The organism is Geomonas paludis, from assembly GCF_014193585.1.
In the GTDB taxonomy this organism is placed as follows: Bacteria; Desulfobacterota; Desulfuromonadia; order Geobacterales; family Geobacteraceae; genus Geomonas; species Geomonas paludis.
Genome location: NZ_BLXY01000006.1, coordinates 115,344 through 173,014, shown reverse-complemented (window position 1 = coordinate 173,014; position 57,671 = coordinate 115,344). Strand labels below are relative to the sequence as shown.

General features: G+C 60.1%; 47 protein-coding genes and 1 tRNA gene (2 of these 48 cut by a window edge). 38 read left to right on the top strand and 10 right to left on the bottom strand.

The genetic code is table 11. The annotated features are described in order from the left end of the window. Positions 1 to 378: the 3' portion of a DUF6982 domain-containing protein gene (locus tag H7687_RS15035; RefSeq protein WP_183348821.1), read on the top strand. It extends 9 nt beyond the left edge of the window; only the last 378 of its 387 coding nucleotides appear in the window; the start codon falls outside the window, past its left edge; the stop codon is at positions 376 to 378. A gap of 8 nt (positions 379 to 386) precedes the next feature. Next, positions 387 to 782, top strand: coding sequence for an HIT family protein (locus tag H7687_RS15030; protein ID WP_183348819.1), 396 nt, complete (start codon positions 387 to 389; stop codon positions 780 to 782). On the opposite strand, the gene H7687_RS15025 is transcribed toward H7687_RS15030, so the two are convergent. Together H7687_RS15025 and H7687_RS15020 are read right to left on the bottom strand one after the other, a co-directional pair. Then, positions 779 to 3,004: a thioredoxin domain-containing protein gene (locus H7687_RS15025; protein ID WP_183348817.1), complete on the bottom strand. Its 2,226-nt coding sequence runs from the start codon at positions 3,002 to 3,004 to the stop codon at positions 779 to 781. The genes H7687_RS15030 and H7687_RS15025 overlap by 4 nt on opposite strands. A gap of 420 nt (positions 3,005 to 3,424) precedes the next feature. Further along, positions 3,425 to 3,979 (bottom strand): ferritin, encoded by a 555-nt coding sequence (locus H7687_RS15020; protein WP_183348815.1) that lies wholly within the window; start codon positions 3,977 to 3,979, stop codon positions 3,425 to 3,427. Positions 3,980 to 4,223: 244 nt separating this feature from the next. On the opposite strand from H7687_RS15020, the gene ylqF reads away from it, so the two are divergent. From ylqF to H7687_RS15000, 4 genes are all read left to right on the top strand, one after another. Next, positions 4,224 to 5,138: a ribosome biogenesis GTPase YlqF gene (ylqF, locus tag H7687_RS15015; protein ID WP_183348813.1), complete on the top strand. Its 915-nt coding sequence runs from the start codon at positions 4,224 to 4,226 to the stop codon at positions 5,136 to 5,138. A gap of 4 nt (positions 5,139 to 5,142) precedes the next feature. Then, positions 5,143 to 6,954, top strand: a complete 1,812-nt coding sequence (locus H7687_RS15010) for a transporter substrate-binding domain-containing protein (protein ID WP_246404918.1) — start codon at positions 5,143 to 5,145, stop codon at positions 6,952 to 6,954. After that, a complete protein-coding gene (locus H7687_RS15005; RefSeq protein ID WP_183348811.1) occupies positions 6,951 to 8,366 on the top strand; it encodes a sigma-54-dependent transcriptional regulator in 1,416 nt (471 codons plus the stop codon). The genes H7687_RS15010 and H7687_RS15005 overlap by 4 nt, the downstream gene beginning before the upstream one ends. Before the next feature lie 339 nt (positions 8,367 to 8,705). Beyond that, the gene (locus H7687_RS15000; RefSeq protein WP_183348809.1) at positions 8,706 to 10,037 is read left to right on the top strand and encodes an anaerobic C4-dicarboxylate transporter; all 1,332 of its coding nucleotides are present in this window, start codon (positions 8,706 to 8,708) and stop codon (positions 10,035 to 10,037) included. A gap of 309 nt (positions 10,038 to 10,346) precedes the next feature. Here H7687_RS15000 and H7687_RS14995 read toward each other — a convergent pair whose 3' ends face one another. Further along, a complete protein-coding gene (locus H7687_RS14995; RefSeq protein ID WP_183348807.1) occupies positions 10,347 to 11,219 on the bottom strand; it encodes a bifunctional 5,10-methylenetetrahydrofolate dehydrogenase/5,10-methenyltetrahydrofolate cyclohydrolase in 873 nt (290 codons plus the stop codon). A 429-nt stretch (positions 11,220 to 11,648) separates the two neighbouring features. On the opposite strand from H7687_RS14995, the gene H7687_RS14990 reads away from it, so the two are divergent. The 7 genes from H7687_RS14990 (at position 11,649) to H7687_RS14960 (ending at position 18,450) form a co-directional block, all read left to right on the top strand. Further along, entirely contained in the window at positions 11,649 to 12,194 is a 546-nt protein-coding gene (locus H7687_RS14990; RefSeq protein WP_183348805.1) for a helix-turn-helix domain-containing protein, read from the top strand. An 18-nt stretch (positions 12,195 to 12,212) separates the two neighbouring features. Continuing rightward, positions 12,213 to 13,409, top strand: a complete 1,197-nt coding sequence (locus H7687_RS14985) for a saccharopine dehydrogenase family protein (protein WP_183348803.1) — start codon at positions 12,213 to 12,215, stop codon at positions 13,407 to 13,409. A 24-nt stretch (positions 13,410 to 13,433) separates the two neighbouring features. Beyond that, the gene (gene nspC / locus H7687_RS14980; RefSeq protein ID WP_371877579.1) at positions 13,434 to 14,564 is read left to right on the top strand and encodes a carboxynorspermidine decarboxylase; all 1,131 of its coding nucleotides are present in this window, start codon (positions 13,434 to 13,436) and stop codon (positions 14,562 to 14,564) included. Positions 14,565 to 14,606: 42 nt separating this feature from the next. After that, the gene (speA, locus tag H7687_RS14975) at positions 14,607 to 16,514 is read left to right on the top strand and encodes a biosynthetic arginine decarboxylase (protein ID WP_183348798.1); all 1,908 of its coding nucleotides are present in this window, start codon (positions 14,607 to 14,609) and stop codon (positions 16,512 to 16,514) included. 238 nt (positions 16,515 to 16,752) lie between these two features. After that, positions 16,753 to 16,947, top strand: coding sequence for a GSU3473 family protein (locus H7687_RS14970; protein ID WP_183348796.1), 195 nt, complete (start codon positions 16,753 to 16,755; stop codon positions 16,945 to 16,947). A 254-nt stretch (positions 16,948 to 17,201) separates the two neighbouring features. Further along, positions 17,202 to 17,810: a YceI family protein gene (locus tag H7687_RS14965; RefSeq protein ID WP_183348794.1), complete on the top strand. Its 609-nt coding sequence runs from the start codon at positions 17,202 to 17,204 to the stop codon at positions 17,808 to 17,810. A gap of 412 nt (positions 17,811 to 18,222) precedes the next feature. After that, the gene (locus tag H7687_RS14960) at positions 18,223 to 18,450 is read left to right on the top strand and encodes a hypothetical protein (protein WP_183348792.1); all 228 of its coding nucleotides are present in this window, start codon (positions 18,223 to 18,225) and stop codon (positions 18,448 to 18,450) included. A gap of 80 nt (positions 18,451 to 18,530) precedes the next feature. Here H7687_RS14960 and ldhH read toward each other — a convergent pair whose 3' ends face one another. Both ldhH and H7687_RS14950 read right to left on the bottom strand, forming a co-directional pair. Continuing rightward, on the bottom strand, positions 18,531 to 20,666 hold the full coding sequence (gene ldhH / locus H7687_RS14955) for an L-lactate dehydrogenase (quinone) large subunit LdhH (RefSeq protein ID WP_183348790.1): 2,136 nt from the start codon (positions 20,664 to 20,666) through the stop codon (positions 18,531 to 18,533). Continuing rightward, positions 20,663 to 21,214: a LutC/YkgG family protein gene (locus tag H7687_RS14950; RefSeq protein WP_183348788.1), complete on the bottom strand. Its 552-nt coding sequence runs from the start codon at positions 21,212 to 21,214 to the stop codon at positions 20,663 to 20,665. The genes ldhH and H7687_RS14950 overlap by 4 nt, the downstream gene beginning before the upstream one ends. 439 nt (positions 21,215 to 21,653) lie before the next feature. Here H7687_RS14950 and H7687_RS14945 point away from each other — a divergent pair, with 439 nt between their 5' ends. The 15 genes from H7687_RS14945 to H7687_RS14875 all read left to right on the top strand — a co-directional run bounded on the left by H7687_RS14945 (position 21,654) and on the right by H7687_RS14875 (position 39,367). Next, complete coding sequence (locus tag H7687_RS14945; protein WP_183348786.1) at positions 21,654 to 23,603, top strand: L-lactate permease; 1,950 nt, start codon at positions 21,654 to 21,656, stop codon at positions 23,601 to 23,603. 149 nt (positions 23,604 to 23,752) lie between these two features. Then, positions 23,753 to 24,118, top strand: a complete 366-nt coding sequence (locus H7687_RS14940) for a CidA/LrgA family protein (protein WP_183348784.1) — start codon at positions 23,753 to 23,755, stop codon at positions 24,116 to 24,118. Further along, positions 24,115 to 24,804: an LrgB family protein gene (locus tag H7687_RS14935; protein ID WP_183348782.1), complete on the top strand. Its 690-nt coding sequence runs from the start codon at positions 24,115 to 24,117 to the stop codon at positions 24,802 to 24,804. The genes H7687_RS14940 and H7687_RS14935 overlap by 4 nt, the downstream gene beginning before the upstream one ends. A 48-nt stretch (positions 24,805 to 24,852) precedes the next feature. Further along, a complete protein-coding gene (locus tag H7687_RS14930) occupies positions 24,853 to 26,226 on the top strand; it encodes an FAD-binding oxidoreductase (protein WP_183348780.1) in 1,374 nt (457 codons plus the stop codon). A 46-nt stretch (positions 26,227 to 26,272) separates the two neighbouring features. Then, positions 26,273 to 27,514: a (Fe-S)-binding protein gene (locus H7687_RS14925; RefSeq protein ID WP_183348778.1), complete on the top strand. Its 1,242-nt coding sequence runs from the start codon at positions 26,273 to 26,275 to the stop codon at positions 27,512 to 27,514. 118 nt (positions 27,515 to 27,632) lie between these two features. After that, entirely contained in the window at positions 27,633 to 28,355 is a 723-nt protein-coding gene (locus H7687_RS14920; RefSeq protein ID WP_183348776.1) for a FadR/GntR family transcriptional regulator, read from the top strand. A 345-nt stretch (positions 28,356 to 28,700) separates the two neighbouring features. Then, on the top strand, positions 28,701 to 30,485 hold the full coding sequence (gene aspS / locus H7687_RS14915; RefSeq protein WP_183348774.1) for an aspartate--tRNA ligase: 1,785 nt from the start codon (positions 28,701 to 28,703) through the stop codon (positions 30,483 to 30,485). A gap of 12 nt (positions 30,486 to 30,497) precedes the next feature. Beyond that, the gene (locus H7687_RS14910) at positions 30,498 to 31,187 is read left to right on the top strand and encodes a LysM peptidoglycan-binding domain-containing protein (RefSeq protein ID WP_183348772.1); all 690 of its coding nucleotides are present in this window, start codon (positions 30,498 to 30,500) and stop codon (positions 31,185 to 31,187) included. Between the two features lie 521 nt (positions 31,188 to 31,708). Continuing rightward, positions 31,709 to 33,937 (top strand): NADP-dependent isocitrate dehydrogenase, encoded by a 2,229-nt coding sequence (locus H7687_RS14905; protein ID WP_183348770.1) that lies wholly within the window; start codon positions 31,709 to 31,711, stop codon positions 33,935 to 33,937. A 64-nt stretch (positions 33,938 to 34,001) separates the two neighbouring features. Further along, complete coding sequence (mdh, locus tag H7687_RS14900) at positions 34,002 to 34,955, top strand: malate dehydrogenase (RefSeq protein WP_183348768.1); 954 nt, start codon at positions 34,002 to 34,004, stop codon at positions 34,953 to 34,955. 175 nt (positions 34,956 to 35,130) lie between these two features. Beyond that, entirely contained in the window at positions 35,131 to 35,322 is a 192-nt protein-coding gene (locus tag H7687_RS14895) for a 4Fe-4S binding protein (protein ID WP_129126504.1), read from the top strand. Positions 35,323 to 35,343: 21 nt separating this feature from the next. Continuing rightward, a complete protein-coding gene (locus H7687_RS14890; protein ID WP_183348766.1) occupies positions 35,344 to 36,477 on the top strand; it encodes a 2-oxoacid:acceptor oxidoreductase subunit alpha in 1,134 nt (377 codons plus the stop codon). Position 36,478: 1 nt separating this feature from the next. Next, the gene (locus H7687_RS14885; RefSeq protein ID WP_183348764.1) at positions 36,479 to 37,291 is read left to right on the top strand and encodes a 2-oxoacid:ferredoxin oxidoreductase subunit beta; all 813 of its coding nucleotides are present in this window, start codon (positions 36,479 to 36,481) and stop codon (positions 37,289 to 37,291) included. 19 nt (positions 37,292 to 37,310) lie between these two features. Then, positions 37,311 to 37,859 carry a 2-oxoacid:acceptor oxidoreductase family protein gene (locus tag H7687_RS14880; protein WP_183348762.1) on the top strand — a complete coding sequence of 183 codons (549 nt, stop codon included), beginning with the start codon at positions 37,311 to 37,313 and terminating at the stop codon, positions 37,857 to 37,859. Between the two features lie 284 nt (positions 37,860 to 38,143). Continuing rightward, positions 38,144 to 39,367 carry an HD-GYP domain-containing protein gene (locus H7687_RS14875; RefSeq protein WP_183348760.1) on the top strand — a complete coding sequence of 408 codons (1,224 nt, stop codon included), beginning with the start codon at positions 38,144 to 38,146 and terminating at the stop codon, positions 39,365 to 39,367. 232 nt (positions 39,368 to 39,599) lie between these two features. On the opposite strand, the gene H7687_RS14870 is transcribed toward H7687_RS14875, so the two are convergent. Further along, positions 39,600 to 40,805, bottom strand: a complete 1,206-nt coding sequence (locus H7687_RS14870) for an HD domain-containing protein (protein WP_183348758.1) — start codon at positions 40,803 to 40,805, stop codon at positions 39,600 to 39,602. Positions 40,806 to 40,937: 132 nt separating this feature from the next. After that, positions 40,938 to 42,596, bottom strand: coding sequence for a 23S rRNA (uracil(1939)-C(5))-methyltransferase RlmD (gene rlmD / locus H7687_RS14865; protein ID WP_246404913.1), 1,659 nt, complete (start codon positions 42,594 to 42,596; stop codon positions 40,938 to 40,940). 157 nt (positions 42,597 to 42,753) lie between these two features. Here rlmD and H7687_RS14860 point away from each other — a divergent pair, with 157 nt between their 5' ends. Continuing rightward, positions 42,754 to 43,302, top strand: a complete 549-nt coding sequence (locus tag H7687_RS14860) for a YbhB/YbcL family Raf kinase inhibitor-like protein (RefSeq protein ID WP_183348756.1) — start codon at positions 42,754 to 42,756, stop codon at positions 43,300 to 43,302. A 4-nt stretch (positions 43,303 to 43,306) separates the two neighbouring features. On the opposite strand, the gene H7687_RS14855 is transcribed toward H7687_RS14860, so the two are convergent. Further along, positions 43,307 to 45,118 (bottom strand): amidohydrolase, encoded by a 1,812-nt coding sequence (locus H7687_RS14855; RefSeq protein WP_183348754.1) that lies wholly within the window; start codon positions 45,116 to 45,118, stop codon positions 43,307 to 43,309. A 431-nt stretch (positions 45,119 to 45,549) separates the two neighbouring features. Beyond that, complete coding sequence (locus H7687_RS14850; RefSeq protein ID WP_183348753.1) at positions 45,550 to 46,203, bottom strand: hydrolase; 654 nt, start codon at positions 46,201 to 46,203, stop codon at positions 45,550 to 45,552. 159 nt (positions 46,204 to 46,362) lie between these two features. On the opposite strand from H7687_RS14850, the gene ispG reads away from it, so the two are divergent. The 5 genes from ispG (at position 46,363) to H7687_RS14825 (ending at position 51,358) form a co-directional block, all read left to right on the top strand. Next, positions 46,363 to 47,409 carry a flavodoxin-dependent (E)-4-hydroxy-3-methylbut-2-enyl-diphosphate synthase gene (gene ispG / locus H7687_RS14845; RefSeq protein WP_183348752.1) on the top strand — a complete coding sequence of 349 codons (1,047 nt, stop codon included), beginning with the start codon at positions 46,363 to 46,365 and terminating at the stop codon, positions 47,407 to 47,409. Positions 47,410 to 47,568: 159 nt separating this feature from the next. After that, positions 47,569 to 49,290, top strand: coding sequence for a proline--tRNA ligase (locus H7687_RS14840; protein WP_183348751.1), 1,722 nt, complete (start codon positions 47,569 to 47,571; stop codon positions 49,288 to 49,290). 163 nt (positions 49,291 to 49,453) lie between these two features. Continuing rightward, entirely contained in the window at positions 49,454 to 50,176 is a 723-nt protein-coding gene (gene pyrF, locus H7687_RS14835) for an orotidine-5'-phosphate decarboxylase (protein ID WP_183348750.1), read from the top strand. Positions 50,177 to 50,332: 156 nt separating this feature from the next. After that, positions 50,333 to 51,082 carry a 23S rRNA (guanosine(2251)-2'-O)-methyltransferase RlmB gene (rlmB, locus tag H7687_RS14830; RefSeq protein ID WP_183348749.1) on the top strand — a complete coding sequence of 250 codons (750 nt, stop codon included), beginning with the start codon at positions 50,333 to 50,335 and terminating at the stop codon, positions 51,080 to 51,082. 199 nt (positions 51,083 to 51,281) lie between these two features. Then, positions 51,282 to 51,358 (top strand) — tRNA-Met (locus tag H7687_RS14825). An 89-nt stretch (positions 51,359 to 51,447) separates the two neighbouring features. Here H7687_RS14825 and H7687_RS14820 read toward each other — a convergent pair. Then, positions 51,448 to 52,575: a Fic family protein gene (locus H7687_RS14820; protein ID WP_183348748.1), complete on the bottom strand. Its 1,128-nt coding sequence runs from the start codon at positions 52,573 to 52,575 to the stop codon at positions 51,448 to 51,450. Positions 52,576 to 53,544: 969 nt separating this feature from the next. On the opposite strand from H7687_RS14820, the gene H7687_RS14815 reads away from it, so the two are divergent. The 4 genes in view from H7687_RS14815 to H7687_RS14800 are tightly spaced (at most 52 nt apart) and all read left to right on the top strand, a layout consistent with a single transcriptional unit that may run on beyond the window. Next, positions 53,545 to 54,198: a DCL family protein gene (locus H7687_RS14815; protein WP_183348747.1), complete on the top strand. Its 654-nt coding sequence runs from the start codon at positions 53,545 to 53,547 to the stop codon at positions 54,196 to 54,198. Between the two features lie 47 nt (positions 54,199 to 54,245). Next, on the top strand, positions 54,246 to 55,115 hold the full coding sequence (locus tag H7687_RS14810; protein ID WP_183348745.1) for a HamA C-terminal domain-containing protein: 870 nt from the start codon (positions 54,246 to 54,248) through the stop codon (positions 55,113 to 55,115). After that, positions 55,115 to 57,277, top strand: a complete 2,163-nt coding sequence (locus tag H7687_RS14805) for a DEAD/DEAH box helicase (RefSeq protein WP_198424642.1) — start codon at positions 55,115 to 55,117, stop codon at positions 57,275 to 57,277. The genes H7687_RS14810 and H7687_RS14805 overlap by 1 nt, the downstream gene beginning before the upstream one ends. A 52-nt stretch (positions 57,278 to 57,329) precedes the next feature. Beyond that, positions 57,330 to 57,671: the 5' end (the start) of an AAA family ATPase gene (locus H7687_RS14800; RefSeq protein ID WP_183348741.1), read on the top strand. 966 nt of this gene lie beyond the right edge of the window; the window shows 342 of its 1,308 coding nt (coding positions 1–342); its start codon is at positions 57,330 to 57,332; the stop codon falls past the right edge of the window.

Sequence of the window (57,671 nt, the reverse complement as noted above, 5' to 3'; positions counted from 1 at the left end):
AAGATCGTGGTTCGTTATGCCGACGGCAGGGTTGTCAAGGGTACCACCGAGGACCTCGCCGCCAACAAGATGCTCTTTCACCTGGCTGAAGCTGAAACGGGAAAGCGCTACGAAGTGAATGTCGCCGACTTGAAGGCCATCTTCTTCGTCAAGAACTTCCAGGGGAACTCTGAATACCAGGAGCAGCTGGACGTGGAAAGGGTGGGGCTGGGCAAGAAGATCAGGATCTGCTTCAAAGACGGCGAAACCCTGGTGGGCTACACCCAGGGTTTCTCACCGGCACGCGCCACCTTCATCGTTTTTCCCTGCGACCCGGACAGCAACAACGAGAAGGTTTTCGTCGTGACCGCCGCGGCCGACAAGGTGGAATTCGTATAGAGACGATGATGACCGAAGCCACCTGTCCCTTCTGCCGGATGGATCCTGCGCAGGTCCTTTTGGAAAACGAACTGGCGTTCGCCTTCCACGACGGCTTTCCGGTCACCCTGGGGCACACCCTCGTGGTCCCGAAGCGGCACGTCGCCTCCTTCTTCGAGACCACCACCGAGGAGCAGGCCGCCCTGTTTGACCTGGTGGCCAGGATGCGAGAGCTGCTCCTGCAGCAACACGCGCCGGATGCGTTCAATATCGGGGTCAACGATGGCGCGGCGGCCGGGCAGACCGTGCCGCACCTGCACATTCACCTGATCCCGCGCTATGCCGGCGACACCGAGGACCCCCGCGGCGGTGTGCGCTGGATCATGCCGGTCAAGGCCCCCTACTGGAAAAGGGATGAGCGCTAGCCCTCCTTGAGCTGCCGGTAGAACTCTTCCCGATCGCCGGTCGGGCGTTGGCAGCTCCTGTTCCTGCACAGGTACGCGACCGCACGGTCAGCTTCCGATACCTTCCCCTCCACCAGCGGGATCAGCCTCGCCGCCTGCCGCAACTCCTCTCCCTCACATACCACCACCAGCACCCGGTTCGGGAGGAAGACCCGCCTGAACGCAGCCAGGAAGGGCTCCGCCAGTTCCGGCTTCCCTTCCGGCGCCACGATAACCACCTCCTTCGGCGTCTGCTGCTCATAATCGACGGCCAGGAGCATGTCGGAGAGGGCGGCGGGGGATTTTACCAGCTGCGTCGCGAAGGCGGACAGGGCACGATCGGCCTGCTCCAGCAGCCGGGCATCGCCGGTCAGGGTGTTCAGGCGCAGCAGGTTCATCACCATGACGGAATTGCCCGACGGTATCACGCCGTCATAGGCCGGCTTTTCCCGGGAGATGAGCCGCTCGTGGTGCGGCCCGGTCATGAAGAATCCCCCCAGTTCCCGATCCTCGAACTGCTCCACTGCTGCCGCACACAACTCGAGCGACCGCTCCAGCCAGCGCAGTTCATGGCTCGCCTCGAAGAGGTCGATCAGCCCGGCGATGACGAAGGCGTAATCGTCCAGGAACCCTTCGCCCCGAGCGCTCCCCTCCTGGTAGCTGTGGCGCAGCCTCCCCTCCTGCATCATGTGCTGCAGCACGAATCCCGCCGCCTTTGCCGCCACCTGGACCAGTTCCGGGTTGTCCAGCACCAGTCCGGCACGGGCGAAAGCGGAGATGGCGAGGCCGTTCCACGATGCCAGGATCTTCTCGTCCCTCAAGGGAAGGGGCCTCTTGGCGCGGGCCCGGTACAGGAGCTCGCGGCAGTCCGCCAGCATGAGCTCGAGTTCCTGTTCCGGGAGTTTCAACTCTACCGCCAGCTCGGCGAGGCTTCGGTCGCGGTGCAGGATGCTGCGCCCCTCGAAGTTCCCTCCTTGCGTGACGCCGTAGCAAAGGGCTACCAGGTTGCCCCGGTCCTCGCCCAGTGCATCGATCAACTCCTCCGGGGTCCAGGTGAAAAACACCCCTTCCTCCCGGTGTCCCTCCGGGGTCAGGCTGTCTGCGTCGGTCGCGCTGAAGAATCCTCCTTCCGGGGGCTCCATGTCGCGCTGCAGGTAGCGCAGGATCTCGCGCGCCACCCTGGCGAACTCGGTGCGCCCGGTGGCCTGGAAGCCCTCCAGGTAGGTCACCGCGAGCAGGGCGTTGTCGTAGAGCATCTTCTCGAAGTGCGGGATCTGCCACGCCGTGTCGGTGGCGTAACGGTGGAAGCCGCCCCCGGCCTGGTCGTAGATGCCGCCGGCGGCCATCTGCTGCAGGGTCAGTTCGGCCATGGCGAGCAGTTGCCGGTCGCCGCTCATCTGGTAGCGGCGCAGCAACAGCGGGAGCGGCAGGGAACTGGGGAATTTCGGTGCGCCCACGAGGCCTCCGTTCCTGTCGTCGAAGCGGTCGCGGTACAGCCTTACCGCCTGCTCCAGGGAGACCTCGCGCCAGGACTCCTCGCCCTCGGTCGGCGCCAGCATGGTGCGGATCGCCTCGGTCAGTTGTACCCCGGCGCGGCTGATCCGGTCCGGTGCGGCGACGTAGCTTTCCCTGATGCGCATGAGCAGCGACAGAAAGCCGAGCCCGCCTGGATGGTCGTTGGGGGGGAAGTAGGTGCCGCCGTAGAAGGGTTTCCGGTCCGGCGCGACGAAGACGTTGAGGGGCCAGCCCCCCTGGAGCCCCATGGCGTGCAGCGCGGTCATGTAGACAGAGTCCACGTCCGGACGCTCCTCGCGGTCCACCTTGATGGCGATGTAGTGCCGGTTCATGAACTCCGCGATGGCCTCGTCCTCGAAGGACTGCTCCTCCATCACGTGGCACCAGTGGCAGGTCGCATAACCTATGCTGATCAGCACCGGCCGGTCCAGCTGTCGTGCCAGCTCGAAGGCCTCCTCGCCCCAGGGGAACCAGTTCACCGGGTTGTGGGCGTGCTGCAGCAGGTACGGGCTGGTCTCCAGGAACAGGCGGTTGGTGTACCTGGCCCATCCCTCCGGGAGCAGGTGCCGCGTGCGCGGCCGGTACGCGTAGCCGCGGCGCTGGCGGAGCTGTTCGTACTGTTCGATGGGAGGCGCAGGCATCCCTTCGGTGCCCGGGAGCGGCTGGTAGTGATCGGCGAGAGTGGACATGGTGTCATCTCCGTCTTATGGTGGTGGCCACGAGCTGCGGCTGGCTGGTAAAGCCCGGGCCGCGGCGCGGGTTGCCGGCGCGAAAGGTTTTACTTTACCATGTTTGCTCATCGGCGGCGATGCCTGTCCTGGCAGGAAATCGAAGAAACGGTTGAGGGCTTGGTTACCGCCGCGTCACGCCGGTTAAAGGCGCCGCAACCGGAGGCGCTGCCTGGGCAGACGCAGCAGCAGAGATGTTCAGAGGTCCCGATTGGGGAGGGGAAGCAGATGGCAGCAACGAGACAGGCTGCCCGAGCTTGCGCCCGAGGCAGCCTGAGAGGGGACTGTCAGGGGACTGTCAGGGGACTGTCAGGGGACTGTCAGGGGACTGGCTCCGCAGGTGCCTGTCCCCCTTTGCCGGCTGAGAGGCAGCCTCGGCAATCAGCCGATGCGGGACTGCCTGCCGCAATCCTGCATGGCGAAGAAGAGCTGGGAATGGGGGTTGGGGATGCGGTGGGGGAGTTCGCCCCGCACGTGGCTGCGCCGCGGAGGGGAATAGGCGGGAACGTCGCTTCGGCCCCCCTTGAGGTATTCCGCGGTGATCAGCTTGAACTCCCTGCGGGCGGCTGCCAGTGTGGCATCGAAGAACCGGCACAGGGCGGGCTCCTTGAAGCACCGGCAAAAGGTGGCGTAAAGGTCGATGCTGAAACGCTTGTCGAGCAGCGCCTGGTGCAGGTGGTTGACTGGAGGCGTTGCCGGTTCCACCGCCGCAGGGATCCGCGCCGGCATCGCCGCGATCTCCGTTTCCGCCGTCTCGTGCTGGGACAGCTGCTGCAGCAGGGCTTCGATGTGCCGCGACTCTTCCTGGGCCAGCCGCTCAAAGAAGCTCCTTTGCACCAGTTCGGTCGCAGCCATAGCGCCCCTGCGGTACAGCCGCTCGCTGTTTCTCTCCATGTTCACCGCCAGCCTGATCGCTTCTGCCAGTAGCTCTCTCATCGCTCGTTCTCCTGCCGCGGCCCTTCCCGCCGCCGGTAAACCTGCTCCTTTCCAAAGGTGTGTAATTTTTAACATTTGCAATGCTAGCCTCGCTGGCAACCTGAGTCAATCGGGTTAATATTAATGCTTGAGGCCTGCGCTACACATGAGAGGGGGCGGCAGCCGAACCGGTGTGGCATTTTGAGCGGCACCTGTGCTATGGTGTCCCCTTGTGTCTGATTTTGGCAGTATCAAGGAAGAGTAGATGACGATTAGATGGTATCCCGGCCACATGAGCAAGGCGCTCGAACAGATCTCGGAACTGGTCCGCAAGATCGACCTGATCATCGAGGTGCTCGATGCACGCCTCCCGTACTCCAGCTCCAATCACCTGCTGGAGCAGGTACGCCGGAACAAGCCCTGCATCAAGGTGCTGAACAAAAACGATATAGCCGACCCGGCCGCGACCAGGGCCTGGGTGCAGCACTTCCAGAAGAACTCGGGCGTGCGCGCGCTGCCGCTGGTGGCGAAGAACATCCCAGAGGTGAAGAGCCTGGTGAAGCTGTGCAAGCAGCTGGTGCCGCAGCGCGGCAACCCCGGCTACCCGATCCGAACCATGGTGGTGGGCATCCCCAACGTGGGCAAGTCGACGCTGATCAACACGCTGGCGGGGAGAAGCATCGCCAAGGTGGGGGACCGCCCGGCGGTGACCATGCGCCCGCAGCAGATCCCGCTCAACAACGGCATCCTCATCTTCGACACCCCCGGTCTCCTGTGGCCCGCCATGGACGACCAGGGGGGCGCCTACCGCTTGGCCGCCAGCGGCGCCATCGGCGCCAACGCGCTCGACTACACCAACGTCGGGGTCTTCGCCGCCGCCTACATGATGCGTCGCTACCCGGACCTCCTGAAGGAGCGCTACAAGCTGGCCGAGCTTCCGGAGACCCCGTACGAGGTGGTCGAGGCGGTGGGACGCTGCCTCGGCTGCATCATGAGCGGCGGCGTGGTCGACGTGCACCGCGCGGCCGAAACCTTCCTGCGCGAGCTGCGCGCGGGCAAGGCGGGGCGCATCAGCTTCGAGGAGCCCGGGACCCCGGAGGATGTCGAGGCGGAACTGCTCCGTTTCGCGGGCATCGAGGTAGGCGAGCAGCACCAACAGGCACCGATAATGCCGGATTAAGACCATGGAACGCCGTCCGCTTCGGACCAGCCGCATGCACACCGGACCAGCGCAGCTCCTCCCCTGGCAGGGGAGGGGGCGCCTCCTCCTCGCCTTTTTCACCCTGTTCGCCCTCTGTCTTCTTGCCGCTCCCTCTGCACCACTGGCAGCCGGTGCGGCCGGTGCCGTCCAGCCCCGCACCGTCGTGGTCGGCGGCGACCGTGACTATCCCCCCTACGAGTTCATCGATCGCTCCGGCCAGCCCGCCGGCTACAACGTCGACCTGACCCGCGCCATCGCCGAGGTCATGGGGATGAAGGTGGAGTTCCGCCTGGGGAACTGGTCGCAGATGCGCGACGCGCTCCAGTCGGGGCGGGTGGACGTGCTGCAGGGGATGTCCTACTCCACCGAGCGCGCCGGCGAGGTCGACTTCTCCGTGCCTCATGCCGTGGTTAACCACGCCATCTTCGGCCGCAAGGACAACCCCTCGGTCAACTCCCTGGAAGAGCTCAAGGGGAAGACGGTCGCGGTGCATCGCGGCGGCATCATGCACGACTACCTGATCAAGCAGGGGCTGGGGGGGAGACTCACCCTGACCGACACCCCTGCCGATGCCCTGCGGCTGGTCGCCTCGGGCAAGGTCGAATACGCCGTGGTGGCCATCGTCCCCGGCATGTACATGATCCGGGAGCTGAAGCTCAGCAACCTGGTGCCGGTGGTGCGCAACGTCGCCACCCAGCGCTACTGCTACGCGGTAGACAAGGGGAACGTCGAGCTCCTGTCGCGCTTCAACGAAGGGCTCGCCATCCTCAAGAAGACCGGGCAGTACGACGCCATTCACAACAAGTGGCTCGGGGTGGTGGACACCACGCCCATCGACTGGTGGACCATCGTCAAGTACGCCGCGGTGGTGGTGGTGCCGCTCTTCCTCCTATTGAGTATCTTCGCCCTCTGGTCGCGTACCCTGCACCGGCAGGTGGCCCTGAGAACCGCGGACCTGACCCGGGAGATCGCGGAACGGCGCCAGGTCGAGGAGGAACTGCGGCTGAACCAGCAGCAACTGGTGCAGGCGGACAAGATGGCGGCGCTGGGCGTGCTGGTCTCCGGCGTGGCGCACGAGATCAACAACCCGACCGGAATCATCCTGCTGGAGGCGCCCATCCTGAAGCGCTTCCACACCGACGCCACCAAGATCCTGGAGCGCTACTACGAGGAAAACGGCGACTTCACCTGCGGCGGGCTGCCGTATTCCAGGATGCGCCAGGAGGTGCCCAAGTCGCTGGCGAAGATCCAGGACGCCGGCAAGCGCATCAAGAGGATCGTGGACGACCTGAAGGATTTCGCCCGCCAGGACACCACCAGCGGCAATGACGTCATCGACCTGAACACCGCGGCCCAGGCGGCGGTGCGGCTGGTGGAGCCGACCATCCGCAAGGCGACCCGCAACTTCAGCGTCGGCTACCGCAAGGGGCTGCCCCGGGTGCGCGGCAGCCGGCAGCGCATCGAACAGGTACTGGTCAACCTGATCCTGAACGCCTGCCAGGCGCTCCCCGACCCGGAACGGGGCATCGAGCTGGTTACCTGGCACGACGTCTTTCGGGATTCGGTGGTGCTCAGGCTGCGCGACGAGGGGACCGGCATCGCCCCCGAGCATCTCTCCCGCCTGACCGACCCCTTTTTCACCACCAAGCAGGACCAGGGCGGCACCGGCCTCGGGCTTTCCGTCTCCGCCGGCATCGTCAAGGAGCATGGGGGCACCCTGGAGTTTCAATCCGACGGCAGCGGCACCACGGTTACCCTGACCCTGCCCGCCCATCACAAGGAGGTTGACGCGTGACCGAGACCCTCTACCCCGATTTCGGCGTCCTATTGGTCGATGACGAACCCGATTGGCTCGGTTCCCTGACCCTCACCCTGGAGACCGCCGGGGGGATCAACAATATCACCACCTGCAGCGACAGCCGCCAGGTGCTCTCGATACTGGAAGAGAAGCGCATCGGACTGGTCATGCTCGACCTCACCATGCCGCACCTTTCCGGCGAGGAGGTGCTGGCCCAGATCGCGGAACGCTACCCCGACACGGCGGTGATCATCCTGAGCGGGCTGAACCAGCTGGAGACCGCGGTGCGCTGCATGCGCCTGGGCGCCTTCGACTACTGCGTCAAGACCGACGAGGAGGAGCGCATCGTCGGCAGCGTGCTGCGGGCGATCCGCATGGTGGAGATGAGAAGCGAGTTCCAGGAGGTGTCCAGCCGCCTGATCTCGCGCGAGCTGTCGCACCCGGAGGCGTTCTCCGCCATCGTCACCGGCGACCGCAGCATGCTGGACGTCTTCGCGTATATCGAGGCGGTGGCCAAGAGTCCGCAGCCGCTCTTGATCACCGGGGAGAGCGGGGTAGGGAAGGAGCTGATCGCCCAAGCCGTGCACCGGCTGAGCGGCTGCCGCGGCAAGCTGGTCACGGTGAACGTGGCGGGTTTGGACGATACCGTCTTCGCCGACACCCTGTTCGGGCACGTGCGCGGCGCCTATACCGGCGCGGACCAGGCGCGCCGCGGCATGGTGGAGGAGGCAAGCGACGGGACGCTCTTCCTGGACGAGATCGGCGACCTGAGCATCCCGTCACAGGTGAAGCTGTTGCGGCTTCTGCAGGAGCGCGAGTACTATCCGCTGGGGTGCGACCTCCCCAAGCGTCTCAAGGCGCGCATCATCGTGGCGACGCACCAGAACCTTTCCGCCAAGGAAGGGGAGGGGAAGTTCCGCCGCGACCTGTACTACCGCCTGCGTACGCACCGGGTGCAGATTCCCGCTCTCAGGGAGCGGCGCGGCGACATCCCGCTGCTCCTGGATCACTTCCTGGCCGAGGCGGCCGAGGCGCTCGGCAAGAAGAAGCCGACGCCCCCCAAGGGGCTGGCGCAGTTCCTCTCCACCTACAGCTTCCCCGGCAACGTCAGGGAACTGAAAGCGATGGTCTTCGACGCGGTCAGCGTGCACCGCGACCGGATGCTCTCCATGGACAGCTTCGTCAAGACGGTCGAGTCGGCCCAGGCCGAGGCGGGTCCCACCACCGCGGCCCCCCCGAGACAGAACCCGTTCAGCGGCTTCGACGAGCTTCCCACCTTCAGCGACGCAGCCGCATTCCTGGTCCAGGAGGCGCTGGCGCGCGCCAACGGCAACCAGACCCTGGCGGCGCGGCTGCTGGGCATTTCCCAGCCCGCGCTTAGCAAGCGGCTCAAGATGATGCACTCCTGAAGGCTTACCCCCTCCCTGCCTCCCCCCTCCTCCTGGGGAGGTGGTTTTTCCGTCTCATGAAGAGGCATAACCTTCGGTTATAATGATAACCTCGCGTTATATCCGCCACTAACTCGCTGATTTCATGGGTGTTTGCTGCTGTAGAGATTCGATGCCATAGCCAAAGGTTATGGCATTTTTTATTTGCGGTTGCGGCTTTGGTGACGTTCTCTGATGTAATTCCAACGTCTTATGCGAAATTGCGGATCCTGGCATCAAGCCTGCTCTAGCAAGGTTAGATAACGACGCGAGGCGGCCTGTCCTCGCCAAAGCTAACCAAGAGCAACATAGGAGGTTGTCATGGCAGCGATGTTCTGGATCCAATTCATACTGGTACTCGGCGCGGTCCTCATAGGTATCCGCAAAGGCGGCGTGGCGCTCGGCCTCATCGGCGGCCTCGGCGTTTCGGTGCTGGTGCTCGGTTTCCGCAGTGCCCCCTCCGAGCCCCCCATTGCCGTAATGCTGATCATCCTGGCGGTGGTCACGGCGTCGGCAACCCTGCAGGTGGCGGGCGGCCTCGATTACCTGGTGCAGCTGACCGAGAAGCTTTTGCGCGCCCACCCCAAGTACGTCACCATCCTGGCGCCGCTCTGTACCTTCTTCCTGACCGTCTGCTGCGGCACCGGCCACGCCGTGTACGCGCTGCTGCCGGTCATCTCGGACGTGGCCATCAAGACCAAGATCCGTCCTGAGCGCCCCATGGCGATTTCGAGCGTCGCCTCGCAGATGGGGATTACGGCGAGCCCGGTGGCCGCCGCGGTCACCTTCTTCCTGGGCTTCGCCGCCAAGGCCGGTCACCCGGTGACCCTGATCGACATCATCTCCGTCACCATGCCTGCCGGCGTCATCGGCGTGCTCGCCGCCGCAGCCTGGAGCTTCAACCGCGGTCTCGATCTCGAAAAGGACCCCGAATTCCAGGGGCGCCTGCAGGATCCCGAATTCCGCAAAGGGCTCGATGCCGACGTCACCACCTTGGACAAGAAGATCTCCACCGTAGCCAAGCTTTCCGTAGCGCTCTTCTTCGCCGGCGTCGGCACCATCATCCTGATGGCAAGCTGCCCGTGGCTGCTCCCGCTGGCAGCCGACAAGAAGCCGGTCCCGATGACCACCGTGGTGCAGTTCATCATGCTCGCCTACGGCGCCTTCATCCTCTTCGCCGCCAAGGTCAAGGCCAAGGACATCGCCAACTCGAGCGTCTTCATTGCCGGCATGATCGCAGTCGTATCCATCTTCGGCATCGCCTGGATGAGCGATACCTTCATCAGCGCCAACAAGAAGTACCTGGTGGACAACATCGGCATCATGGTCAAGATGGCTCCCTGGACCTTCGCTATCGCCACCTTCTGCATCTCAGCCTTCGTGAAAAGCCAGGCCGCGACCCTCGCCATCACGCTGCCGCTGGGCTTGGCGCTGGGTCTTCCCATCCCGCTGCTGCTCGGGCTCATGCCGGCAAGCTACGCCTACTTCTTCTTCGCCTTCTACCCGAGCGACCTGGCCGCCATCAACATGGACCGTACCGGCACCACCCGCATCGGCAAGTATCTTCTGAACCACAGCTTCATGATCCCCGGCCTGATCGGCGTCGGCGTCTCCACCGTGGTCGCCTACACCATCTCGCAGTTCATTCTCTAAGGCGGATTAACAGGGATGAAGGGGATAAAAGGGATAACGGCAGGATAAAAAACAGAAGGCTTAGTGTTGTTACAACAAAAAGGGTCCTGGCGGAAATGCCGGGACCCTTTTCTTATGTGTACCTTGCTTTAAAACTCCCTCTCCCTCCGGGAGAGGGTTGGGGTGAGGGCAGCGCCACGAAGTGACATTGCAGCAGTTGGCAGTGCCCTCACCCGGCCTTCGGCCACCCTCTCCCAGAGGGCGGACACGGAGTTGAGCGTTGAACGTTGAACGTTGAACGTTGAACGTTGAACGGGTTCTGCTTCTCCGTTAGGCGAGTTCGAAGTTGTTCTGGTAGGCGGCGAGCGTGTTGATCATCAGCGCCGCCACGGTCATGCGGCCGACGCCGCCGGGGACGGGGGTGATCCACTCGCACTTGGGAGCGACGGCATCGAAGGCGACGTCGCCGACGATTTTTCCGTTTTCAAGTCGGTTGATGCCGACGTCGATCAGGGTGACGCCGTCCTTGACCATGTCCGGGGTGACGAAGCCGGGGATGCCGACAGCGACGATGACGATGTCGGCGCGGCGGGTCTCGTCGAGCAGCAGCTCGCGCGGGGTCTCGATGTGGGTGAGGGTGACGGTGGCGTTGCCGATGTCGAAGTCGTTGGAGAGCATGATGGAGATCGGCTTGCCCACGATGTTGGAGCGCCCGATGACCACGCAGTGTTTGCCGGCAACCGGCACCTGGTAGAACTGCAGCAGCTTGCAGATGCCGTAGGCGGTGGCGGGGCGGAAGGCCTTCTGCCCCAGGGCCATGCGACCGAAGTTGGTGGGATGGAAGCCGTCGATGTCCTTGTCCGGAGAGATGGCGTTGATCACCCGCTGTGCGTTGATCTGCTTGGGAAGCGGCAGCTGCACGATGACGCCGTCGGTGGAGTTGTCCTCGTTGATCTCGGCGATGAGCGCGAGGAGCTCCTTCTCGGTTACCGACTCGGCAAGGCGGATCAGGTTGCTGTCGAAGCCCGAGAGCGAGCAGGTGGTGATCTTCGATTTGACGTAGGACTCGCTGGGTGCGTGGTTGCCGACCAGGATCACCGTCATGTGCGGTTTCCTGAGCCCCGCGTCCACGTGGCGCGCGACCTGCTTCGCGATCCCCGCGATCAGGCTGTCAGCGCACTTCTTGCCGTCTAAAAGATTCATGCTGTTTCCTCTGACTGGAGTGTGAAAAGGGACCTGTGATAGGGGGACAGGCACCTGCGGAGCCAGTCCCCTGGTGCGTCGGCACAGGAAAGAGCGTGCCGGTCAACGAGTAGTAGCACAAAAAAAATAACGGCTCAACAGCTAGTTAGCATGGACCGGTATACGTTGAGGCTGCTTCGGCGGCTGGTACTGCTGGCGGTTTTCCGGTTCTATCCCATGTGTGATAGACGCATCCGTATACAATAGATCTCCCCGCTTTATCGTGTAAACCGACGTCGAATCGGGTAGTTGCCGCAAGGATAAAATTAATGAATATTAAATGTTAAACAGGAAGTATACCATTACTAAACTTTTTGTTGACAAAATTCCGGCAACGCAATACATTGCCAAAATACAAAAGGTTTACTGTTACTAAACCGGGGAGGACACTTGAAAATCGGTGAGAGGTTGAAGAGGCTCAGGATGGCCAATTCGCTGACTCAAGAGGAGCTGGCCAGCCGCGCCGATCTGACCAAGGGCTTCATATCGCAGCTGGAGAACGATGCCACGTCGCCGTCGATCGCGACGCTGAAGGACATCGTGGACGTACTCGGCATCAGCATGCAGGAGTTCTTCAGCGAGGAAGTGGACCAGGACATCGTCTTCGGAAAAGACGCCCGGGTGCAGGCGACGGACGATGGCGACAACGTCAAGGTGGAGCTCCTGGTGCCGGGGGCCCAGAACCGCGAGATGGACCCGGTGCTGGTGACGCTCGACCCCGGCGGCGAGATGGACGAACAGCCCATCCACGAGGGCGAGGAGTTCGGCTTCGTCATCTCCGGCAAGGTGCAGTTACGCCTGGACGACAAACTCTATACGGTCGACAAGGGGGAGTGCTTCTACTTCTCCTCGGACCGCAAACATGCTGTGAAAAATGTAGGAAAGAGCGCGGCAAAGCTGCTCTGGGTTGTGACACCCCCAACGTTTTACTATTGAAAGAGGAGAGTAAGTGAAATGAGCAAAGTACTGATTATCGGGGCAGGTGGCGTAGGTGGGGTCGTTACGCACAAGTGCGCCCAGGCAACCGGCGTGATCACCGCCATTACCCTCGCTTCCCGCACCGAATCCAAGTGCCGCGCCATCGCGGAGCAGATAGAGTTCCCGGTCGCCACCGCCCAGGTCGACGCCGACAACGTGCCGGAACTGATCGAGTTGATCAAGCGCGAGCAGCCCAAGCTGGTCATCAACGTGGCGCTGCCCTACCAGGACCTGACCATCATGGACGCCTGCCTGGCGACCGGCGTGGACTACCTGGATACCGCCAATTACGAGCCCCTCGACACCGCAAAATTCGAATACAGCTGGCAGTGGGCCTACCAGGACCGCTTCAAGGAGAAGGGGCTCATGGCCCTGCTGGGCTCCGGATTCGACCCGGGTGTCACCAACGTCTACACCGCACTGGCGGCCAAGAACTACCTGGACGAGGTGCACGAGATCGACATCATCGACGCCAACGCGGGCAACCACGGCCAGCCCTTCGCCACCAACTTCAACCCGGAGATCAACATCCGCGAGGTGACCGCTCCCTGCCGTCACTGGGAGAACGGCGACTGGGTCGAGACCGCGCCGCTGGCCACCAAGCGCGTCTTCGACTTCCCGGACGGCATCGGCCCGATGAACATCTACCGCATGTACCACGAGGAGATGGAGTCGCTGGTTAAGCACATCCCGACCATCAAGAAGGCGCAGTTCTGGATGACCTTCTCCGACAACTACCTGAAGCACCTCGAAGTGCTGCAGAACGTCGGCATGACCCGCATCGACGAGGTCGAATTCAACGGCCAGAAGATCGTGCCGCTGCAGTTTTTGAAAGCGGTGCTTCCGGATCCGGGCAGCCTCGGTCCGCTCACCAAGGGGCGCACCTGCATCGGCGTCATCGCCCGCGGCATCAAGGACGGCAAGCGCAAGCAGGTCTACATCTACAACATCTGCGACCACGAGGCGTGCTACCGCGAAGTGAAGAGCCAGGCCATCAGCTACACCACCGGCGTCCCCGCCGTGGTCGGCGCCGTCATGATGCTGACCGGCAAGTGGCGCGGCGAGGGCGTGTTCAACATGGAGCAGTTCGATCCGGAACCGTTTGTCGAGAAACTGGGCCCGATGGGCCTCCCCACCGTGGTAGTCGACGGTGGCGACTGGGCGGAACTGTAAGTGACCAGACTGCACGTAGAAGAAATGACGCAGCTTGCTCCCGCGCCGGCCTTCGTGGTCGACCTGGGGCGGCTGCGCCATAACCTGGCCATACTCGACGAGGTGCAAAAGCGCAGCGGCGCCAAGATCCTTTTGGCGCTGAAGGCGTTTTCGATGTGGAGCGTCTTCCCGATCATTTCCCAGACGCTGCACGGCATCTGCGCCAGCTCGCCGTGGGAAGCGCGCCTGGGGCGCGAGGAATTCGGCCGCGAGGTGCACAGCTTCTCCGCCGCCTTCAAGGAAAGCGACGTGGCGGAGCTCCTCACCACCTCCAACCACCTGGTATTCAACTCGTTCCACCAGCTGGAGCGCTTCCGCCCCATGTGGGAGCAGTACGCCGGCCGCGTCTCCGTAGGTCTGCGGGTCAACCCCGGGCACTCCGAGGGGCACACCCCGATCTACGACCCGGCGGCCCCCAAGTCGCGCCTGGGCATCCTGCGCTCCGAGTTCGAGGGCAGGTCGCTCGCCGGCGTGGAAGGGCTGCATTTCCACACCCTGTGCGAGCAGCTCTTCGATCCCCTGGAGCGGACCTCCAAGGTTTTCGAGGAGAACTTCGGTGAGTTCCTGCCGCAGATGAAGTGGCTGAACCTGGGGGGCGGGCACCACATCACCCGCGAGGGGTACGACATCGACGCCCTGGTGGAGCTGGTGCGCTACTACCGCGAGAAGTACGACCTCGAGGTCTACCTGGAGCCGGGCGAGGCCATCGCCATCGGCACCGGCATCCTGGTCTCCGAGGTGCTCGACGTGGTGCACAACGAGGCGGACATCGCCATCCTGGACGTCTCGGCCACCTGCCACATGCCCGACATCCTGGAGATGCCCTACCGTCCCGAGATCCAGAACGGGTACCTGCCGGGGGAGAAGGCGCACGACTACCGCCTGGGCGGCCCGTCGTGCCTTGCCGGCGACGTCATCGGCGACTGGTCCTTCGACCACGAGCTGGTGCCGGGCGAGAAGCTCGCTTTCCTGGACATGTCGCACTACACCATGGTCAAAACGACCACGTTCAACGGCATCCAACTGCCGCACATCTGTACCTACGAGCCGCAGACCGGGGAATTGCGCGTGGTGCGCAGCTTCGGCTATGAAGATTTCAAGAACCGTCTGTCGTGATGACTGTCAACATCCCACTTTGCTGAACATGGTGAACTGAACATGGCTAAATGGACCATCAACGATTCCTCGAAGATCTACAACATCGATAACTGGGGCGCCGAACTCTTCTCGGTCAACAAGAAGGGCAACGTCTGCGTGCATCCGACCCCCAATTCTAAATATTCCATCGATCTCAAGGTGCTGGTCGACGACCTGATCAAGAGGAAGATCAAGCCGCCGATCCTCCTGCGCTTCATGAACATCCTGGAGGGGCGTATCGCCTCGATCAGCCGCGTGTTCAAGAACGCCATTCACGACAACAACTACCCGGCCAAGTACCAGACCTTCTACCCGATCAAGGTGAACCAGCAGCGCCAGGTGGTCGAGGCGATCGCCAACTTCGGCAAGAAGTACAACATCGGTCTCGAGGTCGGCTCCAAGCCGGAACTGGTGGCGGCCATCTCCATGGTGACCGGGAGCAACCTCCCCATCATCTGCAACGGCTACAAGGACACCGAGTTCATCGAGACCGTGCTCTTCGCCACCCGCGTCGGCTACGACATCACCATCGTGGTGGAGAAGCTGTTCGAACTGGAGAAGATCGTCGAGGTGGCCAAGCGCACCGGCATCACGCCCAAGCTTGGCATCCGCGTCAAGCTCTCCTCCAAGGGGATCGGCAAGTGGTCCACCTCCGGCGGCGAGGACGCCAAGTTCGGCCTGCGCATCTCCGAGATCATCGCAGCCATCGACATGCTGCGTCAAAACGACATGCTGAACACGGTGAAGCTGCTGCACTTCCACGTCGGCAGCCAGATCACCAAGATCGACAAGATCAAGAACGCCCTGATCGAGGGGACCAGGATCTACGCCGAGATGCGCAAACTCGGCGTCGACCTCGAGTTCCTGGACATCGGCGGCGGCCTCGGCGTCGACTACGACGGCTCCAAGTCGAGCTACTTCTCCAGCGTCAACTACTCGCTCGAAGAGTACGCCAATGACGTCATCTACCAGGTGAAGAACATCTGTGACGACGCCGGCGTGCCGTGCCCGAACATCATCTCCGAGTCCGGCCGCGCCACCGTCGCGCACTACTCGGTGCTGATCACCGACGTGCTGAACAACAACACCCAGACGCTCATGCCGGACTTCGAGTTCATCCTGACCGAGACCGAGAAGCTTTCGCCGACGGTCAAGAAGCTGGTCGACATCTACAAGAGCATCGACAAGCACTCCCTGCGCGAGGACTACCACGACACCATCCAGCTGATCCAGGAGTCGGTGAGCCTCTTCAACCTGGGCTACCTGAACATGGCCGAGCGCGCCAACGCGGAGTGGATCTACTCGAAGATCATCAGGAAGATCAACTCCATCGTGGAGAAGATGAAGCCGATCCCGGACGAGCTGCAGAACTTCCAGCTGAGCCTGAGGCAGACCTACTTCGCCAACTTCTCGCTGTTCCAGTCCATCCCGGACTCCTGGGCCATCGACCAGCTCTTCCCGATCGTGCCGATCCAGCGCCTGGACGAGAAGCCGGACGTGCTGGCCTCGATCGCCGACATCACCTGCGACTCCGACGGCGAGATCACCAGCTTCGTGGGCGAGAACGGCAGGACCAAGGCGCTGCCGCTGCACAAGATCAAGGGGGACGAGCAGTACTACATCGGCTTCTTCCTGATCGGCGCGTACCAGGAGATCCTGGGCGACATGCACAACCTGTTTGGTGACACCAACGCGGTGCACATCACCTTCAACAAGAAGACCAACTACAAGATCGACACGGTCATCACCGGCGACGCCACCTGGGAAAGCCTGAAGTACGTGCAGTACGATGCCCAGGAGATACTGAAGCGGGTTAGGAACAACCTGGAGAAGGACGTCTCGCTGCAGAAGGTATCCATCGAGGAGAGCAGCCACTTCCTGGAACTGCTGGACAAGACGCTGCAGTCCTACACCTACCTTGGTGAATAGTTTCAACTTTTTTTAAAGTTCCATTTTTTGCTGTCGATACTGTACAGGGGAAAGCCATTTGGTTTTCCCCTGTTACTGTTTCAGGGGAGGCCCGCCTGTCTCGCACGGGCCGGGAATTCTCATAGTTGAAGTTTAGACTTTTTTACTAACTTGTGCTAAAGTTTGTGTCCGGCAGCAACAGGTAGGGGCATCGTTTCGATAGAGATTGCCGGGCGCATCTCTAGCCATGGAGGGCGTAATGCTGATTCAGGTGAGCTACGACGACAACAAGTACGACTACGTCAAAGACTTTATGCTGGAGCAACTGATCCAGTCCGGCGCCATCGCCAGCTTCAGGCGCAGGTCGGGGTGGGTCCGCATCGGGGTCGACCCGGTACGCACGCCGTGTCGCGAGCCATATTTCGGCGTTGAGCGCAGGGGCGCCACCGCCTGATCCGGGTTTACCATCGGGGGCAGCTGCCCTTGCGTGCACTGGCTCGATTCCGCCTGACCACAGGGCTGCATCACACTTTCCTACACGTCTTTCCTACCTTCTCCATCCGTTGAAGCCCGGTGGCTGCACCGCGCTCCCCCCTGCCAAGCGTTATTCTAATTGTCGACAAACAGGACCTTAATGGTATTATTAGGGTGTTGCACGACACTCATATCGTCGTTTGGTTCGGCCAAGTGACACAGAGGAGGATAACCATGATCAGATTGACAGCGGCCCGGGTTGCCGGTTTGGTAACGGCAGCATTTCTTTTTGCAGCACCTGTGCTTGCTTCTGCTGCCACCTGGAACATAGACTCCGACCACAGCAGCATAGGATTCAAGGTGCGCCACTTGATGGTCTCCAACGTCAAGGGGGTGTTCGGCAAGGTCTCCGGCGTGGTCAACATCGATGACAGCGACCTCAGCAGGTCTTCGGTCACCGCGACCATCGATACCACCTCGATCGATACCGGAGTCGCCAAGCGCGACGCTCACCTGAAAAGTCCCGACTTCCTGGATGTCGCCAAGTACCCCACCATGACCTTCGTGTCCACCGGGGTAACCAAGGGGAGCGGCGGGAACTTCAAGCTGATGGGCAATCTCACCCTGCACGGTGTGACCAGGCCGGTGGTACTCGACGTGGAAGGCCTTTCGCCCGAGATCAAGGACCCGATGGGCACCCTGCGGCGCGGCGCGTCGGCCAGCACCACCATCAACAGGAAGGACTACGGGCTGATCTGGAACAAGATGATGGAAGCAGGAGGAGTAGCGGTCGGCGACGAGGTGAAGATCAACATCGAGGTGGAGATGACCAAGGCCAAGTAGACCGCGTCAGAAGGGACAGGCTCCGTCAGGTGCCTGTCCCTCTAGCGGAACGCTCCTTTCTGCTTCAGCCGTCTTCCATAAGCACCAAGGGGACAGGCACCTGGCGGAGCCAGTCCCCATTTGAACAGTGGCCGCATGTGGCGGTTATACACCTCTGCGATGGGAGATAACCCTTGTCTTTTCAGTGGGTTGCCTGAGAGGGCAGGGGGCTGGGCAGGAAGTGCGGCGCTCAGGTGTATGAAAAAAACATACTATCGGCGCCGTCCCTTGATTGCGCCATAGCTGCAGCGATTCTGTAAAATGTTGTGATTTCAGCGGCTTGGATCGTGGTGGGCGCCGGCTCCGCGTCTGGCACGGATGATGCTCTTCATGAAACCAGCAGGCTAACAACCGATCCTAAAAGGAGGATGTCATGAGAGCGAAAGCACCTATCACCTCGATCATCGCAACAGTCGCATCGGCAACGTCGGCTTTTGCCGCTAACGGTGCGCAGGCGGATGAGCCTGGCATCCTTGTCTGGGCTTTCATGGGCTTTGCCGCTGTCATCGTCGCGGGCCAGATGGTTCCTGCAGCCATGCTCGTCATCGGCGCGGTGAAGGCGCTGTTCGCCAAGCCGGAGGCTGCCAAACTGAAGGCGTAACAAGGATGTGGTAGTAGTCCGCTGCAAAGAGAAAAGCCGCTCTTCCGAGCGGCTTTTCCTTTTCCTGCTGTGCCCTTACCTCAATCTTTCAGCCGTTCCGCCAAAAGTTCCGCCGTGTGCTTCACCCGCACCGGCGCCCCGTCCTGATCGAAGCCCCCGCTGATCTGCAGCACGCATCCCGGGCAGTCCATCGCCACCAGCGGCGCCCCCGTATCCTTGATGTTCTTCAGCTTCCTCTTCAGGATGGGCGCCGAGATCTCCGGCAGCTTCATCGAGTAGGAGCCGCCCATGCCGCAGCACATGTCGCATTCGAACATCTCTTCGACCTGGTAGCCCGCCTGCTGGAGCAGTTCGCGCGGCTGTTCCGACACCTTCAGCGTCCGCTTCAGGTGACAGGAGTCATGGTAGGTAATCTTGCCGAGGTCGGCGCCTTCCTGGAAGCTCAGGCGTCCCTGGTCCACCAGCCGCTTGACCAGCGTGGCGAGATCGACGGTCTTCTCGGCGAGCTGGCGCGCCTTGTCCAGCCACTCGGTCCGCCCGACCGCCTCGAGCGTCTTGGCGAAGTCGTGGGCGAGCGCGACGGTACAGGTGGGGCAGGCGGAAACGACGTACTGGGCATCCTGCTCGAGGAGTGCCGTGATGTTGTCTGCGGCGTTTTGTGCCGCTACCTCGTAGGCGCCGCTGTAGAGTGCGGGTGCGCCGCAGCAGGTCTGCTCCTCGGGGAAGATCACCTCGATCCCGGCCTTGTTGAGCAGTTTCACCAGCGCCACGCCCGTTTCCGGGTAGGCGAAGTCGATCAGGCAGCCGGCGTAGAAGACCGCCTTCTCCTTCCCCTTGGGCTGCTCGATCCCGGCGTAGAGGTCGCGGAAGGGTTTTTCGGCGATGGCCGGGAGGCTGCGCCCGTCGGTCAGCTCGGAAAGGAACAGCGGCAGGTGGCGGATGAACTTTCCGGAGGTGAAAGGTTTCCCTGCGACCGAGGCGGCCCGCAGCATGCCGTGGAAGAGTTTCCTGTTGTTGACCACGCTGAAGATCGCCTTCTGCACCAGGGGCTGCCCCTTTTCCAGCACCAGCCTGCGCCGGATCTCCATGATCATCTCGGGGATGTCCAGCTTGCCCGGGCAGACCTGGGTGCAGTTGCCGCACTGGATGCACAGCCCCTGGATCTCCTCGGATTTTTTCAGTTCGTCGAACCAGGCGGTGAGGATGGTGCCGATGCCGCCGGTGTAGACCTTGCCGAAGACGTGTCCCCCCACCAGCCGAAAGATGGGACAGACGTTCAGGCAGGAGCCGCAGCGGATGCACTGCAGGGCCTGCTTGAACTTGGGATCCTTGGCCATCTCGGTGCGCTGGTTGTCCATCAGGATGATGTGCAACTCCTTCTCCGAGCCGTCGTCGTTTCGGGTAGGGCCCGTGATGATGGAGACGTAGCTGGTGAGAAGCTGCGCCGTGGCGCTCCTGGGAAGCGCGTCGAGGATGGGCACCACCGTCTCGAACTTCTCGACCAGTTTCTCGACGCCGATCAGCGCCACGTGGATGCGGGGCAGGGTGGTCACAAGGCGCGCGTTCCCCTCGTTGGTCACCAGTACAATGGAGCCGGTCTCGGCGACGGCGATATTGCCGCCGGAGATGCCCATGTCGGCTTCCAGGAACTTCGGGCGCAGCTCGTTTCTGGCCACCTTGACCAGGCGCGGGATGTCGGTGTCCAGCCGCTCGTTCACTTCCTTGCTGAAGATGTCGGCGACCTCTTCCTTGGTCATGTGGATGGCGGGCATCACCATGTGGGACGGGGTCTGGCCGGCGAGCTGGATGATCCATTCCCCGAGATCGGTCTCCGCCACCGAGATCCCGTCCTGCAGCAGCGCCTGGTTAAGGTGAATCTCCTCGGTGGCCATGGACTTCGACTTGACCACGTTCTTGACGCCGTTTTCGCGCGCCACCTTGAGGATGTACTGTTTCACCTCTTCAGGGTCGCGGGTGCGGAACACCTTGGCGCCCAGTGCCTCGGCGTTCTTCCGGAAGGTCTCCGCCACCTCGTCCAGGTGACAGGCCGCCGCCGACTTGGCCTCCGCGATACGGCCGCGCAGTTCCTCGAAATCGATCCCCTCGTACGCCTTGGTGCGGTTCACCTTGTAGGCTTCGGAAAACTTGCCCAACGCGCCGGTGAGGTTGGCGTCGTTCAAAGCCCGGTTGATGCTTGCCTTGAATTCCTGTTTCATCTCTGCTCCCCTCCCAACTCGTCGACAAACAATATGATGAGCCGCTCCGGCCCGTGGACGCCGATGGTCAGGACCCGCTCGATGTCGGCGGTACGGCTGGGGCCGGTGATGAAGGCTATGTAGCGGCTGCTTTTGGGATTGATGCGGGTGAAGAGGGCAGTCTTGTCGGCGACGATGTTGCCCGATGGCACCAGCGCGATGTGGATGCCGGTCAGCGCTGACGCCAGGCGCTGGTCCGGCGCCGCCTGGTCCTGCACCAGGGAACCGGTATCGGCGACCGCGAAGGACATGTCGCTGATACCCACCTTGGCCTGTGCCGCGCGCTCCCTGGTCACCTCGAAGCCCAGCCCCGGAACCCCGGCCAGCGCTCCCCGGTCTACCGCCTCCAGGAACGAACCCTTGGCCCAGACCGCGTAGCTCCCCGGAGTTTCGGCAATCCCCTCCTGTTTTAAAAATGAGAGGATGAATTCGACCGCGTCACTGCAGGTGCCGACCCGGTGCACTTCCGCCCCGACCCCGACTGCCCTGGCCTTAAATTGCTCGTACATAGCTGTTCTTCCTCCATCGCTTTTGGCATCACCCGCGTCAATCGCCGCCGCCTCATGAGAGCCACTGGTTTGATCAGGGTAAAGCTGTTTTAAATCACTTGGAACCTGTTCGGTTTTTCTGTCATACGTTCGTTCGGCGAAACGGGCTCCAGGTATATGATAAAAAAGATATTACCATATGGCCAAAATATCCTAGTCCAAAAAACCGCATGAGTAAAGCTATTTATATAGCGTATGCAAAATAACTTGACAGTGTTCTGAAAAGGTGGTTAATTGGCCTTACCAAAATGTATAACTTGGTTTGATTGCCCTGTTCTCCGCATATCAGGCAGTGGGCGTCAGCTAGCAGGGGCCGTTGCCAACGTATTCGATTTTCGATTGAGATAGCCATCTTATTGCCGCCCATACCAGCATCACGAACCAAAGGAGAACAACAGTCATGCCATGGATTCAGAGCTACACCCCCGTTGCGGGAAGCCTCGCGATGTCCGCGCTGGTTGCCGCCATCCCCCTCGTCGTCATCTTCGTCTGTCTGGCCGTCTTCAAGATGAAGGCCCACAAGGCCGGCCCGCTGGCGGTCGCCTCCGCCATCGCCATCGCCATCTTCGTATGGCAGATGCCGGCGAAACTTGCCGGACTCGCCACCCTGCACGGCGCCGCCTTCGGTCTCTTCCCCGTCTTCTATATCGTGGTGACCACCATCCTCCTCTACAACATCACGGTCAAGGGGGGGCAGTTCGAGGTCATCCGCGCCTCGTTGGCGGGTCTCACGGGTGACCGCCGTCTGCAGGCCCTGCTGATCGCCTTCTGTTTCGGCGCCTTCATCGAAGGGGCCGCCGGCTTCGGCACCCCGGTCGCCATCGCCGGCGCCACGCTGGTCGGCCTGGGCTTCCGCCCCTTCTACGCGGCGGGCGTCTGTCTCATTGCCAACACCGCTCCGGTCGCCTTCGGCGCCATCGGCATCCCGGTCGTCGCACTGGCTGGCGTCATGGGGTACGACGATGCCGGGCTCATGAAGCTCTCCACCATGGTCGGGCGCCAGCTCCCCTTCATCTCCGTCTTCATCCCGTTCTACGTCATCATGATCATGGCGGGGTGGAAGAAGACCATCGAGGTGCTGCCTGCCATCATCGTCTGCGGCGTCACCTTCGCCGTGGCCCAGTGGGGCACCGCGAGCTACCTCGGTCCCTACCTCCCCGACGTCACCGCTTCCCTTCTGACCCTGGCCGCCCTGGTCATCCTGCTCAAGTTCTGGCAGCCCCCCACCGTCTGGACCTTCGACCACGAGCCCGAGTTCAGCGGCAAGGAGAGCCATGACTACACCGGCGCCGAGATGTTCCGCGCCTGGGCTCCCTACCTGGTCCTCACCATCATGGTGCTGATCTGGGGCATCCCTTCCGTCAAGACCTACCTGGATAAGAGCAAGGTGGTGATTCCTATCGCCGGTCTGGACAACGCCATCGTAAAGAAGGTGTCCAAGCCGGAGGACGGCATCAAGAAGGTCGCGGCGGTGAAAGCCGAAGCTGCCAAGCAGGCGGCGCTCCTCGCCCCGGCTGACCCCAAGCAGGCAGCCCTGGCCGCCGGCCTGACCGAACTGCAGGCGCTCGAAGACAAGGTGCTGGCAGTCGAGCAGAGTCTTCCCGTCGGCAAGGCGGTGGTCACCGCCGAGCGGCTGGCCGCGTACGACGCGGTCGACAAGAAGCAGAAGGACCTGCAGAAGATCCAGAAGGAACTGGTCGAGGCCAAGACCGTGGACAAGGCGCAGTTCAAGGCGCTGGACAAGGCCGTCACCGACCAGCTTCCGGCCAAGGTTGCCGCCAAGTTCACCTTCAACTTCATGTCGGCAGCAGGCACCGCAATCCTGATCGCGGCCATCATCTCGGCTCTCATCTGCGGCGTCGGCGTCGGCTCCTTCTTCCAGGTGCTGGGCAAGACCCTGTACGACATGCGCTGGCCCGCAGTCACCGTCGCCTCCGTAGTCGGCCTTGCCTTCGTCATGAACGCCTCGGGCATGACCACCAGCATGGGCATCTCCTTCACCAAGGCGGGCGCCATGTTCCCGTTCCTCTCGCCGTTCCTGGGCATGCTGGGCGTGTTCCTGACCGGTTCCGACACCTCCAGTAACGTCCTCTTCGGCGGCCTGCAGAAGGTGACCGCCGAGCAGCTGGGCATGAACCCGCTCCTGACCGGCGCCGCCAACACCAGCGGCGGCGTCATGGGCAAGATGATCTCCCCGCAGTCCATCGCCGTCGCCTGCGCCGCCACCGGCCTGGTGGGCGAGGAGGGGAACCTGTTCCGCTTCACCCTGAAGCACGCCCTGTTCCTTACCACCGTCATGGGCGTCATCGTAGCGCTGCAGGCCTATGTCTTCCCCTGGATGATCCCCTGATAGACGGCAGCATTCCCCGGGAGGCAGCACCTCCCGGGGGATCTCCTGCCGCCCTGCGGCGGCGGGAACCCCACGGTCCTTACCCGCGTCCCCCCACTTCGATTCCTGCAGCGAAACGGACCGCCTGAAAAGTGCGAAGGGCCCACAGCATGGCGACAAACCTCATCAAGATTATCTGGCAGACCGTACTCCTTTGGCTGGTGTTCCGCCTGGGGGTGTTCGTGGTCGGCGCCCTGCATCTCTCCCTCCCCGGCAACGTGGCCGGGATGCTGCTCATGTTCGCCCTGCTGGCGAGCGGTCTGGTGAAGCCTGCCTGCATCGAGGCTGCCAGCGGGTTCCTCCTGAAGCACTTTGCCTTTTTCTTCATCCCGATTTCGGTCGGCCTCATGTCGTTCGGCTCCCTGATGCGGCAAAGCGGTCTGGCGCTGCTGGCCATCCTGCTGCTGAGTGCCCTCGCCGGCGCGGCCGTGACGGGGGTGTCGGTGCAGCTGCTGCAGCGCAGGAGGGAGCGGTGAGCCAGGTACTATTCATCGTTTTCGTGCTGCTCACCCTGGGGGCCTACCTGGCCACCCGCTGGCTCTTTCTCACCTACCGGAGCCCGCTTTTGAACCCGGTCTTCCTGAGCACGGTGGCCCTCATCGCCCTGCTGCAGGCGACCGGACTCACGCTGGAGGATTACCGACCCGCGAAGGACTTCATGACCTTTCTGCTCGGGCCGGCTACGGTGGCGCTGGCGCTGCCGCTCTATCACAACCGTCAGGTGCTCACGCGACATGCGCTCCCGGTCCTCTCCGGCGTCGTCGCCGGTTCCCTGACCACCATGGCCGCGGCGCTCGTGGTCGGCCGGGTGCTGCAACTGGACCGCGGCGTGCTCCTCTCGTTGGGGCCCAAATCGGTAACCGTGCCCATCGCAGTCGAAATCTCCCGGCTGAACGGGGGAGAGGCGAGCCTCACCGCCGCCTTCGTGGTCGCCACCGGGATGATCGGCTCCATCGCCGGGCCCGCGCTGCTTACCCTGTGCCGGGTGCAGAGCCCGGTCGCCCGCGGGCTGGCCCTGGGGACCGTGTCGCACGGGCAGGGGACCGCGGTGGCCCTGCTGGAGAGCGAGACCGCTGGGGCGATGGGTGGGGTGGCCATGGCCATCGCCGCCGTCTTCACCGCACTGGTAGCACCGTACTATCTGCCCCTGTTCCTGCAGTAGCGGCACGGGGTCACGGACAATCACTTTGCCAAGAAAGGAATCATCGTCATGGAAACGAGTTTCATAAAAGCGCTCTCGGAGATAGTGGGGGAGCAACATACCCTTTCCGACCCTGAATCACTTGCCTGCTACGGCTACGACTCGACTCCCGAACTGCAAAGCCGGCCGGGAGCCGTGGTTCTTCCCGGCACCTCCGAGGAGATCTCTAAGGTGCTGGCGCTGTGCAACGGGGCCGGCGTGCGCGTCACCCCGCGCGGCTCGGGGACCAACCTCTCCGGCGGCTCCATCTCCTTCGATGCCGGCGTGGTGCTGCAGACCAGCAGGATGAACCGGATCGTCGAAATCGACGAGGAGAACCTGACCGCGACGGTCGAGACCGGCGTCATCACCTCGACCCTGCATCGCGAGGTGGAGTCCAAGGGGCTCTTCTATCCTCCCGATCCCGGCAGCATGAACATCTCCACCATGGGGGGGAACGTGGCGGAGAACTCCGGCGGCCTGCGGGGGCTCAAGTACGGCGTCACCGACGACTACGTCATGGGATTGAAGACGATCCTTGCCGATGGCGAGGTGCTCAAGACCGGCGGCAAGGTGGTCAAGGACGTGGCGGGATACAACCTGAACCAGCTCCTGGTTTCCTCGGAAGGGACCCTCGGCATTTTCTCGGAGGTCACCGTCAAGTTGATCCCGAAGCCGCAGGCGAAGAAGACCATGCTGGTGCACTTCCCGCAGCTCGAGCAGGCGGCGCTCACCGTGTCGCACATCATCGCCGCGCGTATCATCCCGGCGACCCTGGAGTTTTTGGACCGCACCACCATCAAGTGCGTCGAGGACTACGCCCACGTGGGGCTGCCGCTGGACGTGGATGCCGTGCTCCTCATCGAGGTGGACGGGCATCCCGCCCAGGTCGAGGAGGACGCAGCCGGCATCCGTGCCATCTGCGAGCGGCACCACTGCTCCTTCTTCCAGACCGCAGCCGGTCCCGAGGAGGCGCTCAAGCTCGCCACCGCCCGCCGCGTGGCGCTCTCCGCCCTGGCCCGGGTGCGCCCCACCACCATCCTCGAGGACGCCACCGTGCCGAGAAGCTGCATCGCGCCCATGGTGAAGCTGATCCAGGACACGGCCAAGAAGTACGACCTGTTGATAGGGACCTTCGGTCACGCCGGGGACGGCAACCTGCACCCCACCTGTCTCACCGACGAGCGTAACCCCGACGAGATCAGGAGGGCGCACCAGGCCTTCGGCGAGATATTCGAGGCGACCATCGCCATGGGGGGGACCATCACCGGCGAGCACGGGGTCGGCGTTGCCAAGAAGAAGTACCTCCCCAAGCTGGTGGGTGAGTCGGGCCTGCGCGTCATGCGCGGCATCAAGGGCGCCTTCGATCCCAGGGGCACCCTCAACCCGGGGAAAATCTTCTAGTCTGACGTCAGACCAGTCAGACCAGTCAGAGAACAAAGAGGCCATCATGGATTACGTCAAGCTGATCAACTGCATGCGTTGCGGCATGTGCCTGCCGCACTGCCCGACCTACAAGGAAACTTTCCTGGAAACCGCCTCGCCGCGTGGCCGCGTGGCGCTGGTGCGCAAGTTCCAGGAGGGGGAGCTGGTGGAGAGCGAGAAGTTCCTGGAATACGTCTCCCTCTGCCTTGATTGCCAGGCCTGCGCCTCGGCCTGCCCCTGCGGCGTCAACGCGGGGGAACTGGTGGCCGAGTTCCGCTGCGAGAGAAAGCAGGAGCAGGGGCTCTCCACCATGGAGGACCTGATCCTGAGAAAGCTGGTGCCTCATCCGGACCGGCTGGAGGCGGCCACGGCGCCGCTGAGGCTCTACCAGCGCACCGGCCTCCAGAAAGTGGTGCGCTCGCTGGGGCTACTGAAGGTGTTCCCGGCGGCTTTGGGGAGGATGGAGGGGCTGCTGCCCAAGCTTCCCGAGGCACCGCTGCGCCAGACCATCAGCGAGGTGACCCCCGCGGTCGGCGAGCAGAAGGGGACGGTCGGCTTCTTCCTGGGGTGCGTCATGAGCCTCATCTTCAGCGAGGCGAGCCTCGCCACCGTCGAGCTCCTCTCCGCCCTGGGCTACAAGGTGGTCACCCCCAAGGACCAGAAGTGCTGCGGCGCCCCCAACATGCTCGGACACGACATCGAGGGGCTCCAGGATGCGGCGCGCTTCAACACCGACCTGTTCCAGTCGCACGAGCTCGACTTCGTGGTCACCGACTGCGGCGGCTGCGGCGCCGAACTGAAGAAGTACGGCCATCACCTGGACGGCGAAGCCGCCGCCACCGCCTTCAGCACAAAGGTGCGCGACATCTCCGAGATCCTGGCCACCGAGGCTGGGGCGCTGAAGGAAAAGCTCAAGCCCCTGCCGCTCAAGGTGACCTACCACGACCCGTGCCACATCGCCCACTGCCAGGGCATCCGCAGCCAGCCCCGCGCCCTGATCAACCTGATCCCCGGGATCGACTTCCGCGAGCTCCCCGAGGCGGACGCCTGCTGCGGCTCGGCCGGCACCTACAACATCGAGAAGCCGGAGATGTCGGACCGGGTGCTCTCGCGCAAGGTGCAGAACGTCCAGAAGACCGGCGCCGACTACCTGGTCACCAGCAACCCCGGCTGTCTGTTGCAGCTGAAAAAGGCCCTCTCCGAGGCCAACCCGCCGGTCAAGGTGATCCATCTGACCGAGCTGTTGCAGATGAGCCTCAATGCCTGAACGGGAGCGGTGCGGCAGGCCGAAAAAGTGTTTACGTGTGCGTCAAATTGACGCGGTCGGCGCGGCCAGACCCTAAAAATTTGTTGCCTTAGCCACTCTAATGTAGTATCGGTGCCTCATGAAATTTACGCCGATTAAACCGAAAAAGGTATCGACGCAGATCGCGGAACAGATCCGCAGCTCGATTTTGGCGGGTGAATTCAACCCCGGCGAAAAGCTTCCCCCCGAGCGCGAACTGGCCGAGCTGTTCGGCGTTTCCCGTCCCTCGGTGCGCGAAGCGCTCAACATCCTCACCTCGTCGGGGCTGGTCGAGACGTACCAGGGGGGAGGGACGCTGGTACGCTCCCTGGTCGAGAACTCGGCCGCTATGCCGCTTACCGAACTGATCCGCATCGACGGCGACCGCGCCCTCGACGTGATCGAGGTGCGCAAGGGGATGGAGTCGTGGACCGCGTGGTACGCGGCGACCCGCGCGCTCCCCGAGGACATTCGGCGTATCGAGGCCGTCATCGAGGGGATGCGGAAGAACCTCGAGGATCTCAAGCACTCCGAGGACTTCGACGCCCACTTCCACATGCTGGTGGCGCGCGCCACCCACAATGTGGTCTGGTCGCACATGATGCAGAGCATCTTCGAGGCGATGCAGGAGTTCCAGCGCGACGTCTGGCGCGCCGTCTACCTGACCGAAGAGGACCAGCGGCTGTTGTTCAGTCACCATCTGAAGGTCTACGAGATGATCCGCGACCGCAACCCCGACGGCGCCCGCGACGCCATGTTGGAACACCTGGACTTCGCTCAGAAGCGCTGTTCCGCCTACGTCTCCATGCGCGGATCCGAATAAGTACCCCAAGCAAGGGAGCCCAAGGCCCGGTAGAGCACTCTGCCGGGCCTTTTTTGCCTCCGCTGTTTCCAACTCTCCCCCTCCCTTGACGGGCCTGCGCGCCGAAGCGCTGCGTCCCGCGAAGGCGGGAGGGGGCAGGGGGGTGGGTGACGTTGGCCATGACCGCAGATGTGGCACCTACCCCCACCCTAACCCCCTCCCGCGAGGGGAGGGGGGCTTTGGGGCCAATGCAACATCTGGGTCGGACAACGCTGGCGTGGGGGTGCTTTTTGGTTGAAGCAAAATTTGTTTTTGGTTATAGTTACGCGATTTATTTCCCTGCAGATAAAACCAAGGAGGGTTTACATGATAGATTTTCTGGGCGATTGGAAGAGAACCAGTTATTGCGGCGAGTTGCGGGCCGAGCACATCGGTCAGGACGTGGTCCTGATGGGATGGGTAGCCAAGCGGCGCGACCACGGCGGTCTCATCTTCGTTGACCTGCGCGACAGGGACGGCGTCGCCCAGGTGGTTTTCGACCCGGAAAGAAACGCCGACGCGCATGCCAAGGCCGAGACCGCCAGGAACGAATTCGTCCTCGCCATCAAAGGAACCGTGGCGGCGCGTCCGGAAGGGACCGTGAACCCGAAGATGAAGACCGGCGAGGTCGAGGTGCTGGTAAAAGAGTGCAAGCTCCTGAACCCCTCCAAGGCGCTTCCCTTCACCCTGGACGGCTTCGTCGACGTCAACGAGAACATCCGTCTCAAGTACCGCTACCTGGACCTGCGTACCGGGCAGCTGCAGCAGAACCTGATCCTGCGCTCCAAGGTCGCCCAGCTCACCCGCTCCTACCTGACCGACAACGGCTTCCTCGAGCTGGAGACCCCGTTCCTGACCAAATCCACCCCCGAAGGTGCCCGCGACTTCCTGGTCCCGTCGCGCATCAACAAGGGTGAGTTCTACGCCCTGCCGCAGTCCCCGCAGCTGTTCAAGCAGATCCTCATGGTCTCCGGTTTCGACCGCTACTTCCAGATCGTGCGCTGCTTCCGCGACGAGGACCTGCGCGCCGACCGTCAGCCCGAGTTCACCCAGATCGACTGCGAGATGTCCTTCATCGACCGCGAAGACATCATCACCGTGATGGAAGGGCTCATGGCCCGCATCTTCACCGAGGCGCGCGGCGTCAAGGTCGAGCTCCCCATCGAGCGGATGACCTACCAGGAGGCGATCCGCCGCTTCGGCGTGGACAACCCGGACCTGCGCTTCGGCCTCGAGCTGGTCGAACTCTCCGACATCGTGAAGAACTCCGGCTTCAAGGTCTTCGCCGACGTGGTCAACGGCGGCGGCATCGTCAAGGGTATCAACGTCAAGGGCGCCGGCGCCATGAGCCGCAAGGAGATCGACGACCTTACCGAGTTCGCCAAGATCTACGGCGCCAAGGGCCTCGCCTACGTGAAGATGACCGCGGAAGGGTGGCAGTCGCCCATCGCCAAGTTCTTCACCCCGGAAGAGATCGCCACCATGGACAAGGCGTTCGACGCGAAGGAAGGCGACCTGCTCCTGTTCGTGGCCGACAAGCCGAAAGTGGTCAACGACTCCCTCGGCAAGCTCAGGAACCACCTGGCCGCCAAGATGGGGCTCACCGACCCGAACGTGTTCCGCTTCGTCTGGATCACCGACTTCCCGCTGCTCGAGTGGGACGAGGAGGAGAAGCGTTGGGCCGCCGTGCACCACCCCTTCACCGCCCCCATGGACGAGGACCTGCAGTACGTGGAGAGCGACCCCGGCCGCTGCCGCGCCAAGGCCTACGACCTGGTGCTCAACGGCAACGAGATCGGCGGCGGCTCCATCAGGATCCACCAGGAAGAGGTGCAGTCCCTGATGTTCAAGATGCTCGGCCTTTCCGAGGAGAGCGCGCGCGGCAAGTTCGGCTTCCTGCTCGACGCCCTCGAGTACGGCACCCCGCCGCACGGCGGCATCGCCTTCGGCCTGGACCGCCTGATGATGCTGATCACCGGCTCCGACTCCATCCGCGATGTCATCGCCTTCCCGAAAACCCAGAAAGGGGCCTGCCTGATGTCCGAGGCGCCCTCGGGCGTCGACACGCTGCAGCTGCGCGACCTGGGCATCCGTCTCGCCGCGAAGCAGTAGGGCGTCCTCTCTTTGAGGCTTTTTGCCCGTTTCATAATCCTGCTGCTTTTACTCTCAGCGGCGGCCTGCGCAACGCAGCCGCCGCGTTTTCGCGATGAGGCCGCGGCCAAGCTGGACCAGCTGAAGCTCGAAGGCGGGGAGCGGCTGCGCCCGGCCGAGTACGCGAGCGTGCTGCAGGCGTTTCTCAAGGGGGACGCCTACCTGATGGAGAGCGAGCAGGAGGAAGCGGACCGCTACTTCCAGATGACCATCCTGAAGGGGGACCTCCTCGCGCAGGAGGTGGCCGAGGAGAAGGCGCGCCGGCTGGCCGAGGCGGCCCGACTGGCCGAGGAGCAGCGACGCGCCGAGCTGGAGCGCCTGGCCCGCCTGGAAGAAGAACGCCTGGTCAAGGCGCAGGCTGCCGAGAAGGCGCGGCGGGAAGCCGCCGAGGCGGAGCGGCGCAAGGTCCGGCCGGTGGCGAAGGAGCCGGTTCAGGTGGCCTCCTGGACCGTGCGCCGTGGCGAATCGCTGCCGCTGATCGCCTCACGCCCCGAGGTTTACGGCGACCGCAACCTCTGGCCCCTGATCTACCGGGCCAACCGGGACCAGATCCGGGATCCCAAGCACATCTGGCCGGGGCAGGTGCTGCGCGTTCCCAGGAACGCCGGGCGCGACGACTTCGCCGAGGCCCGCCGCTACGCACAGGATCACCCGCTGCACTGACGTCGGTTATTTCGTTAGACGATATTTTTGAACGGTATTTTGTCCAAACCTTGTCGGCATCACCTATCGCTGGCGAGGAGGCGGTGGGATGCTGCGCCGGTGTGGTTGGCGTCGGCCCTGTCGCACCGGGCGCGGCCCCAGTCATTTTTGCCAATGCTTCCACGCCACTGCGCGTTTTACCTCGATTTTTTCATGCCCTGGGCCAGTCCACTACCCGCGGCGCCCCCGTTCCGCACCCCTTCTTACTTCATTTGAATCCTCACGAAATTCACCCAGATTTTCCCTTGACAGTGAAAAACGTTTTGTATACTGTATACAAAATTTGAAATCCCAGCTTATCCTGCTAACATCCCATAATCCTTTATATATTTCGAGAGTCGCCGCGAAGGCCCCTCCTCGGGGACGGACGGAAGGTTGTTGACGGGCTCCCGCAGGCTAATAAAACACCATGTCGGGCGATGGCAGCGCTGCCATTCCCAGCATTTTGTATTTGAGCTTCGTATAAAACCCAAGGAGAGATCATGACAACACAGACTAAGATCGTTTGGACCAAGATCGACGAGGCCCCCGCACTGGCAACCTACTCCCTGCTCCCCATCGTCAACGCCTTCACCAAGGCAGCCGGCGTCGAGGTCGAGACCAGGGACATCTCCCTGGCAGGCAGGATCATCGCGAACTTCCCGGAGAACCTGACCCCGGAGCAGAGGATCGCCGACGAGCTGGCCTACCTGGGTGAGCTGACCCAGAAGCTGGAAGCCAACATCATCAAGCTCCCCAACGTCTCCGCCTCCATTCCGCAGCTCAAAGCCGCCATCGCCGAGCTGCAGAGCCAGGGGTACAACATCCCCAACTACCCGGAAGAGCCCAAGACCGAAGAAGAGAAGGCGCTGCACGCCCGCTTCGCCAAGGTGCTCGGTTCCGCCGTCAACCCGGTACTGCGTGAAGGCAACTCCGACCGCCGCGTCGCCAAGGCCGTGAAAGAGTACGCCAAGAAGCACCCGCACAAGATGGGCGCCTGGTCCTCTGATTCCAAGAGCCACGTTTCCCACATGAACGCCGGTGACTTCTACCACTCCGAGAAGTCGGTGACCCTGAAAGAGGCCACCACCGCCAAGATCGAGTTCGTTGACAACCTGGGCAACGTGACCGTGCTCAAGGAGAAGCTCCCGCTGCAGGCCGGCGAGATTCTGGACGGCTCCTTCATGAACGTCCGCGCCCTCAGGAAGTTCATCCAGGAGCAGATCGACGACGCCAAAGCAAAAGGGATCCTCTTCTCCGTGCACCTGAAGGCGACCATGATGAAGATCTCCGACCCGGTCATCTTCGGTCACTTCGTCTCCGTCTACTTCAAGGATGTCTTCGAGAAGCACGAGGCCACCTTCAAAGAGATCGGCGTCAACGCCGACCTGGGCCTGGGCGACCTGTACAAGAAACTCGAGAAGCTGCCGGCAGGCAAGAAGGCCGAGATCGAGGCCGACATCCAGGCCACCTACGCCAAGCAGCCGCCGCTGGCCATGGTAGATTCCGACAAAGGGATCACCAACCTGCACGCCTCCAACGACATCATCATCGACGCCTCCATGCCGGTCGTGATCCGCGACTCCGGTAAGATGTGGGGCCCGGACGGCAAGCTCGCCGACACCAAGTGCGTCATCCCGGATACCTGCTACTCCGCGTGGTACCAGGAGTGCATCGACTTCTGCAAGCAGAACGGCCAGTTCGACCCGACCACCATGGGTGCGACCTCCAACGTCGGTCTCATGGCACAGAAGGCAGAGGAGTACGGCTCCCACGACAAGACCTTCGTCGCACCGCTCAACGGCACCATGCGCGTCGTCAACGCCGCCGGCGAAGTGCTGATCCAGCACCAGGTCGAGCAGGGCGACATCTGGCGCGGCTGCCAGGCCAAGGATCTCCCGATCCGTGACTGGGTCAAGCTTGCCGTCAGCCGTGCCCGCGCCACCGGCGCTCCGGCCGTATTCTGGCTCGACAAGAACCGCGGCCACGACGCCCAGATGATCGAGAAGGTGAACACCTACCTGAAGGATCACGACACCACCGGTCTCGAGATCCACATCATGTCCCCGGTAGAGGCCATGAAATTCACCCTCCCCAGGGCCAAGGCCGGCAAAGACACCATCACCGTCACCGGTAACGCCCTGAGGGATTACCTCACCGACCTGTTCCCGATCCTCGAGCTCGGCACCTCCGCGAAGATGCTCTCCATCGTTCCGCTTCTGGCGGGCGGCGGCCTCTTCGAAACCGGTGCGGGCGGCTCCGCTCCGAAGCACGTACAGCAGTTCCAGCAGGAAGGCTACCTGCGCTGGGATTCCCTGGGCGAGTTCCTGGCCCTGGCCGTCTCCCTCGAGCACCTGGCAGCCACCTTCAAGAACGACAAGGCTGCTCTCCTCGCCGAGACCCTCGACGCCGCCAACACCAAGTTCCTGGATCAGAACAAGAACCCGGCGCGTAAGGTAGGCCAGATCGACAACCGCGGCAGCCACTTCTACCTGGCCATGTACTGGGCCGAGGCCATTGCCGCCCAGACCAAGGACGCGGACCTCGCCGCCAAATTCGCCAAGGTTGCCAAGGCACTGCAGGACAATGAAGAGAAGATCAACGCAGAGCTCATCGGCGCCCAGGGCAAGCCGGTCGACATGGGCGGCTACTACCACCCGGACGATGCCAAGACCGAAGCTGCTATGCGTCCGAGCGCAACCCTGAACGCGATTATTGACTCTATCGCTTAAGAGGCGTAAACAGTAAATTCCGTTGTACCGTACACATCACATTTAATTAACGGAGGAAGAAAACATGGCACGTAAGAAAATCGCACTTATCGGTGGTGGTCAGATTGGCGGCGTCCTTGCTCAGCTCTGCGCTCTGCGCGAACTGGGTGACGTGGTGATGTTCGACATCGTGGAAGGCCTGCCGCAGGGCAAGATGCTGGACATCGCCGAGGTGGGCTCGGTTGACGGCTTCGACTGCTGCCTCAAGGGGACCAACAGCTACGAAGACATCGCCGGCGCCGACGTGGTCATCGTCACCGCAGGTCTGCCCCGTAAACCGGGCATGAGCCGCGACGACCTGATCGAGGTCAACTCCAAGATCATGACCTCCGTCGCGGAAGGGATCAAGGCTCACGCACCGAACTCCTTCGTCATCGTCATCTCCAACCCGCTCGACGCGATGGTGACCCTGTGCCAGAAGATCACCGGCTTCCCCTACAACCGCGTCATCGGCCAGGCCGGCGTCCTCGACTCCGCACGCTTCAAGACCTTCATCGCCTGGGAACTGGGCGTTTCCGTGAAGGACGTGAACGCGATGACCCTGGGCGGCCACGGCGACGACATGGTGCCGCTGGTGCGCTACGCCTCCGTGAACGGCATCCCGGTCATGGAACTGCTCGAGAAGAAGTACAAGGACAAGGCTAAGGCGAAGGAAATCATGGACGCCATGGTCAAGAGGACCCGCGGTGCAGGCGGCGAAGTTGTCGCTCTCCTGAAGACCGGTTCCGCCTTCTACTCCCCGGCTTCCTCCGCCATCTGCATGGCTGAGTCCATCCTGAAGGACCAGAAGCGCGTCCTCCCGACCTGCGCGTTCCTCAACGGCGAGTTCGGCGTGAAAGGCTTCTACGTCGGCGTTCCCTGCGTCCTGGGCGCCAACGGCGTCGAGGCGATCCTCGAGTTCGAACTCGATGCCGAAGAGCAGGCCATGATGGACAAGTCGGTTGCCGCCGTTAAGGAACTCGTTGGTTCCATGAAGTAACAGGCAGCTTGCGTGGTACTACCAGGGGGTAGGGAGGTTTCCCCTCTCTACCCCCTTTTTACAAAAACAGACAGTTTGGGCCAAAATCCGAGCACTTGCATTTTGTAAACACTATGTGTTATAACCCCACAATTTGCACAGCCTGCGAGGGCAATTTGTCAAAGGAGCTACGTTGATGGAGAAAACACCGGCGAACATCGAGATCATCGAGAAGTACTGCAAGGGGTGCCACATCTGTGTGGAATTCTGCCCCACCAAGGTCTTGGAAATGAAGGGCTTTGTGGCAAGCGTCAAGAACCTTGAGGCCTGCATCAAGTGCATGCAGTGCGAGCTGAGATGCCCTGATTTTGCAATCAAAGTATCGTAAACAATCTTAGGAGGTATGAAAGTGGCTAAAAAAGTTGCATTCCTTCAGGGGAACGAAGCTGCCGCACAGGGGGCACTCTACGCCGGGTGCACGTTCTTCGGCGGTTATCCGATTACACCCTCTACCGAGGTGGCAGAGGTTATGTCTGTCGAGCTTCCGAAGATCGGCGGTAAATTCATTCAGATGGAAGATGAGATCGGTGCCATGGCTTCCGTCATCGGCGCTTCGCTTACCGGCGCCAAAGTACTGACCGCGACCTCCGGCCCGGGCCTTTCCCTCAAGCAGGAGCTGATCGGCTACGCCTGCATCGCCGAGACCCCGTGCGTCATCGTCAACGTCATGAGGGGCGGCCCCTCCACCGGTATGCCGACCGGCCCTTCCCAGTCCGACGTCATGTGCGCCAAGTGGGGCACCCACGGTGACCACCCGGCCATCTGCCTCACCCCGGCCTCCGTGCAGGAGCTCTTCGAAGAGACCGTGCGCGCCTTCAACCTGGCCGAGAAATACCGCACCCCGGTCATGGTCATGCCGGACGAGATCGTGGCCCACATGCGCGAGCGCATCGTGTTCCCGGAGCCGGGCGAGCTGGAAGTCATCAACAGGACCGCTCCGACCGTCGCACCGGCCGAGTACAAGCCGTACGACACCAGCTTCGGCGACGTGCCGCCGCTGGCGGCTTTCGGTAGCGGCTACCGCTTCCACGTGACCGGTCTCAACAAGGGCCAGGACGGCTTCCCGACCACCAAGGCTGCCTGGGTGCAGGCCGAGGAAGAGCGCCAGGTGCGCAAGGTCGACGCCAACGTCGACGACATCGTCCAGTTCGAAGAGTACGAACTTGCCGACGCAGAAGTAGCCATCGTGGCCTTCGGCTCCACCTCCCGTTCCGCCCGTTTCGCAGTGAACGAGGCCAGGAAGCAGGGGATCAAGGCCGGCCTGTTCAGGATCAAGACCTTCTGGCCGTTCCCGGATAAGCAGATCGCCGCTCTCGCCGGCAAGGTGAAGGCGTTCATCACTCCGGAGATGAACCTCGGCATGTGCACCGGTGAAGTGAAGCGCTGCGCAGAAGGCAAGGCAGCGGTCCACGGCATCTTCCGCGTTGACGGCGAGCCGATCAACCCGGGGCAGATCCTCGAAAAGATCAAGGAGGTTAAGTAACATGGCTTTTGATTACGATAAGTACATCCGTCCCGGCAAGCTGCCGCACATCTGGTGCCCGGGCTGCGGTCACGGCATTGTCATGAAAGGCCTGATCCGCGCGATCGACACCCTTGGTCTTCAGAAGGACAACACCGCCATCGTTTCCGGCATCGGCTGCGCTTCGCGTCTCCCCGGCTACATGGACTTCTGCACCCTGCACACCGCGCATGGCCGCGCCGCCGCTTTCGCAACCGGCGTCAAGATGGCCAAGCCGGAGATGAACGTCATCCTGGTGGGCGGCGACGGCGACGGTACCGCGATCGGCGGCAACCACTTCATCCACGCCTGCCGTCGTAACATCGACATGACCTACATCATCATGAACAACAACATCTACGGCATGACCGGCGGCCAGTTCTCCCCCTGCACCCCGACCGGCGCCAAGGCGTCCACCACCGTGTACGGCAACCCCGACCCGGCATTCGACGTCGCCAAGCTGGCTATCGGCGCCGGCGCCACCTTCGTGGCACGTGGCACCGCTTACCACGCAACCCAGATCGACAAGCTGATCGCGGAAGCCATCCAGCACAAAGGCTTCTCCGTCGTCGAGATCCTGGACGACTGCCCGACCACCTACGGTCGCCGCAACAAGTTCAAGTCGGTCATCGAGATGATGAACCGCCTGAAGGACATCGCCGTTCCGGTCAAGGCCGCCGAGAAGATGACTGCCGAACAGCTCGAAGGCAAGATCCTCACCGGTGTTCTGTACAAGGAAGAGCGTCCGAACTACACCGACGAATACGCGAAGGTCATTGAGCGCGCCAAGAAATAACAAAGGAGGAGAACCTCAGATGTCTCAGAGATATGAAATCAGATTTTCCGGGGCTGGTGGGCAGGGTCTCATCCTCGCCGGCGTCATCATGGCAGAAGCCGCTTCCATCTACGACGGCAAGCAGGCAGTTCAGTCCCAGAGCTACGGCCCCGAGGCAAGGGGTGGCGCATCCAAGTCGGAGGTCATCGTTTCCGACACCATGATCGACTACCCGAAGGCGACCGTGGTTGACGCGCTGCTCGCGCTGACCCAGGAAGCAGCCGACAAGTACTCCCATGACCTGAAGGAAGGGGGCGTGCTGCTGATCGACTCCGACCTGGTGAAGAACGTCCCCAAAGGGAACTTCAACACCGTTGCCTTCCCGATCATCAACACCGCCAAGAACGAAGTCGGCCGTGAGATCGTGGCCAACATCGTGGCGCTGGGCGCCATGGTGGCACTGACCGGCGTGGTCACCAAGGAAGGCGCCGAGAAGGCGGTTCTGGCCCGTGTGCCGGAGGCCTTCATGGAGCTGAACAAGAAGGCGTTCCAGATGGGCTACGAGAAAGCCATCGCAGCACGCGCCTAATTGTCCTGACACCAGTAACAAAGGAAAGGCCCGGCTCAACAGCCGGGCCTTTTTTTATTCAGAAGCTAAACCTTTAAAGGCTGTTTCTTAACGCAAAGGCGCAAAGCCGCAAAGTGGCACGTCAAAAGCAGATAGAACAGGGCCTTAGTCAACAGTCTTGATTTTATGCTGTTGCAGTTTTTGCGCCTTTGCGTCTTTGCGTTAAATTACAAAGCCGTTGAAGTTTCTTTGGCATCAGTTATAAAGAAGAGGCCACTCTTAACTCGGCCATAAAGGAAGAGAGCATGCCCCAGGAACTGTGTCACATGGCGCTCAGACAGACCCTGGATCTCATAGGGTTGACCGACGAGACCCTCAAGGATCTGACCCGCCGCAAGTTCAGCAGCGACGAACTGTACCGCGAGGTGCTTGGGAAGCTCTTGGGCGGCAACGGTCGCCGCGGGCCGAGCGGCATCCTCATCGCCAACGAAGGGCCCGGTGCGGTCTGCTGCAACGGTCGCGTTTTTCACTTAAGGCACGGCGAACTCCTGGAACGCTCCGACCAGATCACCATCGAACCCGGCTCCACCTACGCCAGCAACCTGCTCATGGTCGAGGGGGGCAGCGAAGCGGTGGCACTGAACTGGACCGATAGTTGCGCCACCGTGGAGGAATTCCAAACCTTCTTCCACCCGCAGGTGGTAGCGGCCATGGGAGAGCCGATCCTCAATTTCGTGAGCTGCCGCATCAGCGGCGACGTCCGCGGCGTCATCGAAGCATTCAACTATGCCGGGCACGTGACCGAGTACGACGCCGACGTCCTCAGAAGTGCCGCGGTCATGATAGGTTCACTGGTCACCGTTTCCAACGGCATGCGCGAGACCGAGCACGCTTTCCACTACGCCATCCAGGCCCTGGCCCGGGCATGTGAAGCCGCGGAGCCCGATACCGGGCATCACATCCTGCGTGTCAACCGTTACGCGGGGGCGCTTGCCGCCAACATGGGATACAACACCGAGTTCGTGGAAGATATGTCGATGTCCGCGCAGATGCACGACGTGGGCAAGATTCGCATTCCGACCGAGATCCTGCTCAAGGAGGGGAGGCTGACCCCAAGGGAAATGAAGCTGGTGCGCCAGCATCCCGCCTACGGCTCAGAGATCATAGGCGACTCTCCCAGACTGAGGATTGCGAGGGAGATTGCGATCTCCCATCACGAGAACTGGGACGGCACCGGTTATCCCAAGCGGCTCAAGGGAGAGCGGATCCCGCTCTCGGGCCGCATCGTGAAGGTCGCCGACGTCTACGACGCCCTCCGTTCCCGGCGCAGTTACAAGGGAGCCATGACCCACCAGGAAACCCTGGACGTGTTCAGAAACGGAGACGACCGGATCAACCCCGCCGCCCACTTCGATCCCGCCGTGTTGGCAGCCTTCTTCCGGATCGAGCACATGTTCGAGATGATCTACGACAGTTCCGTTCCCAAACTCGGCTTGGACCGCGCCGTCAACGCTGCAAAATTGAAATAGGGATTAGCTTCGGTTGCCGCCGAGGAGGTGGCGGTTCTTTTCAACCTTTTGCCTGGTGAGGTGAGGAAGGTGATGAACGGAAGCCCCCTCCCTGTCCCTCCCCCTCCGGGGGCGGGAACGCGCTAGGCTTGGAGGCTAGTTGAAAATGGGGGGAATCGCGGAAAGGCAGCAGCCTACGTCCCCTCGCCCGGAGGGAGAGGGACAGGGAGAGGGACGGTTACTGGAATGGATTTTAGTCTTGGACGCCTTTTTTTAACTGCTCCACCCTATGCTGCATGATAATCTGCTGCAACTTTTCCGGCGGCACCTCTTTATTGTCCAGCAGCGCCGGATCAATTCCCAGCTGCGCCGCGTTCATCCTCGCCACCTCCAGCGCCACCTCCCACCCCGGCATGGAGGCGTGAAAGTCCGCCGCCACCTGCAACGGCAGGAAATCCTGAATTCCCCCCTTGATGGCATCAAGCGCCAGCCTGATCTTGGTCGAATCCCGAAGTTCCTCCCAGCGGTTGGCGTTGTTGTGCAGCCTGTTGATCGCCTGCAGCGCGCGTTGCAGCGCGACCGGCAGACGGAGCCTCTTGCAGAAGGCCGGCACCTGCTGGGCGCCCAGGGCGTCGTGCCCGTGGTGCTTGGGATGAAGCTCCGGCGGCGTGTACAGCTTGCCAAGGTCATGGAAGAGGGCGCAGAAGCGGGCGGTAGGATCCGGCGTCAGTTGTGCCATCCGCTCCAGCACCTGCAGCGAGTGGGTGAGCAGGTCCCCCTCGGGGTGGTGCTGGGGCGGCCCAGCCGTTATCTCCGCCATGCGGAAGATCTCGGGAAGGAAGTTGGTGCCGATCCCGAACTGTACCATGCGGCGGAAGAAGCGGGACGGGTCCTCCTTGGGGATCGCCTTCAGCATCTCCTGGGAAAACCGCTCCACCGGTATCCGCTGCAACTCCGCCGACCAATCCCGGCCTTGCAGGATCGCTTCCGCCTCAGCATCCAGGCGCCACCCCTCGCACTCGAAACGAAAGCCACGCAGGATGCGCAAGGGGTCGTCGGTCAGGCTGGTGGGACTGCAGCAGCGCAGGGTGCGTCGCTGGAGGTCGGCTTGACCGCCGAGAGGATCGGAGAGGCGGCCCTCCAATGACATGGCCATGGCGTTAACGGTGAAGTCGCGTCGGGAGAGGTCGTCGGGGAGGGCGTCGAGCGTGGGGAGCCAGGTGATCTCGACCTTGCCGAAGGGGTCTTTGAAGCGGAAGTAGATGTTGGGGGTGCTTTTGGACTCGACCAGCCGAAAGCCCAGCGCGGAGAGCTCAGAGACGGGAACGGCCGCGGCCAGGTCCACGTCCTGGCACTCGACCCCTAAGAGCACGTCCCGCACCATGCCGCCTACCATGAAAATGGAGGAGTGGAGGTGCTTGGGGAAAAAGTCTTTCAACGCCGCGATCAGCCGATCCATAGAATCCTCGTCTCACGCCAAGCCGCGAAACCGCGAAGAAAGCAAAAGAAACAGGGATGAAGGGGATTAAGGGGATATACGTCCGGAGGTTGTATCCCCTGCATCCCCTTCATCCCTGTTCATTTTATGGGTTTAGACCTTTTCCAGCAGTGCCACGTCCTCGACGTGCACCGTCTGCGGGAACATGTCCACCGGCTGCACTTCCAGCGTCTTGTAACCCAGCTGCGCCAGGATATCCAGGTCGCGCGCCAGCGTCTCGGGTGAGCAGGAGACGTAGATGATACGCTGCGGCTTGATGGCCGCCACGCTCTTCAGCACCTTCTCGTCGCAACCCTTCCGGGGCGGATTGAGTACGATCAGGTCGGCGCCACCTTCCTCGCCGATCTCGTCGATGAGGTGGACGGCGTCGCCGGCCTCGAAGCTGCAGTTTTCGGCGCGGTTCATGGCCGCGTTGGCGGTGGCGTCGGCGACGGCCGCATCTACCACTTCGATACCCACCACTTCGCGGGCTTTGTCGGCCAGGAACAGCGAGATCCCGCCGATGCCGCAGTAAAGGTCGATCACCCGCTCCTTGCCGGTCAGACGCGCAAACTCGCGCACCTTCTCGTAGATGATGCGGGCCGCGCCGCTGTTCACCTGGAAGAAGGAATGCGGCGACAGGTTGAAACTCTTGTCCCCGATGTAGGCCTTCAAGGTCTGCGCCTTGGTGATGGAGCGGTCCTTGTGGCCGAAGATCACGTTGCCGGTCGAGGTGTTGATATTTTGCGCCACCACGGCGACTTCGGGCACCGCCTGCTGGATGAACTTGGCCAGATGGTGCATCTCGTTGTAACCCTGGTCGGTGGTAACGAACACCACCATCACCTGGTTGCTCGGCTCGGCCACCCGCACCACGAGGTAACGCAACAGTCCCATCTCGCTCTTCGGGTTGTAGATCTGTACCTTCCCCTTCTTGATGCCCGCCTTGGCGGCCTTGACCACCTTGTTGATCAGCGGGTGGTGCAGGGCGCAGTCCGCGATCTCCAAGACATCGTGGCTGTTGCGCCGATAGATGCCGATCACCGGGTCGCCGTGCTTGCCCGCGACCACCAGCTTGGCGGTATTGCGGTAGCCAAGCTCGTTGGGCGAGGCCATGGTGTCGTGGATGACCGCGTCGGCAAGCGAGGGGTATTTCCGGATCTGCCTGGTGACCAGCCCCTTCTTCCAGGAGAGCTGGGCCGGGTAGCGCATCTGCATCAGGCCGCAGCCGTCGCAGGCCCTGCCCATAGTGCAGGCGGGAGAGGGGACGCGGTCGGGCGACCTTTTCAGGATCTTTATGATGTTGGCGAAGGATTCCCTGCGCCCGACATAGGTGATCTTGACCACCAGGGTTTCGCCGGCCAGTCCCCCGGCGACGAGGATCCTGGTCCCCTCGTGGTAGGCGACCCCATAGGCTTCGTCATTGTTGGTCTGTATCTGGACTTCCAGCACCTGCCCGCTATGCAGCGCGGGGTGGCGCTCTTCGGCGGCGCGGGCCGGGCGTGCATTCCCACCCTTCGCCTGCCTCTCGGATCCTTTTGCGTCGGTCCTCTTTATACCCCTGGCGGGTGCGTGCTCGCGCTGGTCGCGCTGATCGCGCTGATCGCGCGGCTTGTGCGCAGCCGGGCGTGCGCTCTTCCCGCTGATGGGGTCGGCTGTGGCAGGGCGCTCAGGCCTGGCAGCGGGCTTTTTCGCCGCGGGTACTTTGGATGTTTCTTTGCGAAAGGGTTTGGAACTGTCAGAGAATTGCTTTGGTTTTCTGGTATTTTTCATGCCTTCATACTTAAAGGGAAAACAAGGCCATGTCAACCGCCGAATTGTGGGGGGACCTTGCAGAGTAGCGTTCAATAGTTACACTCAGCGGTGTTGCCGAAGAGTCACTGGGCTAAGAGTGGGAAGGACAAAGCTTTCACAGACCGGGAGGTATGCCATGATCGGTTTCAGGCAGAGGTTATTGTGTGCCATCGTGCTGGCTCTATCGTGTGCCGTAACGTTGCAGGCGACGGAGGCAAGGGGGGCTAAGGAGGCCAGGGCGCAGTTGAAGCTGACCAGTAGTGCCTTCAGTAACTCCGGCAGCATTCCCGCCACCTTCACCTGCGATGGATCCGACGCCAGTCCGCCGCTCGCCATCGCGGGAGTACCCAAGGAAGCTCGATCGCTCGCCCTGATCATGGACGATCCCGATGCCCCAGGGGGGACCTGGACGCATTGGGTGCTCTGGAACATCGATCCGACCACCACGCAGATTGGCCAGGGAACGGTCCCGCGCGGGGCGCAGCAGGGAGAGAACAGTTGGCGGCGCAAAAGCTACGGCGGGCCGTGCCCGCCGTCCGGGCAGCACCGGTATTATTTCCGTCTCTACGCACTCTCAGAGCGCCTCAACCTTCCCTCCAACAGCACCCGGAAGGAACTCGACCGCGCCATGCGCGGCAAGATCCTGGCGCAGACCGAGCTCCTCGGCGTTTACGCGCACCGCTGAGGACCTACCACGCGAAACAATCGCACCCTAAGTCCCAGAAACGCCGCTGGCTTGGTAGCCAGATGCGCGTGTGGCGGTGTGCCGGTTCGGCCTGCTTGTGCGCCGCAAGGGGAGCCGACGCGTCGCCGCGGTGGTAGCCGCCGAATCTTCCCACCGGCGACCAGTCCGGGCTCACCGGCAGCGGCGGTACCAGGTTGCCGAACTCCTCGCCGCCGTACACTACCTTTCCGCCGACCACCGTCAGCACCGATTCGATCCCCTTGATCTCCTTCTCAGGAACCTCGAAGTAGTCAGCCGAGAGCACCGCCAGGTCCGCCAAGGCCCCGGGGGTGAGGTTCCCTTTCTTTTCTTCCTCGCCGGAAAACCAGCTGCTCCCCTCGGTGTACAGCCTGAGCGCCTCCATACGGCTCAGGTGGTTCGCCTCCGGGTAGAGCAGCGTTCCGCCGATGGTGCGTCCACTGACCAGCCAATACAGCGACAGCCATGGATTGTAGCTCGCCACCCGTGTCGCGTCGGTACCGGCGCCCACCGGGATGTCCATGGCCATCATGCTGCGCACCGGCGGGGTATGTGAGGTTTCCCGCTCGCCGTACCGGTCGAGGAAATATTCACCCTGGAAGGCCATCCGGTTCTGGATGGCGATGCCGCCCCCCAGTTCCTTGACCCGCTCCAGGTTCTCCGCCGTGATGGTCTCGGCGTGATCGAAGAACCAGCGCAGCCCGTTGAACGGGATGTCCCGGTTCACCGCCTCGAACACGTCCAGGAAACGCGTGATCGATTCGTTGTAGGTCGCGTGCAGACGGAAAGGCCATCGTTTCTCAGCCAGCAACCGCACCACCGCCGTAAGCTCCTCCTCCATCATTACGGGGAGGTCCGGGCGCGGCTCCAGGAAATCCTCGAAATCGGCGGCCGAGAACACCAGCATCTCTCCGGCGCCGTTCATGCGCAGGAAATCGTCCCCCTGTCCCGGCTGTGTCATGGTGACCCACTGTGAGAAGTCAGCCAGCTCCCCTTTCGGGTGCTGCGTGAACAGGTTGTAGGCGATTCGCAGCGGCAACTCTCCCATTTTGGCCAACTCCTGGATAACGCGGTAGTCGTCCGGGTAATTCTGGAAACCGCCGCCGGCATCGATGGCGCTGGTGAGACCGAGCCGGTTCAGCTCCCTGAGGAAGTGGCGCGTCGAGTTCACCTGGTCCTCGAAGTCGAGCTTGGGCCCCTTGGCGAGGCTTGCGTAGAGCAGCATCGCGTTCGGCTTCGCGATCAACAGTCCCGTAGGGTTGCCGTTTCTGTCCCGCTCGATCATCCCACCCGGCGGATCGGGCGTGTCCTTGCCGTATCCGAGCGCATGCAGCGCAGCGCGGTTCACCAGGGCGCGGTCGTACAGGTGCAGGATGAAGACGGGCGTATCTGGCGCCGCCAGGTTCAGCTCATCGAGAGTGGGCATGCGTCGCTCTGCAAACTGGAATTCGGTCCAGCCGCCGATGACCCGCACCCATTGCGGCGGCGGGGTCCGCTTCGCCTGTTCCATGAGCATCTCCAGCGCCAGCGCGAGCGAGGGCACGCCGTCCCAGCGCAGTTCCATGTTGAAGTTCAGTCCTCCACGGATCACGTGTATGTGCGAGTCGTTCAGCCCCGGGATCACCCGACGCCCCTTCGCGTCAATCAACTGCGTGTGGTCATCCGCTGTCGCGGTCAACTCTTCGCCGCCGAGAGCCTCCACCCTGCCGTCGCTTATCGCGATGGCCGAAGCCTCCGGGCTTTGGGCGTCCAGCGTGCTGATCTTGCCGTTATGTATGATGAGGTCCGGTCCTTTCATACCTTGCCTCCCAAAAGAGAAGCAGGCAGAGAGCTGAGCCCCTGCCTGCCGGAAGTACAGCCCTTTTATAAATTCAGCCAGCGTCGCCCCTGTCCATACCCCCTCTCCCTTTGGGAGAGGGCTGGGGTGAGGGCGTTGCGACTGTCCATACCCCCCTCTCCCTCTGGGAGAGGGTTGGGGTGAGGGCGTTGCGATTGTCCATACCCCCTCTCCCTCTGGGAGAGGGTTGGGGTGAGGGCGTCGCCCCTGTCCATACCCCCTCTCTCTCTGGGAGAGGGGTGGGGTGAGGGCGTTGCCACTGTCCATGCTCCCTCTCCCTCTGGGAGAGGGTTGGGGTGAGGGCGTTGTCACGCAGCGACAGACGAGGAGTATCTCCCTCACCCGGCCTGCGACCACCCTCTCCCGGAGGGCGAGGGTAGAGTCTGCCGCCGCTATTTCCTCAACAAACTGCGGCTGGCCGGCGCGCCGTGCACCATGGTGTAGGCGTATTCGACCCCCTGTCCGTAGGCACCGCAATGTTCCTTCACCACGCCGATCACCTCGTCATAGGTCTCCTTGCGGGCCCAGGTTCTCTGGTACTCCAGCAGTACCTGCAGCGAGGTCATCGGCACCGCTCCGGCCTGCTCGATGCGCCGCATGGCCGCGTTGTGCGCGGCCACACTGGTGCCGCCGGAGGCGTCCTCCACCGCGTACACCTCGAATCCAGCCTTCATGGCCTCAAGTGCGGGGAAGGCCAGGCAAACCTCGGTCCAGAGCGCGGCCATGATCAGCTTGGTGCGCCCGGTGGCCTGCACCGCTTCCACGAACTTCGGGTCATCCCAGGAGTTCATGGAGCTGCGTTCGATGATGTCGTTGTCCGGGAAAATGTCCAAAAGCTGGGGCCACATGTTGCCCGAGAAGCTCTTGGTTTCGACGGTGGTGAGGATGGTGGGGACGTGGAAGATCCTGGCGGCTTTCGCCAACAGGATCACGTTGTTGAAAAGTGTTTGCCGGTCGATACTGGCAACGCCGAAAGTCATCTGAGGCTGGAAGTCGATAAAGATGACCGTGCTGTTGGTTGGGTTCAGCAGATCCAATTTACTCATGACAGCTACCTCCTGTGTCTTTTACCTCCAATAGGCCCAGTATAGTCCTCTCGCTAATTAGTGGCGCAGGAATTTGGTAATCGCCCCTGCCGCCCGCAGTGACGGTAGGGGGGTGATCCTCCTTGCTTTTCCCCATAGATTTAGCTACTATGTCCCGCTATGAAAAAGCTCACCCGGCAGATAAAGATAGGCAACGTGCCGATCGGTGGCGGCGCTCCCTGCTCCGTACAGTCCATGTGTTCCACCGACACGAGAAACGTCGCTGCGACCCTCGACCAGATTGGCCGCCTTGCCGAAGCCGGCTGCGAGATCGTGCGCTGCGCCGTCCCCGACATGGACGCCGCCCAGGCCCTGGCCGCCATCAAAGCGGGCAGCCCCATGCCGCTCATCGCCGATATCCACTTCGACTACAAACTGGCCCTGAAAGCGTTGGAATCCGGCGTCGATGGTCTGCGCCTGAACCCGGGCAACATCGGCGAGCGTTGGAAGGTCGCCGAGGTGGTCAAGGCTGCCGCCGAGCGTCAGATCCCGATCCGGATCGGTGTCAACGGCGGATCGTTGGAGAAGGAGCTCCTGGTCAAGTACGGGCATCCCACACCCGAGGCCATGGTCGAATCCGCCCTGGGGCACGTGAGGATACTGGAAGAGCTCAACTACCAGGAGATCAAGATTTCCATCAAGGTTTCCGACGTGTTGCGCACCCTGGAGGCGTACCGGCTCCTCTCCGACGCCGTCGATTACCCGCTGCATATCGGCGTCACCGAGGCCGGCACCATCTTCTCCGGCACCATCAAGTCCTCCGTGGGCCTCGGCATCCTGCTGCACCAGGGGATCGGCGACACCATGCGCGTTTCCCTCACCGGCGATCCGGTGCACGAGGTGCGGGTCGCCTACGACATCCTCAAGTCGCTGGGGATCAGGCAGCGCGGCATCAACTTTGTCTCCTGCCCGACCTGCGGCAGGTGCCAGATCGATCTCATACCCGTCGCCGAGGAAGTCGAGCGTCGCCTGGCGCACCTGGACAAGAACATCACGGTGGCCGTCATGGGATGTTCCGTGAACGGGCCCGGCGAGGCGCGCGAAGCCGATTTCGGTATCGCCGGCGGCAGGGGAGAAGGGCTCCTTTTCAAGCACGGCGAGATCCTGCGCAAAGTCCCCCAGGACAAGCTTGCAGATGCGCTGATAGAAGAAGTTTTAAAACCTTAAAACCTGAAACCATTCACAAGGAGGAAATCTGAGGACGTCTGAGAAAGGCTAGAGACTTAAAAAAAGTTTTTCTCCGTTTTTGTAGTCTCAGATTTCCTCAGATTTTCTCCCTGTTACCGGTTTGCTTTTTGCTTTTAAATTCACTCAGAGGTCGAACGAATGCGTTATTCCCAGTATTTCATCCCCACCGTCAAGGAAACCCCCTCTGACGCGGAGGTCATCTCCCACAAGCTCATGCTGCGCGCCGGCATGATCCGCAAACTCGCCGCCGGCATCTACAACTACCTGCCGCTGGGGCTGCGCTCCATCCGCAAGGTGGAGCAGATCGTCCGCGAGGAGATGAACAGGGCAGGGGCCATCGAGCTCCTCATGCCCGCCGTGCAGCCGGCCGAACTCTGGAAGGAGTCGGGGCGCTGGGAATTCTACGGCAAGGAACTGCTGCGCTTCAAGGACAGGAAGGACGCCGAGTTCTGCATGGGACCGACCCACGAAGAAGTCATCACCGACCTGATCCGCAAGGAGATCCGCAGCTACCGCCAGATGCCGATTAACCTGTACCAGATCCAGGGCAAATTCCGCGACGAGATCCGCCCGCGCTTCGGACTTATGCGCGGCCGCGAGTTCATCATGAAGGACGCGTACTCCTTCGACGTGAACGAGTCGGGTGCCGACGTCTCCTACGAGAAGATGTACAAGGCCTACCGCCGCATTTTCGAGCGCTGCGGCCTGAAGTTCCGTGCCGTCGAGGCCGACACCGGCTCCATCGGTGGCAACTACTCCCACGAGTTCATGGTGCTCGCCGACTCCGGCGAGGACGCCATCGTCTCCTGCTCCTGCTGCGAGTACGCGGCCAACATGGAAAAGGCCGAGACCAGGAAGAGCGACGCCGTGGAGCACGCCGACCCGCGCCCGATGGAGCACGTCGCCACCCCGGGCCAGAAGAGCATCGAAGACGTCTCCGCCTTCCTCGGCGTTAACGCGACCCAGGTGGTGAAGACCCTGATCGTGGTCGCCGATGGCGAGCCGGTCGTGGCGCTGCTGCGCGGCGACTACGACCTGAACGAGATCAAGCTGAAGAACCACCTCGGTGCCGCCGAGCTGGAGATGGCAGAAGACGACGTCGTCCTCAAGGTGACCGGCGCACCCACCGGCTACGCAGGCCCGGTCGGCCTGGCCGGCAAGGTGAAGGTCGTTGCCGACCTCTCGCTGCAGGGGATGCACAACTTCGTCACCGGCGCCAACGCCGCCGACACCCATCTCAAGAACGTCAACATCGGCCGCGACTTCCAGGTGGAAGGGTACGTCGATATCAGGAACGTCGTTATCGGCGACCCCTGCCCGCGCTGCGACAGCGGCAAGCTGGAGATCTGGCGCGGCATCGAAGTCGGCCACGTCTTCAAGCTGGGGACCAAGTACTCCAAGGCGCTCAACGCGAGCTTCCTCGACGCCAACGGCAAAGAGCAGATCATCTTCATGGGGTGCTACGGCATCGGCATCGGGCGTACCGTCGCCGCCTGCATCGAGCAGAATCACGACGAGAACGGCATCATCTTCCCGATCCCCATCGCGCCGTTCCACTGCATCGTCTCCGCGCTTTCCGCGAAAGACGACGAAGTGAAGGCCGCCTCCGAGCAGATCTACAACGAGCTGATGGAAGCAGGCGTCGAAGTGCTGCTCGACGACCGTGACGAGCGTCCCGGCTTCAAGTTCAAGGACGCCGACCTGATCGGCATCCCGCTGCGGATCGTCGTTGGCGCCAAGACCCTGGCCGAAGGGAAGGTTGAGCTTAAAGAGAGAAGGGGCGGCGAAGTAGAGATACTGCCCATCGCCGAAGCCGTAGCCAAGGTGAAGGCAGCCGTCAAAGAGGCATTGCAGGCATAAAACCGAAGACCATTGGCCACGGAGAAAATCTGAGAAAATCTGAGAGAGGCGAAAGTCCAAAGCGTTTTGGGGTAACCCCTTAAAGCCTTTCCGGTGTCAGGTTTTCTCCGAAGTTCTCAGATTTTCTCCGTGGCCAATGGTTTTGATTTCAAGGATTTTGACTATGACTAGAGAAGAAGCAATCAAGAAGATCATTTTTGCCATGGACGTGAAGGAATTCAGCGACGTGCAGTACTGGGCCGAGCTCCTTTCCCAGCACGTCGGTATGTTCAAGGTCGGCAAACAACTCTACACCGCCTGCGGCCCCGCCGCGGTTCGCATGATCCAGAAGTGTGGCGGCGAAGTGTTCCTCGATCTGAAATACCACGACATCCCCAACACCGTCGCCATGGCAGCCCTCGAAGCCGCCAACCTCGGCGTTCAGCTGTGCGACCTGCACGCCATGGGCGGCTACGAGATGATGAACACAACCATGGAGAAGCTGGACAAGAACTTCAGCGGTTGCACCCCGCGTCCCAAGGTCCTTGCCATCACCGTGCTCACCTCCTCCAACGAAGAGACCCTGCGCGGCATCGGCATCGATCTGCCGGTCCCCGAGATGGTGGTGAAGCTCGCCAAGCTTGCCAAGAGCGCCGGCGTTGACGGTGTGGTCGCCTCCCCGCAGGAAGTAGGGCTGATCAGGGAAGCCTGCGGCAAGGACTTCCTGGTGGTCACCCCCGGCGTCCGTCCCAGCTTCGCCTCCGCCGACGACCAAAAGCGCATCATGACCCCGGCCGAAGCCGTCAAAGCCGGCTCCGACTACCTAGTCATCGGTCGTCCCATCGCCGCCGCCCAGAGCCCGGCCGAAGCCGCCCAGAAGATCGTCGACGAAATCGTCGCAGGGTAAAGCTGGAAAACCGTCGCACGCGGATCGAGTCGGAAAAGGCACGGATAAAGGCAGATCGAGCAAGGCTTTTGTTTTAACCAAGAGCTTGTTTAATCCGTTTTTATCCGTGATTTCCGTTAAATCCGTGTGCGACGGTTTTGACCTTCAAAGGAATCTATGAGCGCAAAAGAAGAAATCATCTACGGACTGAACCCGGTCACCGAAGCCCTGCGTGGCAGCCGTCGCATCTTCGAGTTGTTCGTCGCCGGCACCAGCGCGGACAAACGCCTGGAAAAGCTCTTGAAGCTGGCCGCCGAGAAGAAAGTCCCGGTGCGCCAGCGCGAGAAGGGCGACCTGAGCCGCCTCTGCGGCACTGAGCACCACCAGGGTGTCGCCCTGAAAGTCGAGCCGTTTCCCTATGCAGATCTCGATGACGTGCTTGAAGGGCTGGAAGGCAACCAGAATGGACTCATCCTCGTTCTGGACAGCGTGCAGGACCCGCATAACCTCGGTGCCCTGATCCGCAGCGCAGCCTGTGCCGGTGCCCACGCCGTGGTCATCCCTAAGGATCGCGCCGCAGGCGTCACCGCCGTAGTTGAGAAGTCCTCCGCCGGTGCCACCGAAACCGTGCCCGTGGTACAGGTCACTAACATCTCTCAGGCGCTGGAAACGCTGAAGAAGGGCGGTTTCTGGATCTACGGAGCCGACGGCTCCGCCAAGAGCACTCTTTACCAGCAGGATTTCACCGGACGAGTCGCATTGGTCATCGGTGGGGAAGGGGAGGGGATCCGTCCCCTGGTGAGAAAGGGCTGTGACGAAGTCGTCAGCATCCCGTTGCAGGGCGGCGTCAACTCCCTGAACGCCTCCGTCGCCGGAGGGATTTTCCTCTTCGAGGTCGTGCGGCAGAGGCTGACAGGAAAGAAGTAATGTAGAGGCGAATAATCATTCGCCCCGGCCGCAGGCCAGCAAAGATTAAGCAAACAGGGATGAAGGGGATACACTGGATATAGATTAACAGGTTTAGCAGTTATCCCTTTCATCCCCTTTATCCCTGTTAAATGCTTTTGGGAAATGTTTACATTGACTTGGAGTGGCCGCTGTAGTATAAAGGTCGAGTTGCACATGACGCGGGGTGGAGCAGTCTGGTAGCTCGTCGGGCTCATAACCCGAAGGTCATAGGTTCAAATCCTATCCCCGCAACCAATATACGAGAGGCGCCCGGTTTAGAACCTGGCGCCTTTTTCATTTTCAGGGGACTGGCTCCGACAGGTGCCAGTCCCCTTTTTTGCATTTCATTCAGCAGTTTCGAAATGGGCATCATCAGCAAGAATATAGCTCGTGCTTCGTCCGCCACCTGGTTCCTTTGCGAGGATGCCTCGCAGGAGGAGATCTCCGATATCCCGTAGAGCGGTGTCTTGTGAACAATGGCACAGCTTCGCCCACTTTGACGAATTGAGCTTGCCTTCGAAACCGTTAAGGAGACGGTTGAGAATGAGCCGCTGACGGTCATTGAGTGGGTAAGGCCCGTACTTCTCCCAGAAATGAGCCTTTTTTAGCACTAGTGTCAAAGTCGCCTCGGCGCCATCGAACGCGCGATTAAGGCAACTCAGGAACCATTCCAGCCACTTGGTGATATTGAGGTCGCCTTTTTGCGTTGTTTCCAAAAGTTTGTAGTAGGCATTCCGCTCCTGCCGGATTTGCGACGACATGCTGTAAAACCGTTGAGGGCTTTGCTCCGACCGCGCGAGCATCTGGTCGGCAATGGCACGGGCAATCCGGCCGTTCCCGTCCTCGAACGGATGAAGAGTGACGAACCACAGATGGGCCACGCCGGCTTTAAGGACGAGGTCGATGCCGCTGTCGTCGTTGTACCATTCGAGGAATGTCCGCATTTCCGCGTTAAGCCTCGAAGCGGCAGGCGCTTCGTAATGAACCTTTTCGCGGCCGAAGGGACCGGAAACGACCTGCATGGGACCTGAAGCATCGGTGCGCCACGCGCCGACGGTGATGCGCGACATGCCGCTTCGGCCGGTTGGAAACAGGGCGGCGTGCCAAGCAAAGAGCCTTTCTTCGATGAGAGTGGACGTGTAATGTTGCGTCGCATCGAGCATCATTTCGACGACCCCCTCGACGTGGCGGTCGGCCTGGGTCAGAGCACCTATCTCCATCCCTAATCTACGCGCAATAGAAGAACGCACCTGTTCCCGGTCCAGCATTTCGCCCTCGATCTCGCTGGACCTCAGGACATCCTCTGTCAGTGTTTCAAGAACGGCTTCCGCTCTCAGAGGAAAACCAAGCGCCTCCATGCGGCCGATCAGGCGCCCCTGCCGGTGGCGCACCATTGCAAGTTTTTCCACCAGTTGCGCGTCGCTCCAGCGAAACCTCGGCCAGTCATCCCGTTCATGGATATAGTTTGCCATGTAGTATTCTCCGCAGATTATGCGGTGAAAGTGCCACATAATCACCGCACGCGCAAGAGTATTCGCAACAATGAGTGAGCGTTCCCTCTAGAGTTTTGCCATTCCGCCTACCTCTGAGCTATCTTTTTCCTCACCACTGGACCACTGGCGATTTGTCTCATGTCGAGAGCTGACCTTTTTTCCCTTTTTTCCTCCGTATGCAGGGGGACTGGCTCCGACAGGTGCCAGTCCCCTTTTGCATTTCCACCCACTACATGACCCGCCCAAGATCCCAAGTTCCGGCAAGCGTTCCACAGCAGCATTCAAGTCCCCTTTTGCTTTTCAAACTTATGCTGAGGGGAGGCCGGGACGTAGCTACCTTATGTGCAGTCCGGTGGGCAGCCCTGACATAGAACTTTCTCGCAACCGACCACTGACATTTGTCTCATGTCAAGGGCTGACCCCTCTTTCCTCAATCAAGCGTTGGATGGCAAGGTGTTTTGGTTGAAGTGACCGTCAATCATCAGATGAGCAACATGCTTTAGGAAGAATCAGTAGTTGCAGTGGGCTGAAGGGTAGTATTGTGCCTGTGTGTTGTCAGTTATGAAATTGCGGTCCCGATTCGATCTGGAACCCCACCAAAAACGGCGGCGGAGTGAAGGGAAACTGGAAACTCCGCCGCCACATTTATTGCAATTGAACTACCAACGTCGGAACGAATTTCGAGCCACCTCCTAAGGTCAGAGAAGCGTGATAAATGTGTGCTAACTATTTGTGCGATTGGAACAATAAACACGGCGCTAATATACTTTTGCTTTTGACCTTTTAAAAATTTTAAAGTAAACTTGGCTCCATTTAATTCTAATGAGATAATAAAGTAGGGCCTCTTAAATGTAGAACCCTTAATCTGAAAACTAATTAATTTCCAGGTCGGTGACACTGACCATCAACTGCTAGAGGCCGATTCCGGTACAATTGGAGCGCAATCCTATGGCACAAGGGATAGATCTACCGAGCATATCTTTCAAATCTAAGAGTGAGGCAACCAGTTATTTTAAAGATATGCTCAATCGCTACCGTGATGGAGAAACATTGACCCCTGAAGACGATGCAATATTATATGAGTTGCTTCAACGACATCCCGAAGCAGACCAGAAAATAGGCTGTGGCGTCAGGTCATTTTATCGAGAAAGGTCGCCTAATCACCCAACAAGCTGCTTTCATTTGGAGCGACACGACGGTTCCACAACAGATTTTTCATACATTTCATGTATTCGTGGATTTACCAGCAGCCTCGCCCAACAATTTTATGAGGCATGCCGTTACTCAGTATCTGAGAAACTAACACGGCAAAAAGCAACATTATTCAAAGATGCTGGTGGTACGATGATATGCTCCAAAACAGGTTTACGGATTACGATTGAGGAAGCAAATTACTGTCACACTGAACCTAAGTTCAGAGATATTGTGTTAGGGTTTATATTGGAAAATCGAGTTGTCCTTCACCCTTCTATTGTTACTAGTGGCTCAGATATGCAGTATGTTGTAAAGTTTGCTGACAGAAATATTGAAAATTTGTTTATGCTTTACCACGAAAAAAAGGCGAATCTGGCGATGTTTAAAAAGTATCATACCGGACATTAATATTTTGAAGATTCAAAGAACTTCTCTCGTTTCAATATAAGGTTATTATGAATCATCCTGATTATTTCCTCAGCTTAGTTTTGCACGATCATAGCGGCAAAGGCGATGACTCAGCACTTTGTGCAGGGTTTGAGCGTGGAAAATGGAGAAATAATCAACTTGCCGACCATGTAATGGAGTGGCTACCAGAGTTTGCCTTGAGTCATTCAGAATTGAAAGAAATAGGGCATCATAATGCTGTACGTCTTACAAAGAAAGCTGCTAGAATCATTTATCAGACTGATAAATATGGATCGAGAGGGGAGTTTGGAGAACTACTTCTTCATATAGCGATCAGGCAAATCTACAAAACTATACCTGCAATTAGCAAAATTTATTATAAAAGTTCTGTAAATAAAACGGTTGAAGGGTTCGATGCGGTCCATGTGGTAAAGAAAGATCAGCATTTGGAACTTTGGATCGGGGAAACAAAATTTTATAATGACATTACTAGGGCGATAGATGATGTTTGTGATGAAATAATAACTCATCTAGAAACAGATTACCTTAAAAACGAATTTATATTAATAAGGAATAAAATTGACCCTGCTTGGCCTGAAGCTAACTCATTGAATGACTTACTTGATGGAAATCATTCTCTTGACGAAGTTTTTAAAAAGGCGTGCATTCCTGTTTTGTTGACTTATGATAGTGATGTAGTCAGAAATACCTCTAAATCTGATGACGAATATTTAGATAATATCCGCAAAGAGATGTCTGCCGCTTTTAAAAAAATGCGAATGAAACTTGAAAAAAAATACGAAGCGCAGTTTAAGGAAAAGTTGCCCTTAACAGTACATGTGATCTTTATCCCGCTGCACGAGAAGGTTGCTCTGGTTACGGCTCTCCATTCAAAGCTTAAGGCGCTGCAGGCATGATGAATACTCAGGAAATAAGACAGCTACTCGGTTCAAAAAAATGGGTGCAAAACCCTTTTGGAGTTCTGGCAGCCATTTCAAGCGTATCTTCCATTGATCCCTCAGTGGGACGTGAGTTCGTAATCCGCGCATTGGAAATGAGGGACCAGCTTAAACAGGAGTATCAAAACATACTTGATGAGTTATCCATGCAGGTTGGCTTGTTTCCCTATGTTGGAGGTTCTGGCTTAACCAACCTCTCATTGCGGAGCGCAATTTTGCATGCAGTCCATCGTGCTGATGGTGTGATGGAGGATATTGTACTCCACAGTGCACAAGGACGAATCCTGCGAAAACTTCTGTCCGGCGAATCGGTCATTTTGAGCGCGCCTACCTCATTTGGTAAAAGTCTTCTTATCGATATCGTAATTTCCTCCAAAGATTTTGAAAACATAGTTGTGATTGTTCCTACCCTCGCTCTGGTGGAAGAAACTAGACGAAGAATGTCGAGATTTGTTGACAAATATGCAATTATAACAACAAGCAATCAGCGGTTAGGCGACCGCAATATTTTCGTTTGCACTCAAGAGCGGTTTTTTTCGCTAGAACATGAAATACCAAAAGTAGATTTTTTTGTTATAGACGAGTTTTACAAACTTTCAATTGCAAATGATGGTGGACGTGCTACTCAGTTGAACCAAGTGTTATTGAAACTTTTAAAGACCGGTGCACAATTTTATATGCTCGGGCCATCAATTAAGTCGATTCCAGACATCGCAAGAGAACGGCTTCGGTGTAGTTTTCTTATAGAGGATTTCCAAACAGTTGCTATTGAACTGCATCTGATTTCTAAAAAACCTAATAAACCAGAAGCATTGGCTCGTTTATTGGACTCTTTAGATGGACAGACAATGATTTATTGCCAGTCGCCTGCCAGTACGAGAAACGTATTGAAAGAGTACCTTGAACTTCGCCACGTTGAGCAATCAAAAGACCTGGAAATAATAGAAGCAGCAAAATGGACAGCTGATCATTACCATGACCAATGGCTCGTATCGGTAGCACTCAAACATGGAATTGGGATACATCACGGAAGGCTTCCTCGATCTCTTGGTAGATTCATGGTTAGAGCGTTTGAAGAAGGGAAACTTAAACTTCTTCTTTGTACTTCTACTCTAATAGAAGGGGTCAATACTGCAGCCAAAAATGTCATAGTTTACGATAGTAAACTTGACAAGAAACCTCTCGAATTTTTCACCTTTAACAACATCAGGGGACGTTCTGGAAGAATGTTTAGGCATTTTATTGGGCATGTGTATGTGTTTGAAACACCGCCCCAAGAAACATTACCTTTTGTTGACATGCCAGCAATCAATCCAACGGATAAGACGCCTAGCAGTTTGTTAATACAGCTTCCGTCCGAACAAATACCTCAATCAATTAGGGGACGTGTAGACAAGCTACTACACCAGGATGTGTTGCCAATTGATTTGTTGAAACATATTTCGAATATTGAACCTGAATATTTACTCGATACCGCAAAATATCTTTTTGGCCTCGACATTCGTGAACTGAATAAATGCTGCTGGTCGTCGAGGCCCCAATGGGAGGACATACTATTTTCCTCCGAAATTATTTGGGACAAGTTGGGAGGGGCATCGTCAGCTCGCCAAAGTGCAATGCGTTCCTCAAAGATGATGACGTATTGGATCTGGGAATTGTACAAAACCCGAAGCGTTGCTAATTTTAAAAAAAATATGATTAAAAACCAAATTGACAAAGGTAAATCACCAGATGACGCTGTTGAAGATGTTTTAGCTTTTCTTAGGGGATGGGCTTCGTACAATTACCCCAAATATTTAAATGCTCTTAGTGAGATAGCTAATTACGTACTTTCTCGAAGAGGAGTTAGTGGCTGTAATTACACTTCTTTTGCTGCGTCTATTGAACACCTTTTCCAGCCCACTTCTTTTTCCTCACTAGAGGAGTATGGTTTACCAACCGAAATATCAGAAAAATTGTTGTCAAAGAGAATTTTTGGAAAAGATGATAACCTAGAGTCAGTGGTTAATGCACTTCGAAACCGAGAACTGTCACAGTTTGCAGATACAACTTTTGAAAGAAGAGTTATTGAGGACTTCCAGCAAGGTATCGGGCGAAATGCCTCGCGTAAAGCTCGATGAGATACTGTGGTGTTAAATGATGTGCATTATATTTTTATTTAAGAGGTTATAAATGTCGTCGCATTTGCATGTCATCAACTACAAAAACAGAAAATACCAATTGATTAATAGTGTGGTCGGTGAGCACGATAACGTGTTTACCATTCTCATAGGCAAAAATGCAACAGGTAAAAGCTCACTTCTTGGATACATAATCAAAACTGCCAGAAAAGCTTTAAAGGAAGAAAGATCCACCGGACTGTTTAATACTAACAATCTATATAATTTTGAATTTTTAAACAAAATTATCGCAATCACTGCAACCCCCTTTGATAGATTCCCAAATTCTTCTAGGGGGGATAGAGGGCCTAAAGGCGTCTATAAATACTTAGGGTATAGAGAAACATCTAGGCAG

Excerpts from the sequence above, each read along its gene's own strand:
- H7687_RS14965 (WP_183348794.1), top strand. The coding sequence starts at position 17,202 with ATGATCAGATTGACAGCGGCCCGGGTTGCCGGTTTGGTAACGGCAGCA.
- H7687_RS14870 (WP_183348758.1), bottom strand. The coding sequence starts at position 40,805 with ATGGATCGGCTGATCGCGGCGTTGAAAGACTTTTTCCCCAAGCACCTC.
- H7687_RS14995 (WP_183348807.1), bottom strand. The coding sequence starts at position 11,219 with ATGAATCTTTTAGACGGCAAGAAGTGCGCTGACAGCCTGATCGCGGGG.
- ylqF (WP_183348813.1), top strand. The coding sequence starts at position 4,224 with ATGACGATTAGATGGTATCCCGGCCACATGAGCAAGGCGCTCGAACAG.
- H7687_RS14930 (WP_183348780.1), top strand. The coding sequence starts at position 24,853 with ATGGAAACGAGTTTCATAAAAGCGCTCTCGGAGATAGTGGGGGAGCAA.
- H7687_RS14985 (WP_183348803.1), top strand. The coding sequence starts at position 12,213 with ATGAGCAAAGTACTGATTATCGGGGCAGGTGGCGTAGGTGGGGTCGTT.
- H7687_RS14820 (WP_183348748.1), bottom strand. The coding sequence starts at position 52,575 with ATGGCAAACTATATCCATGAACGGGATGACTGGCCGAGGTTTCGCTGG.
- H7687_RS14880 (WP_183348762.1), top strand. The coding sequence starts at position 37,311 with ATGTCTCAGAGATATGAAATCAGATTTTCCGGGGCTGGTGGGCAGGGT.
- H7687_RS14945 (WP_183348786.1), top strand. The coding sequence starts at position 21,654 with ATGCCATGGATTCAGAGCTACACCCCCGTTGCGGGAAGCCTCGCGATG.
- H7687_RS14905 (WP_183348770.1), top strand. The coding sequence starts at position 31,709 with ATGACAACACAGACTAAGATCGTTTGGACCAAGATCGACGAGGCCCCC.
- mdh (WP_183348768.1), top strand. The coding sequence starts at position 34,002 with ATGGCACGTAAGAAAATCGCACTTATCGGTGGTGGTCAGATTGGCGGC.
- H7687_RS14860 (WP_183348756.1), top strand. The coding sequence starts at position 42,754 with ATGATCGGTTTCAGGCAGAGGTTATTGTGTGCCATCGTGCTGGCTCTA.
- H7687_RS14815 (WP_183348747.1), top strand. The coding sequence starts at position 53,545 with ATGGCACAAGGGATAGATCTACCGAGCATATCTTTCAAATCTAAGAGT.
- H7687_RS14810 (WP_183348745.1), top strand. The coding sequence starts at position 54,246 with ATGAATCATCCTGATTATTTCCTCAGCTTAGTTTTGCACGATCATAGC.
- H7687_RS14940 (WP_183348784.1), top strand. The coding sequence starts at position 23,753 with ATGGCGACAAACCTCATCAAGATTATCTGGCAGACCGTACTCCTTTGG.
- ispG (WP_183348752.1), top strand. The coding sequence starts at position 46,363 with ATGAAAAAGCTCACCCGGCAGATAAAGATAGGCAACGTGCCGATCGGT.
- rlmD (WP_246404913.1), bottom strand. The coding sequence starts at position 42,596 with ATGAAAAATACCAGAAAACCAAAGCAATTCTCTGACAGTTCCAAACCC.
- H7687_RS14850 (WP_183348753.1), bottom strand. The coding sequence starts at position 46,203 with ATGAGTAAATTGGATCTGCTGAACCCAACCAACAGCACGGTCATCTTT.
- H7687_RS14970 (WP_183348796.1), top strand. The coding sequence starts at position 16,753 with ATGCTGATTCAGGTGAGCTACGACGACAACAAGTACGACTACGTCAAA.
- ldhH (WP_183348790.1), bottom strand. The coding sequence starts at position 20,666 with ATGAAACAGGAATTCAAGGCAAGCATCAACCGGGCTTTGAACGACGCC.
- H7687_RS14950 (WP_183348788.1), bottom strand. The coding sequence starts at position 21,214 with ATGTACGAGCAATTTAAGGCCAGGGCAGTCGGGGTCGGGGCGGAAGTG.
- H7687_RS15000 (WP_183348809.1), top strand. The coding sequence starts at position 8,706 with ATGGCAGCGATGTTCTGGATCCAATTCATACTGGTACTCGGCGCGGTC.
- H7687_RS14960 (WP_183348792.1), top strand. The coding sequence starts at position 18,223 with ATGAGAGCGAAAGCACCTATCACCTCGATCATCGCAACAGTCGCATCG.
- H7687_RS14855 (WP_183348754.1), bottom strand. The coding sequence starts at position 45,118 with ATGAAAGGACCGGACCTCATCATACATAACGGCAAGATCAGCACGCTG.
- H7687_RS14925 (WP_183348778.1), top strand. The coding sequence starts at position 26,273 with ATGGATTACGTCAAGCTGATCAACTGCATGCGTTGCGGCATGTGCCTG.
- H7687_RS14920 (WP_183348776.1), top strand. The coding sequence starts at position 27,633 with ATGAAATTTACGCCGATTAAACCGAAAAAGGTATCGACGCAGATCGCG.
- H7687_RS14805 (WP_198424642.1), top strand. The coding sequence starts at position 55,115 with ATGAATACTCAGGAAATAAGACAGCTACTCGGTTCAAAAAAATGGGTG.
- rlmB (WP_183348749.1), top strand. The coding sequence starts at position 50,333 with ATGAGCGCAAAAGAAGAAATCATCTACGGACTGAACCCGGTCACCGAA.
- H7687_RS14885 (WP_183348764.1), top strand. The coding sequence starts at position 36,479 with ATGGCTTTTGATTACGATAAGTACATCCGTCCCGGCAAGCTGCCGCAC.
- H7687_RS15025 (WP_183348817.1), bottom strand. The coding sequence starts at position 3,004 with ATGTCCACTCTCGCCGATCACTACCAGCCGCTCCCGGGCACCGAAGGG.
- aspS (WP_183348774.1), top strand. The coding sequence starts at position 28,701 with ATGATAGATTTTCTGGGCGATTGGAAGAGAACCAGTTATTGCGGCGAG.
- H7687_RS15020 (WP_183348815.1), bottom strand. The coding sequence starts at position 3,979 with ATGAGAGAGCTACTGGCAGAAGCGATCAGGCTGGCGGTGAACATGGAG.
- H7687_RS15010 (WP_246404918.1), top strand. The coding sequence starts at position 5,143 with ATGGAACGCCGTCCGCTTCGGACCAGCCGCATGCACACCGGACCAGCG.
- H7687_RS14895 (WP_129126504.1), top strand. The coding sequence starts at position 35,131 with ATGGAGAAAACACCGGCGAACATCGAGATCATCGAGAAGTACTGCAAG.
- H7687_RS15030 (WP_183348819.1), top strand. The coding sequence starts at position 387 with ATGACCGAAGCCACCTGTCCCTTCTGCCGGATGGATCCTGCGCAGGTC.
- H7687_RS14875 (WP_183348760.1), top strand. The coding sequence starts at position 38,144 with ATGCCCCAGGAACTGTGTCACATGGCGCTCAGACAGACCCTGGATCTC.
- nspC (WP_371877579.1), top strand. The coding sequence starts at position 13,434 with ATGACGCAGCTTGCTCCCGCGCCGGCCTTCGTGGTCGACCTGGGGCGG.
- H7687_RS14840 (WP_183348751.1), top strand. The coding sequence starts at position 47,569 with ATGCGTTATTCCCAGTATTTCATCCCCACCGTCAAGGAAACCCCCTCT.
- pyrF (WP_183348750.1), top strand. The coding sequence starts at position 49,454 with ATGACTAGAGAAGAAGCAATCAAGAAGATCATTTTTGCCATGGACGTG.
- speA (WP_183348798.1), top strand. The coding sequence starts at position 14,607 with ATGGCTAAATGGACCATCAACGATTCCTCGAAGATCTACAACATCGAT.